Origin of the sequence: Buchnera aphidicola (Melanaphis sacchari), from assembly GCF_003096055.1 — a bacterium.
Classification (GTDB): domain Bacteria; phylum Pseudomonadota; class Gammaproteobacteria; order Enterobacterales; family Enterobacteriaceae; genus Buchnera; species Buchnera aphidicola_P.
Map to the genome: position 1 here is coordinate 115,344 of NZ_CP029161.1, position 57,671 is coordinate 173,014.

The following is a 57,671-nucleotide window of genomic DNA, read 5'->3' on the forward strand; positions in this document are numbered from 1 at the left end:
TGCTGAACTCCTTCTCCAGACACATCTCTGGTTATGGAGGGATTATCTGATTTCCTTGAAATTTTGTCTATTTCATCTATGTATACAATGCCTAATTCTGCTTTTTTTACATTATATTCACATTTTTGTAATAATTTTTGTATGACATTTTCAACATCTTCTCCGACATATCCCGCTTCTGTTAATGTGGTAGCATCAGCAATACTAAAAGGAACATTTAACATTTTTGCCAGACTTTCTGCTAATAAAGTTTTTCCACTACCTGTAGGTCCAATTAATAAAATATTACTTTTTCCTAATTCGATTTTATCTGATTCTTTGTCAATATTTCGAAGACGTTGGTAATGATTGTAAACAGCAACAGATAATATTTTTTTTGTATGGTTTTGACCTATTACATAATGATCAAGATGTTTTTTTATTTCCCGAGGTGTAGGTAAATCATTTAATTCATGATTTTTTAAGTTTTTATTAGTTTTGATATCTTTGATAATACTATTGCATAATTTTATGCATTCGTCGCATATATATACTTTTGGTCCAGCTATTAATTTTTTAACTTCTTTTTGATTTTTTCCGCAAAAAGAACAATGAAGTAATTTTTTAGAATCGTCTTTACTCTTGTCTGCCATGATTTAGCCTCTTTTTTATATTATCAATTTTTTTGAGCAAATAGATTCTATCAATTCATTAAAACACTTTTAATCAATGGAACATCTAAATAAATATTCCACTGTTTTAACGTTGTGTGAGAATAGAATCAACTAGTCCATATCGAATTGATTCTTCTGCTGAAAAAAAGCAATCACGTTCGGTATCTTTATTAATTTTTTTTATAGATTGACCTGTATGTAAAGACATTAACTGATTTAATTTTATTTTCATTTTCATTATTTCTTGCGCATGAATAGCAATATCTGATGCTTGTCCTTGGTAACCACCTAGTGGTTGATGAATCATTACTCTTGAATTCGGTAAACAATATCTTTTGCCTTTAGTTCCAGAAGCTAATAAAAATGCTGCCATTGAACATGATTGTCCTATACAAATAGTATTAATATCTGGTTTAATAAATTGCATTGTATCGTAAATAGACATTCCTGAGCTAATTATTCCTCCTGGAGAATTAATATATAAAAATATATCTTTTTTTGTATTTTCTGCTTCTAAAAAAAGCATCTGAGCAATAATAGTATTTGCCATGGTATCCTTAATTGGACCAGTCATAAAAATTATTCTTTCTTTTAACAGCCTCGAATAAATATCATATGAACGCTCTCCCCTTGAATGTTGTTCGATTACCATTGGGATTAGTACTGAATTAGACATTTTTAAAATTTCTCTATTTGTTGATAGATAAAATATGGCATTTTAAAACAACTTATGCAGTAAATTTAATTTGTATAATTAAAAGTTTATTAAATTTACGCAAGAAATTCTTTATTTTTATTCCATTTGTAATTTTTAATTTCATTAAAAGTTAAATTTTTCTCTATAGTTTTAATTTTTTTTGTTAAAAGCTGTATTATTTCATTTTCTAGTGCCAATTGTTCTATTGTTTTTTTTAGAGTTTTATTTTTATTGTATAGATTAACAATTTCTAAAGGTCTTTTATAGTTTAAAGATATTTGGTGTATTAATGATTGAATTTGACTTTCTTGAATAGATATTTTATTTTCAGTTATTATCTGATCGAAAATTAACTTAATTTTTAATCTTTTTTCAGCTAATGATTTAAGATTTAAATGATACTTTTGATCTAATATATTATCTTTTTTTCTTTCATATTCTTCAATATTTTTATTATATAAAAAATTTATTTCTTCTTTTAATAATATAGGTGGTATTTTTATTGGATTTTTTTTTATTACATTTTCTATAATTTGACTTTTAAAATAGTTATTAGTTAATATTTTTACTTTTTCTTTAATTTTATTTTTTAAAGTTTTTTGATTGTTTTTGAAAAAATTATCATTTTTTATTTTTTCTATTATTTCTTCTTTTTCTTTTATTTCTAGTATTTTAATTTTAAGTGTAACATCTTTATTACATAGTTCTTTATCAGGGTGAAATGCTGAAAAATTTAATTTTAAAAAAATAATATCGCCTACAAAATGATTTAAAACTTTTGTATTAAGTTCTGCGATTAGGTTGTTTTGTAGCACTATAAATTGAATATTTTCAGAATCAATTTTTTTTATTCTTACGTTGTTTTCATATATACAATAATTAATCGTAATTTGATCATATTTTTTTATTGATCTATTTGTTTTTTTCCACTTATTTTTTTTTAATATAAGTTCTTTTATATCATTATCTGTTATATTAACGTTAATTTTTTCAATTTGGATGTGATTTATATTTTTTATTTTAAAATATGGATACTCTTCATAAATTACTGAATATTCTAAGTCGTTTTTTGTATCTTTGTCTGGATGTATAAAATATTTAGGTATACCAATTATTTTTATTTTTTCTTTCTGCAAGAATTCTTGAAAAAATTTTTGCATTAGTTTATTAAATACATCATAATATATAGTATTACCATATTTTTTTTCTATAATTTTAATAGGAACTTTTCCTTTTCGGAATCCGTTAATACTGGTTTTTTGATTAATTTTAGTACATTTTTCAATAAATTTTTTATTTACTATTGCTCTTGGAATATTGATTCTAACACGATGACCTACATCTTTGTTTTTTTCCATAAAAAATTTCATCTTATTACCTCAAACAGTTTTTTATTAGTGTACTTTAGAGATTTTGTGCTTTTTTTTGATTTAGAAGTTTTTTACAAAATTTTTTATAATTTTATTTGTTTAGATTTCATTTTCCAAAGATACTATACTTAATTATTTAAGTGTGATTTTTTAAAGCGAATGAGAGTATGTGAAATTTTAATTAATTTTTATACATTTTGTTGATTTAAAATCAATTTTTTTTTTGATATTCCACTCATTTAAAGTGTAAGTATACAATGTAATAGAATATATTTTTTTTTTGTTTATTTTTTTTAAATGTTCAAATATCATTTGATGTCTTAGAACATAATTTTTATTCAGAAAGTCATCACTGACAATAATTATTTTTATATGTGTTAAAATATTTTGATTATATATTCTATTGTGGAATTTACTATCATCAAAAATTTTAAAAAAATATGTTTTTACATTATCTTTTAGGTAGTTTTCTATTTTTTTTAAACTCATAAGATTTTTTTTGATTTTTTTGTTAATTTAAGTAAGGAAAAAATTTTTTAAAAATATTTTACTAATATTTATAGAAATTAGTTCTTTGGGTGAAATGTATTTTTAATTTTAAATTTTATCAATTTTTAAGATATAATTCAATTATTTCGCAGATTATTGATTTTAAAAAAAATAATGATTTTATATTTATGAAAATTAATTGAGAGAAATTTCTTATAAAAATCTTTAATAATAAATCAATATATTTGAGGTTATCAAATGATATATATGAATTTAAATAATTTTTTTAAGGGATTTTTATTAATATTAATTTCTTTTATACTTCATGGATGTAATAGTTTTACATTATTTAATCCTCGTGGTTTAATTGCTGCGCAGGAATCTTCATTAATATTAATAGCTTTTTTAATGATGTTACTTATTATTATTCCCGTTATTTTTATGACTATATATTTTTCAGTAAAATATCGTTCTAATAATAAAAATCAAATATATAAACCAAATTGGTGTGATTCTAGAACAATTGAAACTATAGTATGGATTGTTCCAATTTTAATCGTTTCTTTTTTAGGATTTTTAACTTGGAATTATAGTCATACATTAGATCCTAAAAAACCTATATATTCTAATTATCAACCCTTAACGATAGATGTAGTTGCATTAGATTGGAGATGGTTATTTATTTATCCAGAATATCATATAGCTACTATTAATGAAATCGCATTTCCCACAAATCGTCCAATAGTTTTTCATATTACTTCGCATTCTGTTATGAACTCTTTTTTTATTCCGTCTCTTGGTAGTCAAGTGTATGCTATGCCTGGTATGTTGACTACATTAAATTTAATTTCTAGTTCTCCGGGAAAATATCGAGGAATATCATCTAATTATAGCGGAAGAGGTTTTTCTAATATGAAATTTGTTGTTTCATCTTTACCAGATGTAAAAAGTTTTTTAAATTGGATTGAAAAAATTAAAAATTCACCTAATCAATTAAATACATTTGAATCCTTTAAAAAGTTAGCATTGCCGAATGAAAATTATTTTATAGAATATTTTTCTGACGTTCATAGAAAATTGTTTAATAAAATAGTTGATCGAACTATTTTAAATAAAGTTTTAATTTGCAAGCATTAAGGATTTTAATTTAATTTTTTTAAAATGGAGAAAGAAATAATGTTTGGAAATCTAACATTAAATGCTATACCTTATCATGAGCCAATTATCATGGTAACTTATATTGGAATTATTTTGATTGCTTTATCTATTGCATTTAGTATTACTTATTATAAGAAATGGAAATATTTATGGCATGAATGGATTACTACAGTAGATCATAAGAAAATATCTATTATGTATATTGTTCTGGCAGCTATTATGTTGTTTCGAGGTTTTGCCGATGCAATATTAATGCGAACGCAACAAGTTATTGCGTCTTCTGGTCACGCAGGTTTTTTGCCGCCTCATCATTATGATCAAATTTTTACTGCCCATGGTGTAATAATGATTTTTTTTGTGGCTATGCCTCTTGTTATCGGCTTGATGAATTTAGTTGTTCCTTTGCAAATTGGTGCACGTGATGTCGCTTTTCCTTTTTTAAATAATTTAAGTTTTTGGTTAAATGCAAGCAGTGCTGTATTGCTTACTTTATCTTTAGGCATAGGTGAATTTGCACAAACAGGATGGTTAGCGTATCCTCCATTATCCAGCATTCAATATAGTCCAGGTGTGGGGGTAGATTATTGGATTTGGAGCTTACAGATTTCTGGTATTGGAACGACTTTAACTGGAATTAATTTTTTAGTTACTATTTTAAAAATGCGTGCCCCTGGAATTAATTTTTTTAAGATGCCTGTTTTTACCTGGGCATCTTTATGCACTAATATTCTGATTATTATATCTTTTCCAGTATTAGCTATAACGCTCTTATTATTAACTTTAGATCGTTATTTTAATTTTCATTTTTTCACTGATAGTTTGGGTGGAAATTCTATGCTTTACGTTAATTTAATATGGATTTGGGGTCATCCGGAGGTTTATATTTTAGTTTTACCGGTATTTGGAGTTTTTTCTGAAGTAGTAGCTACTTTTTCTAAAAAACGTTTGTTTGGTTATATTTCTTTGGTTTGGGCAACTTTAGCAATTACTATTTTATCTTTTATTGTGTGGTTGCATCATTTTTTTACTATGGGCGCCGGAGCTAATGTTAACGCTTTTTTCGGTATTACTACTATGATTATAGCTATTCCTACTGGAGTAAAAATATTTAATTGGTTATTTACAATGTATCAAGGTCGCATATATATGCATTCTTCAATGTTATGGACGATAGGTTTTTTAATAACATTTTCTATTGGAGGTATGACTGGTGTCTTATTATCTATTCCTCCAGTTGACTTTGTTTTGCATAATAGCTTATTTTTAGTAGCTCATTTCCATAATGTAATCATTGGTGGTGTTGTTTTTGGTTGTTTTTCTGGTATTAATTACTGGTTTCCTAAGGCTTTTGGTTTTCTTTTAAATGAAAAATGGGGAAAACGTGCGTTTTGGTTTTGGATAATTGGTTTTTTTACTTCCTTTATGCCATTGTATTTTTTAGGTTTTATGGGAATGACGCGTCGCTTAAGTCAAAATATTAACTTGGAATTTCACCCGTTATTGTGTATTGCAGCAGTTGGAGCTATTTTTATTGGTGTAGGAATTTTATGCCAAATAATACAATTTTGGATTTCTATAAAAGAACGTCATAATAATATTGATATTACCGGCGATCCATGGGATGGCAGAACTTTAGAGTGGTCTACTTCTTCTCCTGCTCCTGTGTATAATTTCGCTATTATTCCAAATGTTAAAAATAAAGATGAATTTTGGGAATCTAAGATTAATAAAAAAGAAAAAAAAGAAATCAAATATGATAACATTTTTATGCCCAAAAATACTGGATTAGGTTTTTTTATTAGTTTTTTTTCATTATTATTTGGTTTTTCAGCAGTTTGGAGAATTACTTGGCTATTAATATTTAGTTTATTCGCAATTATAATTTCTCTAATTAATTTTAGTTTAGACGAAAAAGATGAATATATGATTTCCAAAGAAGATGTTACAGATATAGAAAACAAACATTTAGATAATCTTCGAAAAGCAGGTTTAAAATGATAGAAAGAAAAATTAAAGAGGAAACTTTTGACGTTCATTTAAATGATAAAAAATATTATTTAAATAGTAAAAAATTATTTGGTTTATGGATATACTTGATGAGTGATTGTATTTTTTTTGCTGTTTTATTTTCTGTATATGCCATAAATACTTTTCACTTTCCAAAATATTTATTAATTGATAATTTTTTTAATTTGCCTTCTGTATTTTTAGAAACTTTTATTTTGTTATTAAGTTCATTATCTTGCGGAATGATTATAATAGAAAAAAATAAAAAAAATATAAAAATGATTTATTTGTATTTAATAATAACTTTTTTATTAGGTCTTGTTTTTCTGTCAATAGAAATTAATGAATTTTATGAACTTATTAAACAAAATTATGGTCCTACTAAACATGCTTTCTTTTCTTCTTTTTTTGCTTTAATAGGAATGCATGGTATTCATATTAGTATTGGTTTGGTTTGGATAGTATCAATGATTTATCAATTATTACGATTAGGACTAACGAATAATATTCAAACTAGATTGCTGTGTTTTAGCTTATTTTGGCATTTTTTGGATATTATATGGATTTGTATTTTTACTTTTGTTTATTTAAATGGAGTTATTTAATGAATTTTTGTAACTATAAAAATAAAAATTATAACAAAGAAACTAAATCTTATATAGTTGCTTTTTTATTATCTTTAATATTAACTATTATTCCATTTTTATCTGTTAAGATTCATTTTTTTGATATAAAAATAAATTATTTTATAATTATTTTTTCAGCATTAATTCAAATTATAGTTCATTTTCTATATTTTTTACATCTACCTGATTCATCCAATGACTACTGGAATTTAATGTCATTATTATTTTCATTGATTATAATTTTTATTATCGTATTTGGGTCTATATGGGTTATGTATAATTTAAATCATCATGTTGTATTTTCTTAAAAATATTTCACCATGTATATTTTAAAGTATTTTTTTGAAATAATTAAGCCTCGTATTGTTATTGGCAATTTAATTTCATTAATAGGTTCATTTTTATTTGCTTCTCGCAATTTCTTTGATATTTTTTTATTTTTATGGACTGTTCTAGGTGTTTTTTTAATCATTTCTTCAAGTTGTATTTTTAATAATATAATTGATATTGATATAGATAAAAAAATGAATAGAACAAAAAGTAGATTATTAATTCGGAAAACATTCAATCCTATATTAATATCGATTCTAGGGTTATTGATGGGATGTTTAGGAGTTTTAATTTTAGGTTGTTTAGTTAATTTTTTATCGATGTTTTTATCTATTTTAGGTTTTATTATTTATGTGTTTTTATATACTCTATTATCTAAAAAATATACTATGTATTCAACGTTTATCGGAAGTTTTTCTGGTTCTATTCCTTCGGTAATTGGGTATACTGCAGTTAACAACACTTTTGATGTATTTTGTTTTTTATTATTTATTATCTTTATTTTTTGGCAAATGTCTCATTTTTATGCTATTGCAATTTATCATATTCATGATTATAAAAAAGCTAATATACCTTTATTTCCAATAGTTAAAGGTATTTTAGTAGCGAAAAAGCATATTTTTTTCTATATAATTGGTTTTATTTTTTTTATTATAATAGCAACTTTTTTAGGTTACTTTAGTTACTTATTTCTTTTTTTATCTTCAATTATTAATTTTTATTGGTTATATATTTCGTATTTAAGTATTAAAGAAAAAAATGATAGGAAGTTTTCTAGAGAGTTATTTCTTTTATCTATTATTGTAATAATGTTATTTAATATTTTAATGTCAATAAATTTTATTTTTTAGAAAAATATCATAAGCATTGTGAAGGTTTTGGGATTCCAGCTATTTTGCTTGCCTGTTCTGCTGGTCCTTTAGGAAATAGTTTAAATAAATAAATACTGTTAATTTTTTTTCCCTCTATTTCTTTTTCAATGCTTTTAAGAAGCATTCTCATAGATGGTGCAATTTTGAATTTTAAATAAAAATTTCGTATAAAGATTATTATTTTCCAATGATCATTTTTTAGGCAAATATTTTCTTTTTTTGCGATTTTTTTTGCTACCATTATATTCCAATCTTGAATATTTTTTAGATATCCTTCTGAAGTTATTTCAATTGTATTAGATAATTTATAAAAGTTTTTATTGAAATTTTTTTTCGTAATCATAAATATTATTAGCATTTAAAAAAATTAATAAAATAGAATAAAATATGAAAAATTATAAAATGAATTTTATGGAATTGCAAGTTACAACAAGTTTATGCTTAGTTTTTTTATTGCGTATGTTAGGAGTTTTTTCTGTTCTTCCTATTTTAAGCAAATACGCTTTATTATTGAATGATAGTAATAAGTTTTTAGTAGGTATATCCATTGGTATTTATGGATTTTCTCAAGTAATATTTCAGATTCCATTTGGATTTTTATCTGATAAATTTAGTAAAAAAAAAATAATTATTTTAGGTCTTTTAATGTTTTTTATTGGAAGTATTATATCTTCTGTTACTTATTCAATTTGGGGTTTAATAATTGGAAGAGCTATACAAGGTTCTGCAGCAATATCTGGTGTTTCTATGGCATTGCTTTCCGATTTAATTCGCAAAAAAAATCACGTCAAAGCTATTTCAGCTATAGGAGTAAGTTTTGCAATATCTTTTCTCATCTCTATTGTTTGTGGGCCATTAGTTGTACAGGTTTTTAATTTTTCTTCAATTTTTTGGTTTGCCTCTATTTTTTGTATTTTTTGTATTTTTATTATTTTTAAAATGATTCCAAATTATAGTAAAAAAATATCTACAAACGATTTATCGTTTTTCTGTAAAAAAAGAATTAAATATATCTTTTCTGCGAAATTTTTTAAATTTTATTTAAATATTTTTTTTCTTCATTTTATTTTAACAATGAATTTTTTATTTATACCGCGTTTTTTTGAATTATTTGGTCTTGCATTTGACTATCATTGGATAGTTTATTTAATAAATATATTAATTTCATTTTTCGTTTTATTTTTGATGTTTTTTTGCGTAAGAAATCAATTTTTTTTAAAATATGTTGTTGAAATATCTATTTTTTTTATTTTCTTTTCATCAATAACTTTTTTATTATCAATATTTTTTAAAAATCACTTATTTTTTTTAATATTAGCTTTACAAATTTTTTTTATTTCTTTTAATTTTTTAGAAGTTATTTTGCCTGCAAACTTAAGTCAAAAAGCTTGTCTTGATTATAAAGGAAGTATCATGAGCATCTATTCAACAAGTCAATTTTTAGGTATATTTTTTGGAGGTGTATTAAATGGCTTTTTATCTAACTTTCTAAATATTTTTGGTATTTTCATATTTCAAATATTTTTCGTTTTTTTATGGTTAATTTTTAATCTTTTTTATAGAAAATAGTTTTTTTATAGTATAATGATTAGTAAAATAATTTTTTCAAAATACATTATATATTAGGAATAATAAATGAAATTTTCTAATTTATACGATTCTTATCAAAATCGTATAAATGTAAAGTTATTTAGACTATTAAATGCGCTTCCTTTTAGAAATTCTATTCTTTTAAAAGCTATGAAATATAGTACTCTTTCAGGTGGCAAGAGATTACGTGCATGTTTAATATATGTTGTTGGAAAAATTTTTAACGTTAATATTATTACCTTGGATGTTATTGCTTCAGTAATTGAGTTAATTCATTCGTATTCTTTAATTCATGATGATCTACCATGCATTGATAATGATTATTTTCGAAGAGGTAAGATTGCTTGTCATGTAAAATATGGTCAAAATTTTTCTTTATTAGCTGGCGACGCTCTTCAAAGTTTAGCTTTTAATATCTTATCAAGCTATATTATGCCAGGCATAAAAAATTGTGTACGATTAAAAATGATTTCTGAACTTTCTAATGCTATAGGATCGTCAGGAATGTGTTTTGGTCAAACCTTGGATTTGGAAAAAAAGAAAAATGAAATAAATTTATTAGAGTTAGAAAAAATTAATTTATATAAAACAGCATTTTTAATTAGGTCTTCGGTGCGTTTAGTACTGTTAGCTTCTAATTTTTTTTCTAAAAATATTTTGTTTATTCTAGATCGCTTCTCTATTTCTATTGGTTTAGCTTTTCAAATTCAAGATGACATTTTTGATATAAAAAATGATATAAAAAAAATAAAGAAAAAAAATAAAAAAAAAAATACATATCCATTATTAATAGGATTAAAAAATTCTGAGAAAAAAGTAGAAAAATTATATAAAGAAGCATTTTCTATATTATTTCTTTTAAAAGAAAAATCTTTTAATATTGATACATTAGAGTTATTTTTAGAATTTATAATTAAACGCTGTGAATAAGTTTAATAATGAGTTACTAATGAATTTTAATACTAAAAAATATCCAATTTTATCTTTTGCTAATTCGGTAAAGAATTTGCGATTATTACCAACTACAAAATTACCTCAACTGTGCAAGGAATTAAGAAAATACTTATTAGACGTTATTTCTATTTCTCATGGTCATCTTGCATCTGGATTAGGCGTTGTTGAAATTACAGTAGCTTTGCATTACATTTATAATACACCATTTGATAATTTATTATGGGATATAGGACATCAATCTTATCCACATAAAATATTAACCGGAAGAGCAAAAAAAATAATAAGCATTAGAAAAAAAAATGGTTTACATCCATTTCCGCATCGAGAAGAGAGTCAATATGATATTTTAAGCGTTGGGCACGCTTCAACTTCAATTAGTGCAGGATTAGGACTTTCAGTTGGAGCTAAAAAAGAAGGAAAAAATAGAAAAACTATTTGTATTATTGGGGATGGAGCTATAACTGCTGGTATGGCTTTTGAAGCTATGAATCATGCTGGTCAAATACAACCTGACTTATTAGTTATATTAAATGATAATCAAATGTCTATTTCTAAAAATACAGGAGCTTTAAATAAACATTTAAAATTTTTAAGAAAATTTAAAAAAAATAATTTTTTTTTAACTCAATCAATATTTGAAAATTTAGGATTTGAATATTTAGGTCCCTTTGATGGACATAACGTTTTAAATTTAATTAATATTTTTAAAAAAATAAAAGTTAACAAAGGTATTTTTTTATTACATTTAGTTACTAAAAAGGGCAAAGGTTATCTTCCTGCAGAATTAGATCCAATTAAGTGGCATTCTGTTCCTCAGTCACTCTGCTTGTCTTCGAAAAATGTTAGTTATTCAGATGTTTTTGGTTCTTGGCTTTGCGAAGTAGCGAGATATGATAAAAAATTAATAGCTATTACACCTGCTATGTGCGAAGGCTCTGGTATGTTAAATTTTTCTCGTCTTTTTCCAAATCAATATTTTGATGTTGCGATTGCAGAGCAGCATGCAGTTACTTTCGCAGCTGGATTAGCTATTGCAGGATATAAACCAGTTGTTTCGATTTATTCTACGTTTTTACAACGTGCTTATGATCAAATAATACACGATGTAGCTTTTCAAAAGTTATCTATTTTATTTGCTATTGATAGAGCAGGTGTAGTTGGTAATGATGGTCCAACACATCAAGGTATTTTTGATTTAGCTTATTTAAGATGTATTCCTGGAATTATTATTATGACTCCAAGCAATGAAAATGAGTGTAGACAAATGTTATACACTGGTTATATGTACAAAGGTGGTCCTAGTTTTGTACGGTACCCTAAGGGTAATGGTATTGGTGTTTCTTTAGCGCCAATGAATTTAATTCCATTAGGAAAGTCTGTTATAAAACGAATTGGTTATAAAATTGCTATTTTAAACTTTGGAGTTTTATTGAAAGAGGCTTTAAAAGTAGCGAATAATTTAAATACAACATTAGTCGATATGCGTTTTGTAAAACCATTAGATACAAGTATACTTTTAAAAGTATCATCTGAATATGAGTTTTTAGTAACTGTTGAAGAAGGTGTTATTTCAGGTGGTGCCGGAAGTTCTGTGAACGAATTTATTATGATGAATAAAATTTTAGTTCCAGTATTAAATATTGGACTACCAGATGTATTCCTCGCGCAGGGCAGCCAAAAAGAAATTAGACATGATTATCAATTAGATGCAGAAGGGATGGAAAAAAAAATATTTTCTTGGTTATCAGATTTTTGAAATACCAGTAAATAATTTTATTAATTATTAAAAAAATATTTTAATAGTCTGTTTATTTTTTCATTTTAAATGCAGCTTTATCTAAAACACCGTTAACAAACTTATGACTATCTTTAGAGCCAAATAATTTTGCTAATTCTATGCCTTCATTAATTGATACTTTATAAGGTATGTCTTTTCTTTTGTATAATTCATAGAATGCTATTCTAAGAATAGCTCGTTCAATATGTCCTAGTTCTTTTAATGAACGAGATAAATACGGTTTCATTAACTTATCTATATTTTTGCAATCATAAGTTATATTCATAATTAGTTCGTAAAAATATGCAATATCAATATTTTTCTTGTTTTTTTCTTTTAAAAATTCTATCGCACTACTTTTTATATTGTTATGAGAAATTTCCCAAGAATATAACATCTGAACAGCACAAGCTCGGGCTTTTCTCCGAAAATATGGTTTGATTATAGTCATTAAAATGAACTCCTATTTATTTTTAGTATACTGGTTCCAGTATAATCTTGATATCAGGACCTATTTTTTTAATATTTTTAAAATTTCCTTTGAAACACTCAAGTAATTTTAATTGGTTTTTAAGTATAAATAATGGTTTTGCTTCGTGCCCCAGTATTTTAGGAGCTATATATATAATAATTTCATCTATTAATTTCATCTTTAATAAAGATCCTGAAAGAGTACTTCCAGCTTCTACCCATAAATTATTTACTTCTAAACTTCCTAAGAAGTTTAAAATAGAAATTATATCAATTGTTTTATTATTTTCTTTTAAGATAATTTGTTCAACATTTTTAGGCCATAGTTCTTGGTCTGATTTTAATCTTATTAAAAGAATTTTTCCTTCTGTATGTATTATCTTATGTGTTTTTTTTATTCTATTTTTACTATCTATAATTACTCTAATGGGATGACGAAAATTTTCTTTAGAAAAAATAGTTTTAAAATTTCTATAACGTACATTTAAACGAGGATTGTCTTTTAGAATAGTTTCACTAGTACTTAGTATAGCAGAACTTTTTGCACGAAACATTTGAACATCTTGACGTGCATATTTAGAAGTAATCCATTTGCTTTCTCCATTTTTTAGCGCTGTTTTTCCATCTATTGACATGGCTAATTTAAGTTGTATTCATGGAAAACCAGTTTGCATTCTTTTAAAAAATCCTTTATTACAATTTCTCGATTCTTTTGACATTACACCTATTGTAACAATGATACCATTTTTTCTTAAATATGATACTCCACGACCTGAAACAATCGGATTGGGATCTACGTTAGAAACTACGACACGTTTTATTCCAGATTGTATAATTGCTTTGCAACATGGCGGAGTTTTTCCAAAATGATTACAAGGCTCAAGGGTTATATAAGCAGTTGCTCCTTTTGCTTGATGGCCTGCCATTTTTAATGCATTAATTTCAGCATGGTTTTCGCCGTATTTTTCATGCCAACCTTGACCTACAATATTATCATTATTAACAATTAAGCATCCTACAATAGGATTGGGAGCTGTTGAAAATTCTCCTAATTTGCTAATTTCTATTGCTTTTTTCATGTATAACGAGTCTTTCATATTTTATTTATCTCTCTTTAAAAAGAAAAATGATCAAAACCTTTTTTTTGAAAAACTATTTCATATTTATTTTTTGTTAATGTAAAACCTTTTTCTACTGATGTAATATAACCGATACATGTGCATTTAATTAATTTTTCTTTTATAGCTGCATTTAATTTACTTATTTGATCTTTGGATATTGTGAAGCATAATTCATAATCTTCTCCTGAATGTAATGCCCAATTGAAATAGTCTTTACTTGTAAAGTTATTTTTTAATATTTTTGAAATAGGCATTTTATTTAAGTTAATATTTGCTCCGCATTGGCTACTTTTTAGTATGTGACCTAAATCTGATATTAATCCATCTGATATATCAATTGCCGCATTTGCAATTTTATTTAATATTGTTCCTTCATTCACTCTTGGTATAGGACGCAAGTGTTTTTTAATTAAAAAATTACGTATCTTAATATTTTTTACAGAGATTTTTTTTTGAAGCAAAAGAAGACCCGCTCCGCTTTCTCCTAAGCTTCCTGTAACATATATTAAATCATCTTTTTTTGCATTACTTCGTAGTAGTGTACTGTTTTTTTGAAGCAAGCCATACACACTTAATGTTACACTTAAATGCCCTCGGTTTGTATCTCCTCCAATTAAATTGATGTTGTATTTATTGAGGGTTTGAAAAAAACTCGTACTGAATAATTTTAACCATTTTTGATTTGCTTTTGGCATGGTGATAGATAATGTAGCCCATTTTGGCAACGCTCCCATAGCTGCTAAATCACTAAGATTTACCGCAATTGCTTTATATGCTAAATCTTGAGGATTAATATTTTTGAAAAAATGCGTATCTTCAGCTAAAGTATCTGTACTGATTGCAAGAATATTATTTTTTGGTACTTTTATTAAAGCACTATCATCGCCAATGCCTTTAATTTGATTTTTGTCTATTTTTTGATTTTTTTTAAAAAAATGAGAAATAATTTCAAATTCAGTATATTTCATAATTTAATTTTTTATTTTTTTAATTTTTTTAATGATATTAATCATTTCTAACGTAGTTAATGCAGCTTCATATCCTTTATTTCCCATTTTTGATCCTGCTCTTTCGATAGATTGTTCAATATTATCTGTTGTTAATATTCCTAAAGTAATTGGAATAAGATATTTTGTACTAATTTTAGATAAATTATTATACGTTTCATTTGCAATATGTCTAAAATGTTCAGTTTGTCCTTTAATTATTGTTCCTATTGTAATAATAGCATCGCATGTATTATTTTTTGCAATATATTTTGCCACTAAAGGTATTTCATAAGTTCCTGGAACATATATTTTTAAAATTTTTTCTTTTTTTATTTTTCCTATTCTTATTAATGCATCTAATGCTCCGGATAATAAATGATCATTAATAAATTTATTAAATCTAGATATAATTATTATAATTTTTGCGTTTTCTGCTGTAATTCCTGATTGAATTGTATTCATAATTTTTATTTTATTAAATTAATTTATTTTTTAAGTTTAATATCTATCCTATACATAATAATTATATAATTTTTTAACGTTGATTTTTTTGATAGATTTCTTTAGATTTTATACCAATATTAATTGGAACTATATTTTTCTATAAAAAAATCTTAATATTAATTAATAAAATTTTTTTTGCAGTACTTTTTTTGCTATTAATTTATTATTTTTATTAATGTTATAAAATAAATAATAATAAAATTTAAATTAATAAATTTTTTAGTTTTTTTGAAAAATACAAAAAGTTTTTTTTATTATCAATTAATATTTTTAATAAATTTTTATTTTTTATATAATATAGTAAAGTTTGATATTTAAGATAAATGAATTATTATTTTTGCATTAATGTATAATAACTCGTTATATTAATGTTTTATATTAATGTATTTTTTACTGAAAATAAGTTTATTTTTAATTAATATTCAGTTCGTATCTATTTCATATATTAAAAAATTTTTTAAATATAAATTTAAAGAAAATATTTTGTTTTTAACTACATAAGAAGTTTTTTTAAATAATTAAATAACTTATATTATATATAATATTTTTTACTTTTTTTAATCAACATATTTATTTAGGAAAAATATAAGTGATTTTTTTTAAAAATAATTGATTAAGAATGTAACATATATACTATAAATTAGTAATTTTATAAATTATTTATTTTATTAAATTTTTTTAAAAAATAATGTCTTAAAAAAGCTTGCATTTTTTTATTAAGGATTATATAATTTTATACTATAAAAAAGCGCGGGGTGGAGCAGTTTGGTAGCTCGTCGGGCTCATAACCCGAAGGTCATTGGTTCAAATCCAATCCCCGCAACCAATTAAAAATCTAAAATCCTATCTTAAAAAATCTTCTGAATTATTTAATAAAAATAATATTTATTATAACTTCTTTTTAATTTGGTTACTACCTAATTATTTTTAATTAATCTATTTTTATTTTAATTTTAAAAAAATATGTAATCAGAGACAAAATACAAGAGGATGTTTATGAAAGAGCGTACTACTGAACTGGTTCAGGGTTTTCGTCATAGCGTTCCTTATATCAACGCTCATCGAGGAAAAATTTTTGTAATAATGCTCAGCGGTGAAGCTATGAAATATGGAAATTTTTCTGGTATTATTAATGATATAGGATTATTACATAGTTTAGGTATTCGATTAGTAGTTATTTATGGCGCTTGTCCCCAAATAAATATTAATTTGAATGAAAAAAATATTAATATACTTTACCATAAATATATACGCGTTACTGATTCTGCATCTTTAGAGCAGGTAAAACAAGCAGCAGGAAGATTGCAGCTTGATATTACTGCCCGTCTTTCAATGAGTTTAAGCAATACTCCTTTACAAGGTGCTAATATTAATGTTGTAAGTGGTAATTTTATTATTGCTCAACCTTTAGGAGTAGATGAAGGTGTAGACTACTGTCATAGTGGTCGTATAAGAAGGATTGATAAAAAAGCAATTAATTATCAATTAGAAAATGGATCTATAGTTTTAATTGGTCCTGTGGGTGTGTCCGTTACAGGAGAAAGCTTTAATTTAACTTCTGAAGAAATTGCGACTCAAGTAAGTATTAAGTTGAAAGCTAAGAAAATGATAGGTTTTTGCAGTAAACAGGGAGTAATTGATCAAGAAGAAAAAATTATATCTGAATTACTACCTAATGATATACGTAATAAAATTAAAGAATTAGAAAAAAGTGGTGATCATATGTCATCAACAGTTCGTTTTTTAAGAGGAGCAATAAAAGCGTGTAAAAGTGGAGTAAATCGTAGTCATTTGATTAGTTATCATGAAAATGGAGCGTTGTTACAAGAATTATTTTCTCGTGACGGTATTGGTACTCAAATGGTTATGGAATCTGCAGAAAAAATTAGAAAAGCAAATATTGATGATATCGGGGGTATTTTAGAACTTATTCGTCCTTTAGAAAAAAAAGGCATCTTAGTTCGAAGATCCAGAGAACAGTTAGAAATAGAAATAGATAAATTTACTATAATTCAGCATGATAATTTAACTATTGCTTGTGCTGCTTTATATCCTTTTTTTCCAGAAGCTATAGGTGAAATGGCTTGCGTAGCTGTTCATCCCGATTATCGGAATTCTTCAAGAGGAGATTTATTATTAAAGAAAATTAAATTAAATGCAAAAAAAATGAATTTAAAAAAAATTTTTGTATTAACTACTCAAAGTATTCATTGGTTTCAAGAGAGAGGTTTTATTTTATCAAATGTTGATGTTCTTCCAGATAGTAAAAAAAGAATTTATAACTATGAACGTTGTTCTAAAATTTTAGTAATTGATCTATTTTAATATTTTTTCATTTGTATTTGATAATATTTTCATAAATATTTTTTTAGTAGAAAAAATGTTTATTATTTTTTTAGATCTCGTGATAGCTGTGTATATGATATTTTTATCTAAGATTGATAGATTTTTATCTGGAAGTATCAATGTAGTATAATTAAATTCAGAACCTTGTGCTTTATGAACAGTAATAGCCCAGGCAGTATCATAGTTTTTTAAGAAATTTATAGGAATGTTTTTGATTTCTCTATTGTACCCCAAAAAGGATACTTGAAAAAATTTTTCTTTATTAATATTAACAATGCCTATATCACCATTTGATATGTTTAATAATTTATTATTTTTAGTGGCTATAATAGGCTTTCCTACATACCATATATCATTATCTATAAAAATGTATTTTCTAATCATTTTTTTTTTATACATTTTCTCTTCTAAAATTTTATTAATAAATTTGACACCAAATATACTATTTTTTATCGCACATAAAACTTGATGTTCTTGAAATTTTTTTATTATGTTTATTATTGTATCTTTATTAGATATTATTTCCCAATATTTTTGAGTTTTCTTAATAATTTTATTAATCATATTTTCATATTTTTTGATTGAATTATGTTCCTGAAAAAAAACGTTTTCTAATGAATTGTTAAATAACTTTTTAAAAATTTCTTTTTTATTTTCGTGTATTTTATTTGATAATATATATATTCCCGATGTTTTTTTGAATCTATAATTTTTTTTCAGTGTGCATATCCTATTACTTATATAATAATATTCTTTATTAGTATTTTTTTTTAATTCAGAATATTTAATTATTTTTTCTAATATTTCTTTTACAGTAGAACTGTATTTATTATTAGAATGGTGACAAATATTTTTAAAAATAGAACCTAATTCTACTGGTTTTAATTGATCTTGGTCTCCTATAAAAATTACTTTAGTACTATTAGAAATTGAAGATAAAATATTATACATCATTAAAATATCTATCATAGAAGCTTCATCAATGATTAAAACATCAAGAAGTATAATTTTTTTATCGCAAAAAATATCTACGTTAGGCATTTTTGAAATTTTTAATAACTTATGTATAGTAACTGGATTAAAAGAAATTTGTTCTTTTTCTATTTCTGATAAATTATCTCTCAAAAATTTATTATTTAAAATTTCTTTAAGTCGCGCTACAGCTTTTCCTGTAGGTGCAGATAATTTAATTTTTATTTTTTTTTTCGAAGTTTTTATTATTGCGATAATTATTTTTATTATTAAGCTAGTTTTTCCTGTTCCAGGACCGCCAGTAATAAAAATAATATTATATATTAAGGTTAATGCTACTGATATTTTTTGGAGATGACATGTTTTTTTAGGAAATAATACATTAAGTATTTTAGAAAATACTTCTATATCAATATTTTTATTCATTGTATCTTTATTTAAATATTTAAAAATTTTTTGTTCAGCATTCCATATTTTGTAAAGGTATAATTTTTTTTTGAATAACACTAATGGGGTTATTTGAGATCCGTTGCTACATGCTTTGTGATTTAATAATTCTAATGACCAGTCTATCTTTTTTTTATTTAAAATATTTATTATTTTTTGAATAATCGATTTTTTTTTAATAGAAAAAAAATTTTTTTTTTCAAAATATTCTATTGGTAAGAAAATATGATTATTACTACTTTCAAAGCTTATACAAGCAGCAGCAAGCATAATAATATTATTACCATGTGATATTAGTTTTGAAAAATAAAAATCAATAGGTCGAATTAGTTCCTTTTTTTCCAGTATTTTTAAAAAGTTAATCATTTTTTTGTATATGTTTAATGTTCAATTGAAAATAAACGAGTTAATTTTTTGATTAATAAATAATTAGGATAAGTATAAAAAATACTATTTTTATTTTTTATACCTCTTAAAAAAATATAAAAAACTCCACCGAAATGTGTTTTATAATGATATTCATTTATTTTTTTACTTAAGTATGTATTTATGGCAACAGTATAAAATTGATATTGTAAATCATATCTATTTTTAATTATTTCTTTTTTTATATTTTTTGATGAGTAAGATTCGTTATTTTCTCCTAAATAATTAGACTTATAATCTAATATATAATATTTTTTATCTACTATAAAAATTAAATCTATAACACCTTTTAAAATTCCTTGTAATGGATTAAAAGATACTTGGGAAGCCGAAGCAGATATAATATCAAATTTTTTTATAATTTTATTTAATTTTTGGCTATACAAAACATTTTTTATAGGTAAGAAAAACTCAAATTCTTTCATATATTTCTTTTTGTTTAATAAAGACAATTTAATATTAATAGGTTCTAACTTTAAATGAATAATTTTTTTTATCCAATTTTTTAATATATCATTCCATTTTTGAGGTAAATTATATTTTTTTAATGCAATGTTAAATAAATCATATTTTAGAGGTTCAGAAAAATTTATTTTTTTTAAAATATTATGTATTAATAATCCTGTATTTATACCTTTTGGAAAATTATGTATCGTTAATTTTTTATTATTCTTTTTAATGGAACTTTTTAAAAGATTTGTATCTAATTTAGAAGGAAGATAAATACTACTTTTTTTTATTTTGGTAAAACTTGTTATTTGAAAAATATTATTTCTTTCTTTAAATAAAAATGGAGATTGAGATAGAAAATATATTTTTTTTGTAAAATTAAAAAAACTAGTATTAAAATTAATTTCTTGATTTTTTACTTTTATATTTGGTTGTGAATCTAATAAAATTAATTTTTTTAACAAATTTTCGTAATTTATTTTTTTTCCATTTTGTATAATATATCCTAAAGCACTTTTATGAATATCACTGTAGTCTTTATTTTTCTTTTTTTGGTTAATTGTATATCCTATACCCATACTAATGTGATAAATAGCTCTTGTAAGAGATACATATAAAAAACGTATATCTTCTGCTAATCTTTCTTTATCTGATTTTATAAGAGATTTTTTGTCTTGGTCTATATCAAAAAATAGTTTAAAATTTTTTTCATTGTGATATAATGGTGTTTGAGAAGAGCTATAGTTTATACCAAAAGGTATCCATACAATGGGATATTCAAGTCCTTTAGATTTATGTATGGTATTTATTTTTATCACGTCAGATGTTTTAAAATATTTGATGCATTCTGAATTTTTAGGAATTTGTGTATCTAATATTTTTTCTTCGAACCAACGAATTAATGTATTTTTTTGATAGAATTTTTGAGATTTTTTTTCTAATAATTCAGCTATATGTAAAAAATTTATGTTTTTTTGATTATTTTGATAAATTTCATAATCGTTAGAACTGTTTTGATATTCCATTACCATTTTCTTAATAGTATATGATATTCCTATATTTTTCCATATTTTTTGATATTTGTATATTTCTTCTATTACTTTATAAAATTTTTCTTTTTGTGATATTTCTTTTTTTTGATTTTTTAGTAAAATCTTGCTAAAAATATGTGTTGTGATAGATTTTCTAAGTAAGTAAATATTAGTTGGATCTAAAATATTTTGAAGTATCCAAAGAAGTTCATGAGCATCTAGCGTATGAAAAACACTCTTATTGAGAGAAGAAAATTGTGACATAATATTTACTCTATTTAATGCTTTTTCAATAATTTTTGCTTCTGTTTTATTTCTAACCAATACAACGATGTCATCAGCTGTTAACTCTCTTGTTTTATTTTCTTTTTCAAAAATTGCATTTCCCCTTTGAGCGCTAATCAACCAATAATTAATTTGATTTGCACATTGTCTTGCAATCCAATGTTGATGATTTTCTCGCGATGTTTTTTCTTCTTTAAAAAAAAATTCCATTGCAATTTGAGTAATATTATTAATTTTAAATTTTAAATTTAAATTTTTTTTGCAAGATAAAACAGGTTTAAACGAAATATTTTTAAGAAGAAATGGGTTTTTAGGTATTGAGAATAAATAATTAATTGCGCTGCATATTTCTTTTGAAGAGCGCCAATTAGTATTAAGATAATAATATTTTTTTATTTTAGACTTGGCATATAAGTAAGAAAAAATATCTGCGCCTCTAAAACTGTATATTGCTTGTTTTGGATCGCCAATAAGAAATAACGTTTTTTTATTATTTTTATTATCATATAAAGTATTAAAAATTTGATATTGCTCGATATCTGTATCTTGAAATTCATCAATGAATGTTATTGGATATTTTTTTAGCATTAATTTTTTTAAATATTTTTCTTTTTTTATTTTTTTAGATAATTTTTTTAATAAATCATTAAATCCTAATAGTGATTTTTTTCTTTTTTCTTTTTGAAAAAAAAATTTTATCTTTTTTATTGCATTAAATAAAATAATATTTTTTAAAGAAAAATTCTTTTTCAAAAAATTATTAATTTTTTCAAAAAAAATATTATTTAAGAAAATTTTATCTTGATTTCTTTTTTCTACGTTTTGATTTATAAAATTTTTTGAAAAATATTTTAAACAATCTGGAATGTCATAATTTTTAGTTTCAAATTTAGCCCAACATTCTATTTTTTTAAACCATCTAAAAATATTAGATTTATTATATATTCTTTTATTAAGTTTTAATTGATTAATATTTTCTAATAAATTTAATTTATTGTTTAACCATTCCTTTTTAAAAAAATTAATTTCATTTATATTTTTTTTATGAATTTCTATTATTGTTTCTTTTTTAGAAAATTTTTTTTTTAAATTAATTGAATCTATAAAAAATATACTTTTTAATTTAGCTAAAAGAGATTCTGGGGTTTTATAATATTGATAAATTATATTTATAATATCCTTAGGCAAATGGTAAAAATAATATCTCCAAAAATCTTGTACTGCTTTTAATTGTAAGGAACTTTCATTTTCTATTATTTTTTTATTAAAAAAAAAGGTATTGGATTTTATTATATCTTGACAAAATCCATGTATTGTATAAATACAAGCGTTATTTATATTTTTTTTAGCTTTTTCTAATTTTTTAATAGCTTCGTCTATATTATTTATATTGTCCAGAAATAACTTAAATATGGAATTTGTACTTTTTTTATTTATACAAGATAAGTGTAATTCTTCAATGCTTTTTTTTATTCTTATATATAATTCTTCTTTTGCAGCATTCGTAAAGGTTACCACTAATATGTTTTTTACCGACACATTTTGAAAGTGTTTTGTATTATTTAGTCCTAGTAATGCACGTAGATATAAAAATGCAATTGTACTTGTTTTCCCTGTTCCCGCAGAAGCTTCAATTAGATTTACACCACCAAATGGTATTTTCAATATATTTAATTTTTGTTTCATTTTTTATTAAAATTATTTATTTTTATATTTTTAAGTATTGGAATAAACCATTTTTGAGCAATTTTACATATTGTTTTTATATCTATTTTTGATGTTATTTTTTGAATATAAAAATTTTTTTTTTCTCCTTCTATATATTGATTGCCTATCCATATATTATATAATTTTTCATACGCTTTTTTTTTAAATATATTATCTTTATGAATACACTGATTTTTTTTGTCATATATTTTATCGCACCAAGTCATTCCTGAAGTTGTTAATAGTAAGGGACGTTTTGTTCCTTGAATATATCCTTTAATATATTTTAAAAGATAGTTATATGCAACAGAATATGGTAATGCGTAAAATGAAAATTTTTGATTTTGACCTATAAACAAACTATCTTCTTTCCCTCCTAAAACACAATATATTAAATGTTCTATCCATAATGAAATTTGATCATAATAATAAATTTTACCTGTTTTCCATCGAAGTAGTCCTATATTTTTTTTATTTTCTAAAGAACCTGTAATGTGGTATTTTTCTATTTTATAATTAAAAATTTTTTTTTCATTATTTAATTTTTTATTATTAACAATAATATTAGCTATTTTTTTTATTTCTTTTATTTTTTTTTCTAAAAATATATCACCAAAATAATGATGAGGTAATATTCCGGAGCTTTTAATACAATGAAGTGTATCTCGTATATCTTTATATTTCATTATTTTTTTTAGAATTATATTATTTACTTGATAATTGTGTAAATTATTTACGAAAAAAGGCTCTGTTGAAATATTTTTTTCTCTATTTTCAAACTTTATATATAATATTTCATTAAAAAAATAGCGTATTGGATTTTTCCAAAAATTTTTTAATTTTTTTAGTTCAATTATAAAAGATTTTTTTATTAATTTTGTTCTAGAAAAAAATTCATTATATGTTTTTATATTTAATTTTTCTATTTTATTTTTGTTTTGGATGATTTTTTTTTTATCTATATTTTTTATTGTATATAGATTAGTTATTGGGTGTTTTTTATAAAAAAATTGAAATAATTTTTTCAATTGTTCTTTTTTATTTAAAGTTGCTGTTTTTGGTAATGAAAAGTGCGATGTTATATAATTAGATATTTGATCAATTAGTATTGATGGATATATTGTTTTATTGTCTTTAATAGATGTTCCAACATAACTAATATAAAAATATTCTTGACAAGAAATAAAATTATGTATAAAAAGATAGCAACTTTGATGAGATAGATCAACGTCACTTTCAGATGGATATTTATTTAATAGATCGAAATTATTCAAATATTTTTTTTGAGGTAATTCGTTGTGGTCGAGTCCAATTATACATTTTATTTTGAATGGAATATAACATATTAGAGAGGGATGGCAGAAGTTTACTACTCCTGGTAAAAATTTTTTATTTTTAAAAAATTTTGTATATTCTATAAATTGTTTGTACAAAATACTAATAGGAATATTTTTTGTATAATTAACAGATAAAATATCGTTAATCATATTAATCCAACTTTCATTCATGATATTTAAGTGTTGTTTTATTTTCGTATTTTCATCTATAAAATCGTTTATAAAATGTTGAAATAATAGTTTCCAAGATTTAATTTTTTTTGGTTTAGATAATTTTTTATGCCATTTGTTAAGTATGTTAATTAAATTGCATAATTTTCCTATTAATCCAGATTGAGAATTATCAATGAAAAACATTGATAAAATGTTATCCCAAACTTTTCTTTCTTTATTTATTGAGTAACTTAATAATAATTTATTTAATCCATAAAACCAGGTATTTTGATTATTTTTTGTAGAAAAAAATTTATTTTTATGTTTTATGTTAATTCCCCATCGAATATTTGTTTTTTTAACCCAAGAGTACAAAATATTGACTTCATCTTCTGAAATGTCAAATTTTTCTGAAATATAAGTAATATCTAACAATTCTAATATCTCTTTATTTTCAAAGCGACTTTGAGAAGTATTTAAGATTTTTTCGAAAAGAAATAATATTTTATTTGTTTTTGTATTTTTTTTTTCAAAAATATAATATGGTATGTTTTCTTTTTTATTTTCTGATTTAAATATACTATTAATATGTGTAATATACTTTTCTAAAGAAAAAGAAGTTACAACAATATCGCTAACTTGAATATGTGTATTTTCATTTAAAAAGTTCAATAAATTTTTATATAAAATTTCAATTTCTTGTTTTTTGCTACAGCAAACATTGATAGTAATTGAATTGTCTCTTTCTTTTAAAATTTTTCTTGTGTTTTCCTTTTTATTATTTAGAAACAATATATTGTTTTGGATATCACTTAATAAATTTTTAATATTGTTTTTTTTAAAATAACTTTTAATTATTGTTTTTTTGCATTTTGTAATATTTAATGAATAATATTTTTCATATTTTTTCCATATATTTTTTAATGAATTTTTTAGAAAATTTTTTCTTGTCAAATCACAATCGCAATTTTCTTTTACATAAGAAGTGATATATAAAAAATGTATATCAGTATATAAACTAATTTTTTTAAATATTTTCATATACGATGGATTTAAAGATAAAGAACAGATGATAAACAAACGTTTTGGTAATTTTTTTTTGATTAAATCAAATAAAGATTCAAATTTATAAAATAAATTAGAAAAATTCCAATTAAATTCATTTTTTTCTCGATCGTCATCTTTTATTTTTTTCCATATTTTTATTTGCCATTGTTCATTTTTTTTAAAATTTAATATATTATTTTCATTTTTTTCCCATTGATTAATCCAGTTTGGTCGGTATAAAATATATTTTTCAAATAAATTAGTGACTAATCTCGAAAATTCAAATTTTTTTATTATTGCATCTTTTTTACTAATATTTTTTAAAAAATCATTTTTTTCTATGATTTTCATAATTTTCCAAAGAAAAATTGATTTTTTAAATATTTTTTCTTTTTTTATTTCCGGATAAATTTTTTTAAATATAGACCAGATAAAATTATTAGGATGAATTGATTGAAAATTAGCAGAAATTCCAATATTATTAGCAATAAATATATTTAAATATTGGAATAATATTTCATTATCATTAATAATCACTTCTTTTTTAAAAATACATGATAGTGGTTTTTTTTTGATAATGTGACACATTTTTAAAAGAAGAACATCAATTTGGTTTGATTTATAAATAAAAAACATGAGAGCCTAATTTTTATTTTTTTGATAAATATGTACATCAACTTGTGGATAAGGAATATTAATATTATTTTTATCTAACTCTTTTTTAAATTGAGACATTAAATCCCAATATACTGCATTTAATTCATCAGTATTGCTCCAACATCGAACAATAAAATTTAACGATGACGGTCCTAATTCTTTTAATCCGACAATTATGTCCTTATCTTTTATAACTCTTTTTTCATTTTCAACAACTTTTCTCAATACTGTTATTACTAAATCAATATTTGAATCATATGAAACGCTAATAGAAAATTCGTTTCGACGAGCTGATTCTCTAGAATAGTTAATAATATTTCCAGAAATAATTTTATTATTAGGTACTACTACAATTTTTCCATCTAAAGTACGTAACGTTGTATAAAAAATATGAATATTTAGAACAGTTCCAGCTACATTACCTAAATTAACATATTCTCCTGATTTTAAAGGTCTTAAAGTAACTAATAAAACACCTGCTGCAAAATTAGATAACGAACCTTGTAATGCTAATCCAATAGCCATTCCTGCAGCTCCCAATATTGCAATTACTGATGTTGTTTGTACACCAATCCTACCTAGTGAAGCAATTAATGTGAAAGTAATGATGATATATCGCATCAGAGTAGATAAAAATCCAGCAATTGTTGCATCAATATGACGAGTTATTAATATTTGATTAACTCCATTAGATATTATTTTAGATGCAAACATGCCTGAAATTAAAATAATTATTGCAGATGTTAAATTAATAATATAGCTAAATAGTAATTCTTGATTACGTATTAACCAATTTCCTGCGTGGTTAATATCTTTTACTACGTTTAATTGATCCATTTTTATCTCTATTTTATTAATATAAATTTTAAACAATTCGGAGAATATTATTTTTTTATTCCCCGGAATAAGCTCTGAATTTTATTAAATAAATTTTAGTATATTAAAAGCATTTAATTCTTTAAATGTTTTTTCTAATCTTTTTGACATTGATTCTTGACCTGCTCTTATCCACGATCGTGGATCGTAGTATTTTTTATTAGGTTTGTCATCGCCATATTTATTTCCTAGTTGGTGACGTAGATAGTTTTTATTTTTTTTATAAAAATTTAAAACACCCTTCCATGTAGCCCATTGTATATCAGTATCTATGTTCATCTTTACCACGCCGTACTTGATAGATTTTTTTATTTCTTGAAGATTTGATCCTGATCCTCCATGAAACACTAAATTGAGCGGCATATCAGTTAGATTATTTTGTAAGCTAACATATTTTTGAGAATTTTTTAAAATATTAGGTTCAAGTTTAATATTACCAGGTTGATACACTCCATGAACGTTTCCAAAAGAAGCAGCGATGCTAATATTTTTACTAATTTTAATAAGTTTTTGATAAGCATAATTCACATCTTCTGGTTTTGTATAGAGTAATTCTTTTTTAATGTTACTATTATCTATACCATCTTCTTCTCCACCAGTGCATCCAAGTTCAATTTCTAAAAGCATTTGTATTTCTTTGATTTTTTTTAAATAATTTTTGCAAATAGAAATATTTTCTTCAAGTTTTTCTTTTGATAAATCAATCATATGAGATGTAAACAGAGGTCTTCTATATTTTTGATAATGTTGTTTTCCTTTTTTTAATAATTTATCAATCCAGGGCAAATGTTCTCGAGGACAATGATCTGTATGTAATATCACCGGAATATTATAGTATTTTGCTATTGAATGAACATGTTTAGCTCCTGATATAGCTCCCTGAACCGATTGATCTAAATTACTTTTAAATCTGCTTTCGTAGCCAGCAATAAATCCTGATCCTCCGAAAGAAAACTGTATAATAACAGGTGATTTAACCCGAGCAGCTGTTTCTAATACAGCATTTATAGAATCAGTGCCTATGCAGTTTACTGCTGGTATTGCAAATTTTTTTTTCTTAGCTAATTCAAATATTATTTGACATTCGTCACCTGTTATAACTCCAGGCTTAATAGAATTTAAAATATTCAATTTTTTTCCTAGTATATAATTTAGTATTTAAATCGTTTAATAACGTTCTTCTAACATTTTTATCGCAGGTAGTTTTTTTCCTTCTATGAATTCTAGAAAAGCCCCTCCTCCCGTTGAAATATAGGATATTTTGTCTTTTATACACAGCATATCAATAATAGATAATGTATCTCCTCCTCCTGCTATTGAAAATGCATTGCTTTGTGCAATTTGTTTTGCAATTATTTCAGTACCTTTTCTAAAATTAGAAAATTCAAATACACCTACAGGACCATTCCAAATAATAGTTTTTGCTTTTTTAATAATTTTGATAATTTTATTTATTGTTTTATCACCAAAATCCATAATTTCTTCATTTTTTTTAATTTCGAAGGGCATTTTAATTATATCTTTTTCTATAGGAGAAAAGTTTTTACCTACTCTAGAATCAATAGGTATAATAATATTATTTCGTTTATCACGTAATTTTTTTGCTTGATTAATGTATTTTTCTTCGTGAAGCGATTTGCCAACATTATGATCAATAGCTAAAAAAGTATTTGCTATACCCCCCCCAACAATAACAGTATCTGCAATTTTAGACAATGTGTTTAAAACATTAAATTTAGTTGATACTTTAGCGCCTCCAACAATTGCTACCATAGGACGTTCTGGTTTTTTTAAAGCTTTTTTCAGAGTATTTATTTCTGAAAGTAAAAGAGGTCCGGCGCATGAAATTTTTGAAAATTTTCCAACTCCATATGTTGATGATTGCTTTCTGTGAGCACTCCCAAACGCATCCATAACAAATATATCACATAAATTAGAATATTTTTTAGATAATAATCTATCGTTTTTTAATTCTCCTATATTAAAGCGAACATTTTCTAAAACTAATATTTCTCCAGGGTGAATTTTTATTTTTTCTGGATATTTTGTAGAAAAATAAATTTTAATATTTTTTAATTTTTTTCGTAAGTATTCAACTATTGGTAATAATGAATATTTTTCTGTATAACATCCCTCTTTTGGTCGTCCTAAATGCGACATAATAATTACTTTGGCTTTTTTTTGAAGTGCTAGTTGAATTGTTGGCAAAGCCGCGATTATCCTTGCATCAGATTGTATAATTCCATTCTGAATAGGTACATTTAAATCAGTTCTTATTAAGATTTTTTTTTCTGTTATATTTAATTCAGTCATTTTTTTTATTTTCATCGTAATGCCTTTTAAATTTATATTATTCTAGGAATATATTAAATAATTAATTAAATTATTTTTTTAAAAATTTTACCTGCTATTATTTTTTTAATAACAGGTCATGTATTTGTATATATTTTATTAAAAAATAATGTTTAAAAAGAGATTGTATTTTTTTTTAATTATAAAACCATGCTCTGACTCCATCGAGAAACATTTGTGTAGATAGCATTATTAATATTAAACCCATTAACCGTTCTAGCGCATTTACTCCTTTAGCTCCAAATATTTTTAGAAATGTACTTGATAGTAATAGTATTATAATTGTTACAAACCAAGCAATAAATAATGATCCGACTAAATAGCTAATATTTTGTGAATATTGATGTGATAATAACATTAAAGTTGCTAATAAAGATGGTCCTGCAACTAAAGGAATAGCTAACGGAACTAAAAAGGGTTCTTCGTTAGAAGTTTTTCCATTATTGTCTTCTGAAGGAAAAATCATTTTAATTGCTATTAAAAATAAAATAATTCCTCCAGATATTGAAACAGTTTCAGTTTTTAAATTAAGAATGTTAAGTATTTTTTCCCCAAGAAATAAAAAAATTAGCATAACAAATAAAGCAATAATCATTTCTCGTATGACAATTACTCTTCTTCTTTTTGCATTTAAATTTTTCAAAATGGTCATAAAAATAGGAAGATTTCCTAATGGATCCATTATTAAAATTAATAATATAGTTGTAGAAATTATTTCAGTCATTTTAATTTATTATGTCCTTTTATAAATGTAAAGTTTTTCAATAAATATACTTTTTTTAAAAAATTTTTAAAATTTTTTGATAAAATAGATATTTTAATATTATTTTTTTAATATACATAAAAATTTTTTTTTAATTACGTTATTAATTTATTAATATAATAAAATTTTATACTTTTATTGCACTGATTTTTATAAAATATATATAATATTTATATTTAATACTTGGAGACGGAAAATTTTTACTTTAATTTAATTTTTTATTGATATTAATAAAAATTATTTTGTTTTAAAAATCCGTGCATTTATAAATGATCAAATCTGTTGGTTTTATTGGTTGGCGTGGGATGGTAGGTTCTGTTCTAATAAATAGAATGATAATTAAAAATGATTTTTCGAAAATTATTCCTACTTTTTTTTCAACTTCTCAAGTAGGAAATGATGGTCCCATTATTAATAACGTAATATTTAGAAACTTAAAAAATGCTTATGATATTAATTTATTAAGTGAAATGGATATTATCATAACTTGTCAAGGCAGTATGTATACTGAATTAACTTATTCTAAATTACGTCAAAATGGTTGGTCAGGATATTGGATAGATGCATCCTCTTCTTTAAGAATGAATAAAGATGCTTTGATTGTATTAGATCCAGTAAACTCGAGTTTAATAAACAATTCTTTAAATAAGGGTATTAAAACTTTTGTAGGTGGTAATTGTACAGTTAGTTTAATGTTAATGGCTTTGGGGGGTTTATTTGAGAAAAAATTAATAGAATGGATCTCTGTTTCTACTTATCAAGCAGCGTCTGGAGCAGGTGCTAATTATATTATGGAATTATTAAAGCAAATGGGTTTTTTATATAACTCTGTATCTAAATATTTATCTAATCAATCATTTTCAATTCTAGATATAGATAAAAAAATTACTGAAAGTATTAATAAAAAAAATTTTCCATTAAAAAATTTTTCTGTACCCTTAGCTGCTAGTGTAATACCCTGGATTGATGCAAAAATGGAAAATGGTCAAACTCGTGAAGAATGGAAAGGACAAAAAGAAACAAATAAAATTCTAGGATTAGATAAAGAATCGCATCAAATAATAATTGACGGTATATGTGTTCGCATAAGTTCTATTCGATGTCATAGTCAAGTTTTTACTATTAAATTAAAAAGAAATATTTCTTTAGAAAATATTGAAGAAATTATTTCTCATCATAATAAATGGGTCAAAGTAATACCTAATGATATCGAAGCAACATTACTTAAATTAACTCCATCTTCTGTTACAGGAACTTTGAATATTCCAATAGGTCGCTTGAGAAAATTAAATATTGGAAGTAAATATCTTTCAGCTTTTACTGTTGGCGATCAATTATTATGGGGTGCTGCAGAGCCCTTGAGAAGAATGCTAAATTTTCTAATTGATCTTTAATAAGTATTTAAAAAATTTTATTTAATATTTTTATTAATATACACACTTAATGTGTGTATATTAAAAAATTTTAAGATATTTATTATAAAAAATTTTAATTTAAATTTTTTTAAGAAAAGATTTTTTTTTTAACAAATAACGATATGGTTTTATATAAATAGAAGATTCTATCAATTCATGTTTCATGAAATAACAAAAATTTGGAATATCTCTTTTAGTTGCTGGATCGTCTGTAAGTATTAATATTTTTTCATTTTTCTTCATATTTCTAAATGTTTTTCTAATGATCATAATAGGTTCGGGACATCTCAGTCCGGTTAAATCAAGTATATTATTTTTTTTCATTTTTTAATGCTTGTTTATTTTTATGAAATAGATTAATATTTTTTGTATAATTTTTTTAATAAAATATATTTTTCTACATCTTTAGGAACTAAATCGTATGCATTTTTTCCTTTGTAATAATTGTTTCTTATTTTAGTTGAAGAAATATTAAAAATAGGAATTTTTGAAAAAAAAATATATCCTGAGGGCTTTTTGTATAAAAAATTAGGATCATTAATAGAATGTAAAAAAATCCATTTTTTTAAATCAGGACTAATTTTAATTTTATTTATTCTAGGACATACCAGTAAATGTGTATATAATAATATTTCTTTCCAATTTTTCCATTGATCAAAATTTCGTAGATTATCTTCTCCTATTATAAAACATAAAGGCTGTAAAAAACCAATTTTTATTCTTATTTTTTTTAATGTTTCTACAGTATGAAAAATTTTTTCTCCCTTTGTTTCTAAATGACTTATTTCAAATAATTTTTTATTAATAGTTGCAAGTTTAATCATTTGTAATCTATCTATGATAGGTGTTTTTGATTCACAACGATGAGGTGGGTTTTTATTTGGTAATAGTATTATTTTCGTTATTAAAATTTCTTGAGCTAAATTTTCAGCGGAATAAATATGCCCATAATGAATTGGATCAAAATTACCTCCAAATATTGCGTATATTTTTTTCATATTAATTTTAGAAAATATTATAGAAAAAGTAATAAAGTAATTGTTTTTAATTCCATCCATACAGAGTAATTATATTCTTTTTTAATATCAATTTCTATTTTTAACAAAATACGAATAACTTTTAAAAGATTATTAAAATTGATGAATTTTAAGGCATTAATAAAAATACTCGAGCGATTTGTCCAAATATTATTTTTTTTTAGCGATTCATTTATGCTTATTTTTGTTTCACGCTTAATGTTAATTAATTTTATCAAATCTTTTTGCAAAGATCTTATTAGAATTATAGGATTATATTTTTTTTTGTATAAAGAATCTAATATATAAAGAGCTCTTTTTTGATCGTTTCTAAAAATAGCATCAATCCAGATTGAAGGAGAAAAAATAGAAAATTGATTAATTATTTTTTTTATTTTTTTGCTTGTTATTATTTCGTTTTTCCATATTGACGATATTATATTTAGTGTTTGATGTAAAAATAAAGTATTTCCTTCATAATTTTTTTTTAGTAAATGAAAAGAATTTTCTGTTACTTTTAACTTTTTTTCCTTTATTTCATATTTAATCCAATTTTCAAAATTTAAGTTTCGTGGTGTAAAACAATATATAATATTTTTTTTTGATTCAAATATTTTTAATTTTTTATTTTTTTTGAGAGTATTAGATAATTCATTAAATTTTAATATTATTAAAATTTCTAATTTTTTAGAAAAATATATTTTATTTATTTCTTGAATTAAAAATATAGTTAATTTTTTTATTGAAAAGTTAATTATTAATATTTTTTTATTAAAAAATAAATGTTTTGTTTTATAAAATTGATTAACTTGATTCCAATCTGTATTTTTTTTAATCTTAATTATAATTTTTTCTAAAAAATTTTTTTTATATGCATATTTTAAAATAATATCTTGACTTTGATTTAATAAAAAAACATCTTCTCCTAAAAGTACATAACAATGATGTAATTGGTTCATTAAATTATTTTTAAGATTTTCTGGGTATATAATATTCATTTTAATCGGTATATTATTTTTTATATTATTTGATTTGCTACGTTATAAAATTAATTATTTTTTTAGGAATGTAAATGGTTTTATTTACTTTTATATTTTTTATCTTTTTTTGCACAATTTCGTTTTCTTTGACATAAGATAATATTTCTTTCTTATTTAAATTGTTTTTAATTTTTATTGTGCATATTGTTTTAGCATTAATTTGAATGATGTATATATTATATTCTTTTAGCAAAAATCTTTTTTCAAAAGTCGGCCATTTTTCATGATCAATATTACAATTATTATTTAATGTCTCCCAAAGTGTAAAGCAAAAATGTGGTGTGAAGGGATAAAGCATTTTAATAATGACAACTAAAGATATTCTCATAATGCATTTATCTTCTTCTCTAATTAGACTTAATTTAGTTAATTTATTTACTAGTTCCATAATTTTAGAAATAGCCGTATTAAATGTTTTTCTGCGATGAATATCATCAGACACTTTGGCTATAGTAGAATGTAATAAACAATAAATTTCTTTTTGTTTTGTATCTAATAGGTCAATATTTATATTTTTATATTTGTGCTTTGTTCCAACATAGTTAAATGTTAATTTCCAAAATTTCTTTAAAAATCGATAAATTCCTTTTACGCCAGACTCATTCCATTCTAACGATGATTCTATTGGTGCTGCAAACATTACAAATAAACGAATAGTATCAGCTCCATAGCGATTAATCATTAATTCTGGTTCAATACCATTTTTTTTAGATTTAGACATTTTTATCATTCCTGCATATGTCACTTGATTTCCATTGGTATCGTAAGCTTTAATAATTTTTCCATTAGAATCTTTTTTGGTCTTAATAGAGGATGGTTCAATCCATTTATGTTGATTATTTTTTTGATCAATTTGATAAAAAGCGGGTGATAGTACCATGCCTTGACAGATTAGATTTTTTGCTGGTTCATTAGAATGCACTAGATTAAATTCTTTAAGCAATTTATGATAAAATCTAAAATATATTAAATGCATTGTTGCATGTTCTATACCTCCAATATATTGATCGATAGGCAACCAATATTTTGATGATTTAGGGTCAATCATGCCATCATTAAAATGAGCGCAGGTATATCTTGCATAATACCAAGAAGATTCCATGAATGTATCAAATGTATCTTGTTCTCTAATCAAATCTTCGTTGTGAATTTTTATTTTCAGCCATTTTAGATGCGATTTAAAAAAATTTTGAGATGATAAATTTAAACAGTTTTTTATTTCAGGAAGAGTTACTGGCAATTCATTTTCTGGTATGGGTATAGTTTCTCCATTTTTTTTTATTGCCATGGGAATAGGAGTGCCCCAATATCGTTGTCTCGATATACACCAATCTTGAAGTCTATATATAATTTTCTTTTTTATTATTTTTTTTTCTGATAATTTCTTTTTTATTTCTAAAACATTTTCTGGATAGTCAAAATTATTAAATAATCCAGAATTAAATAATATCCCTTTTTCGGTTATGAAAAAATCAGATATGTTTTTATTATTCTCTTTTTTAATTACGTACTTTATTTTTAATTTATTTTGTTTAGCAAAATACCAATCATTTTCATTATGCCCTGGTGTTGAAATAACAGCATCAGTTCCATATGTTTGAGTAATAAAATCAGATATCCAAATGGGTATTTTTTTTTTTGTAATGGGATGAATAGCGAAAATATTTGTATTAAAACCATTAAATTTTGTTTTTTTTATCTCTTCTTGAGAAATATTTTTATAATTTTGGTTATTGATAAAATTTTTTAAAAATTTTGTTTTTTTTAATATATTATTAGATAATTTATGCGAAGAAGATATGCAAATATATGTTGCTGCCATAATGAGATCTAATCTATTTGTAAATACTTTTATTTTTTCAGAAGATCCTAAGATTTTTAAAGTAATTTCAAATCCTTTTGATCTGCCAATCCAATTTTTTTGCATATTTTTTACTTTTTCAGGCCAATGTTTTAAATTTTTTAAATCTTGATACAAATTTTCTGCATATTTTCTAATTTTTATAAACCATTGTGGAATTTTTTTTATTTTTATCGTGCTTTGACATCTCCAACAAAGACCGTTTATAACTTGTTCATTTGCTAAAACAGTTTTGTCATATGGACACCAATTAACTAAACTATTTTTTTTATAAACTAAATTTTTTTTATATAATTCTATGAAAAACCATTGCTCCCAACGATAATATTCTGGTTTGCATGTAGTTAATTCTCTACTCCAATCATAACTAAAACCTAAAGATTGAAGTTGTTTCTTCATATATTTAATATTTTGATGCGTCCAAATAGACGGAACGGTATTGTTTTGAATTGCTGCTTCTTCTGCCGGCAATCCAAAAGCATCCCAGCCAATAGGTTGTAAAACATTTTTTCCTAACATTCTTTGATATCTTGAAATTACATCGCTTATGGTATAGTTTCTGACATGGCCCATATGTAGTTTTCCGGAAGGATATGGCAACATCGGAAGACAGTAGTATTTTTCTTTTTTAGTATCTTCAGATACTTCAAAAGTTTTATTTTTTCTCCAATATTCTTGGGCATAGCATTCAACTATTTTTGGTAAATATTCTTTTTGCATTATATTCTCGAATTATTATAAAATTTTTTTAAAAAAACACTATTCTAATAAAAATTTGATTAATTAAAACTATTATGAATAATACTTATCTTTTTAAAATCATTTAATGAATAATTTATTTTATTATGTTTTATAATTTTATATTATTAAAATAATGTAAAGTATTTCTAGAAGATATTTTTAAATTTTATATCTCAGAATTTTTAATATTTTTAAATATATATTAAAATCTTCTAAAAAATTTAAAAATAAAATTTTACATTTAGATATTTAGTAAATATGAAAAATATTATTTATTTAAAAATTTCAATAAATATTTTATTTTTTTTTGTTTACTATTTTTAATTTTTCTTCTGGAACAATGACATCTATTTGTATAACTTTACGACTATCTGCTGCAGTAATTTTAAACGTATATCCATTGATATTAATATTTTCTCCGCAGTTTGGTAAATGTCCGAATGCCTTCATTACTAACCCTCCAACGGTATCTACTTCGTTATCGCTAAAATTGGTATTAAACGTGCGATTAAATTCTTTAATTTCTGTAAGAGCTTGAATAGAAAATGTACATTTTTTTAATCTTCTGATATTAATTGTTTCTTCATTATCATATTCATCTTGAATTTCTCCAACAATTAATTCTAAGATATCTTCTATTGTTACTAATCCTGAAACAACTCCAAATTCATCTATGACTATAGCCATGTGATTTCTTTTTGAACGGAATTCTTTTAACATTCTATCTACGTATTTACTTTCAGGAACAACAACAGCAGGTCTTAATATCTTTTTAATACAAAATATATTCTTTGAATTTTTTATAAATGGAAGTAAATCTTTTGCAATTAAAAAACCTTCTACATAATTTTTATCATTATTCATTACAGGAAATCGAGAATGTGCAGATTCAAGAATAATATCAAGACATTTATCTAAATTATAGTGTAATTTTAATGTAATCATTTGTGTTCTTGGAATCATAATATCTTTTATTCTTTTTTTTGCTATATGCATTACTCCTTCCAGCATGTCACATGTATCTTGATCAATTAGTGCGTTTTGTTCTGAATCTCGAATTAATGATAATAGTTCTTCTCTGTTTTTTGGTTCATCATGAAAAATTTGATTTAATAGAATAGAAAAAAATCCTTTTCTATTAATTTTTTCGGAGTTTTCTACATCTTTTTCACTCATAGTGTTATAATTTTTTCTTTTTTAAAATATGTTTGTTATTTGATATGTAAAAATAATTTTTATCAAAATTATAAAATGTTAATACATATATGGTTCATCGTAGTCTAAAGATAACATAATTTTATTTTCTATACTTTCCATAATATTTTTTTCTTCATTATTTCTATGATCATATCCCAAAAGATGAAGTGTTCCATGTATGATCATGTGAGCCCAGTACGAATTTAATGGTTTGTTATATTTTAACGCTTCTTTTTCTATTATTTTTTTGCATAGTACTAAATCTCCTAGGATTTTTTTATTTTTTTTCAAAAAGAAATTTAATGGAAACGATAAAATATTTGTAGGTTTATTTTGTTTTCTATATTGCATATTTAATTGTTTGATTTCTATAATATTTACTATACGAATAGTAATTACATAAATATTTTTTTTTTATATAAAATTTTTTTTATCCATTTTTTAAAGTCTGATTTTTTAGGTATATTTTGAATATTTTTGCAATTAATTTGTATATTTAAAATAACATTTTCTTTTATTTTAATAATAATTTACCTTTTAAAGAATGAGTATGTACTTTATTAATCTCGAGATTTACAAACTTTCCAATTATTTTTGGTGATCCTTGAAAAGTTACAATTCTATTATTTTCAGTGCGACCATATAATTCCATAATATTTTTTTTAGACACACCTTCTACTAATACAGATTGTATCGTTCCTAGCATTTTTCTACTCCATGACATTGTTTGTTTATTTATACAATTTTGTAGTATATACAATCGCTTTTTTTTCTCGCTTAAACTAGTATTATCTTTCATTTCTGCAGCTGGTGTACCAGGTCGGCTAGAGTATATGAAGCTAAAACTCATATCAAAATTAATTTTTTTTATGAAATTTATAGTTTCTAAAAAGTTTTTTTCAGATTCCCCAGGAAAACCGACAATAAAATCAGAACTAATTTGTATATTTGGACGAGCTAATTTAATTTTTTTGACTATGTTTTCATAATCTTGTATTGTATACGATCGTTTCATTAATCTCAAAATTCTATTTGATCCGCTTTGTACGGGAAGATGCAAAAAACTAACTAATTTTTTAGTGTCTCGATATACATCGATAATATCATCAGTAAACTCGAGTGGATTGCTTGTGGTAAATCTGATTCTATCAATTCCATCTATTTCAGAAACCAATCTTAATAAATCAGAAAAATAACAAGTTTTTCCATTAAAAGCACGCGTTTCATATGCATTGACATTTTGTCCTAGTAAGTTAACTTCTCTAATACCTTTTTCAGCTAAAATTGATATTTCAAGTAAAATATCATCAGATGGTCGACTGATTTCATGTCCTCTTGTATATGGCACAACGCAAAATGAACAATATTTATTACAACCTTCCATTATAGAAACAAACGCTGTGTGTCCACTTACTTTTGGTTGTAGTGAATGATTAAATTTTTCTAAATTAGGAAAACTAATGTCAATCATTGATTTACGTTTTTTTTGAACTTCTTCAATCATGTACGGTAATTTATGTACAGTTTGAGTTCCAAATATAATATCTACATAATTAGCTCGTTTAAAAATTTCTTTACCTTCTTGTGTTGCAACACAACCTCCTACACTAATAATGATATCGGAATTTTTATTTTTTAGTTTTTTCCATCTTCCTAGTTGATGAAAAACTTTTTCTTGAGCTTTTTCTCTAATAGAGCATGTATTGAGAATTAAAATATCAGCGTTTTCAGCTTTTTCAGTTATTGAATATTTTTTTTCTTTTTTTAAAAACATAGCTATCATAGATGAATCGTATTCATTCATTTGACAGCCCCAAGTTTTAATATATACATATTTCATTATAATACATTCGTCCAAATAAAATAGTTATAGTTGATAAAGTTTGAATTTAAGTGACAAAAATTATACAGATATTGCTCCTTTTATCGTTGGATAAGGTGTATATCCAATAATTTTAAAATCTTCAAAAGAATATTTAAATAAAGATTTAGGCTTTTTTAAAAGAATTAATCTTGGTAATTTTCTTGGTATTCGAAGAATTTGTTTTTTAGCTAATTTAATGTGGTTTTGGTATAGGTGAACATCTCCTCCTGTCCATAGTAATTCTCCCACTACTAGATTACATTGTTGCGCTATCATATGAATTAAAGTAGCATAACTAGCAAGATTAAAAGGTAAACCAAGAAATACATCACAAGAACGTTGATATATTTGACAACTTAATGTTTTCTTAAATACATAAAATTGAAATAATATATGACAAGGAGGTAGAGACATTTTTGGTATTTCCGCGACATTCCAAGTTGATACTATTATTCTTCGAGAATCTGGATTTTCTTGGATTTCTTTTAATATATTTTTTATTTGATCAATTTTTTTTCCACTTGATGCCTTCCAACTTCTCCACTGTGCTCCATAAATTGGTCCTAAATTACCTGATTTATCAGCCCAATTATTCCAAATAGATACTTTATTTTCATTAAGATATTTAATATTAGTGTCTCCATTTAAGAACCATAGCAATTCATGTATAATAGATGGTACATGACATTTTTTTGTCGTAATTAATGGAAACCCTTTTTTTAAGTCACATTTTATATTATGACCAAAAATAGATAAAGTTCCTGTTCCTGTACGGTCTTTTTTTAGATTTCCATTGTTAATAATTTTTTTAATTAAGTGCAAATATTGTTTCATAAATTCTCAAAATATAATTATTTTTTGTACATTGATTTAAACATAATAACTAGTCCAAAAAAAACCATTGGTATAGATATTATTTGACCCATAGTAATCATTTTTCCTATCAACCCAATTTGAGGATCTGGTTCACGAAAAAATTCAACAAATATTCTTAATATTCCATAGCTTAAAAGAAAAAAACCGCTAGTACTCCCAGTAGGTCTTTTTTTTCTGTTAAATATATGAATTATAAAAAATAAAAAAACGCCTTCTAGAAAAAATTCGTATAATTGAGATGGATGTCGAGGTAAAGCTCCATACTGATCTATAATTGATTTTAATTGGGGGTATTTAGATACTACTTTTAAATCTTCTTGATAGGTATGAGGAAAAATAAAAGCATAGGGAAATTTTATGGTGATACGCCCCCATAATTCGCCATTAATAAAATTACCTAATCTGCCTACTCCCAATCCAAAAGGGACTGACGGCACTATAAAATCAGATATATATAATATATTAATTCGATATTTTAAAGAAAAATAATACATAGCTATTATTGCGCCTATTAATCCTCCGTGAAATGACATTCCTCCATTCCAAACATATAATGCATGTAATATATTTTGAGAAAAATATGATAGATTATAAAAAATTATATATCCTATTCGACCGCCAATACACGAACTAATAAAAACTATATACAATAATTTCTCTACTTTAATTTTATATGTATTTTTTTTTTTCCGTACCATATTGAAAAAATAAAACCTATTAGATACATAAAACCATACCAATAAGCTTTAAATGGTCCAATAGAAAAAATAATAGGATTTAGTTTCGGAAAATAAATATACACGTTTTATCCTCTTAAAATATATAGTTTATAAATTTTAAATTTAAACATTTTTTATATTTCTAAATTTAATATTTCATTAATTGTTTGTCGTCTCCGAATGATTCGAAAACTATCTTTTTCTAATAATATTTCCGGAATAAGAGGTCGTGTATTATAATTAGAAGACATAGAAGCTCCGTAAGCTCCTGTATCGTGAAAAATTAAATAATCTCCTATTTTTAAAAGTGGTAGTTGTCTAGTTTCTATAGTCCCCCCTTCTTTTTGTGTAAATATATCTCCTGATTCACATAGCGGACCTCCTACAATTGTATCTATTTTTTCTTTTTCATTTATGTATCTATTATCAAAAGGAATTACAGATATATAATGATAGCTTCCATACATAGTAGGTCTCATTAAATCATTAAAACCAGCATCAATTAGAACAAAATTTTTTTCTCCCATTTTTTTAATTGCTCTGACCTGAGTAATAAGCATACCAGATTCAGCTACTAAAAATCTTCCAGGTTCAATTTCTAATTTGATTGGAACATTTAAGAAATTGGATATTTTATTCCTAGCGTGATTCCATAAAATAAAATATTTTTTTACATTTATAGGTTGTTCACAAAATTTGTATGGTATAGGCAAACCACCACCTGCAGAGATAAATGATATTTTTTCATTTATTTTCAGTACATTTTCAATCATTGCTGTGCAAACTTTTTTTAAATGTTCATAGTTTACACCTGAACCGATATGCATGTGCAGACCTATTAATTTCAATTTATATTTTTTAATAATTGGAATTGCTAAATTAGGATTCCAAATACCATGTTTACTATTTTCTCCTCCAGTATTAGTTTTTTTACTGTGTCCATATCCAAAACCTGGATTAATTCGTAACCAAACATGATGACCTGGCGATATTTGACCCAATTGTTCTAACATATCTAAAGATCCGGCATTGACAGGAATTTGACAGTCAACTACTTTTGATAATGTTTCTTCATCAAAAAGATCTGCAGTAAAAACAATTTCATTTGTATTTTTTTGAAATCCTGATACTAAAGCGCGTTCTATTTCTCCGCATGAAACAGCATCTATTTTTAAATTATTTTTTTTCATTAAACGCAAGATGTGAATATTAGAGCAAGCTTTTTGAGCAAACCTAATAATATCAAATTCTTTTAATAATTTTATTTTTTGACAAATTATATCAGCGTCATAAATCCAAAATGGAGATTGATATTTTTTTGTTAATAATTGAATATTTTTAATATTAAGATTATTTTGTGCTTTATCAATTAATTGAGGCATATTTTTTCTCGTTTGAATATTTATTACTTTATGAGTAAATTTTTTTATTACAATATATAAATTATTTAATTAAATGGACGGAGTGTTGGAAATAAAATGACATCTCGAATACTTTTTTGATTTGTTAGTATCATTACTAGCCGATCGATTCCAATTCCTAAACCTGAAGTAGGAGGTAATCCATATTTTAATGCTTCTATATAATCTTTATCATAAAATATTTCTTTATTTTTTTTCTTTTCTGTTTTTTCTATTTGTTTTAGAAATCTTTCTTTTTGATCTTCTGCATCATTTAATTCTGAAAATCCATTTCCAATTTCACATCCTGCAATAAATAATTCAAATCTATCAGTAATATTATGATCATAATCATTTCTTCTAGCTAGCTGAGAGACTTCTACTGGGTATTCAGTAATAAATGTAGGTTGAATTAATCTTTTTTCTACTGTTTTTTCAAAAATTTCATTTTCTATATGACCAATTTTCCAGTTTTTTTCTATTTTTATACCGAGAGAACATGCTATATTTTTTATTTTTTTTATATCTTTTAAATCAGAAAGACGAATATTTGAATTATATTTAAGAATAGCTTCCTTCATTGTAAATTTAAAAAATGGAACACTAAAATTTAAATAACTTTCTTTATATTTTATTTTTTGGTTTAAAGATAAGCTTTGAATAATATTTTTTAATAAATTTTCTGTGAACTTCATCATATCTTGATAATTTGAATAAGCAATATATGCTTCCATCATGGTAAATTCTGGATTATGTTTTGTAGACACACCTTCGTTTCTAAAATTTCTATTTAATTCAAAAATGCGTTCAAATCCACCAATAATTAATTGTTTTAAATATAATTCTGGGGCTATTCTCAAGTACATGGACTTTTTTATTTCGTTATGATGCGTGATGAAAGGTTGAGCATTGGCGCCTCCAGGAATACTATGTAGCATGGGAGTTTCTACTTCTAAAAATTTATTTTTTATCATAAATGTTCGTATTGCATGAATAATATTAAAACGATGTTTAAAAGTATTATATGATTTTTTATTGCTAATTAAGTCTAAATAACGTTGTCTATAACGCATTTCTTGGTTAGATAATCCATGAAATTTATCTGGAAGCGGTCTTAAGGATTTAGTCAGTATTTCTAACTTTTTTGCGTGGATAGATAATTCTCCTGTTTTTGTCTTAAATAGTATACCTATTACTGCTAAGATATCACCAATATCCCATTTTTTAAAAAAATTATTATAAAATTCAGGAGTAATCTCATTTTCTTTTACATAGACTTGAATTTTTCCTTCTATGTCCTGTAACATAAAAAAAGATGCTTTTCCCATAATTCTTCTTTGTATCATACGACCAGCAAGAGATACTTTTATATTCATTTTTTTTAATTCATCAATTGTTTTTTTTTCGTAAATACAATAAATTTTTTTAGAATCAGTGTTTTTTTTGAAATCATTTGGAAAAGAAAACCCATTTTTTTTCATGTCAATAAGTTTTTGTTTTCTAATTTCTTTTTCATTAGTTAATCTATCAATAGTATTATTATCTATATTTTTTTTAAACATTATATTTTATAATCCCATTATTAAACTTGTTTTAATAAAATCGTCTAATTCGCCATTTAATACAGATTGTATATTATATTTTTCTATACCTGTTCGAAGATCTTTAATTACTGATTGGTCTAATATATAGGAGCGAATTTGATTACCCCAGCTTATATTTAGTTTGCTATTTTCTATATTTTTTTCTTTTTCTTTTTTCTTTCTTAATTTTATTTCATATAATTTTGATTTCATTTGTTTCATAGCTTCTTCTTTATTTTTGTGTTGAGAACGATTACTTTGGCACTGAGTTACAGTACCTGTGGGTAAATGTGTGATACGAACAGCAGATTCCGTTTTATTTACATGCTGTCCTCCCGCTCCAGAAGATTTATATACATCTATTCTAAGATCAGATGAACAAATTTTAATACTGATTTCATTTTCTATATCAGGATATATAAAGATTGAGCTAAATGAAGTATGTCGTCTTTTACCTGTATCAAAAGGGCTTTTTCGAATTAAACGATGAATTCCTGTTTCTGTCCTTAACCATCCAAAAGCATATTCTCCGAATACTTTAATAGTACAAGATTTTATACCAACTATTTCGCCCATAGATTGCTCAATAATTTCTTTTTTAAATTTCTTTTTATCTATCCATTTTAAATACATTTTAAAAAGCATATATGCCCAGTCTTGGGCTTCTGTTCCTCCTGAACCAGATTGTATATCAATATAACAATTACAATTATCGTATTTTCTTGAAAACATTCGATAAAATTCAAGTTTTTTTATTTGTTCTTCTATTTTTTTAATTTCTTTAAAAATATATTGAAATGTTTTAAAATCTTTAGTTTCTATAGCTAATTCTAAAAAAATATTTATTTCTTGAATTACGTTTTCAATTTGATCAAATTTTTCAACTACATTATTTAATAAATTTTTTTCTTTATTAAATTTATATATAGATTTTTTGATATTCAATATTTCGCGTGATGACAACAATAAATCAATTTCAGAGATGCGTAATTTTTTTGCATCATAGTCAAAGATACCTCTTTAAATTATTTTTTCTTTGTACTATTTTTTTTATTTTTTTTACAATTATATTTATATCTATCATTTTTTATTTTTTTAACTTTATTATTTTTTAATGTTATCATTTTTTAATGTTATCATTTTTTGTCAAATTAACTATGCAATTATATTGCAAGGTGATTTTATTTAGATAACAAAAAATTATATGTATTTCTTAATTTTTAGGAAAATTAATGAATTTATTTAAATTTCAAAAACAATACTCTTACTCTTTATCTGATTCGTCTTTAACATTAATTTCTTTAGAAAAATGGGCTTTTGTTTATGTACGGGGAATAGATAGCAAAAAACATCTTCAAAATCAATTGACAATTGATATAAACTTACTTCAAAAAAACCATCATAAACTATGTGCTCATTGCAATATAGATGGAAAAGTATGGGCTACTATGCTTTTATTTCATTATAAAGATGGATACGCGTATATTACGCGTCGAAGTATTGTTAAAAAACAAGTGCTTGAATTAAAAAAATATGCTATTTTTTTTGACATAGAAATAAAAGAATTAAGTAATATTTTTTTATTAGGATTATTTGGTACTGACGCTCGTTTTTTTTTATTAAAATATTTTTTAGATGCATTGGATAAAAATTCTTCAATTTTATCTATGAATGTCGGAAATATACTTTGTTTCTCCAAACCTTATGAAAGATTTTTATTGATTTTGGATTTAAAAGATTTTTTATCTTTTAGAAATCAAATAGATGAAAAAGTTGTATTAACTGATAGTAATCAATGGTCACTATTAGATATAGAAGCTGGTTTTCCCATTATTGATAAAGAAGTTTCTCAAAAATTTTTACCACAATCTCTCAATTTAGATCAACTTCAGGCTATTAGTTTAGAAAAAGGATGTTATTATGGACAAGAAATAATAGCAAAAGTTTTTTATAAAAATTTAAATAAAAATTCATTATATACTTTAATTGGTCAATCTGATATTTTTCCACGTGTTGGTCAAACTATTGAAGCTCAGGTTGGAGAACAATGGTATAGAGTGGGTTTTTTATTAGCAGCGGTTTCTATTAAATCAAAAAAATTTTTAATACAGGTTGTTTTAAAAAAAACTATAAATATTGAAAATATATTTAGAATTCATGGTGTTAAAAGCATTTTTTTAATAAAAAGTTAGCATATTTTATTTTTTATACAATATAAAAAAATTATTTTTATAAAATTTAAACAAGAATTTTAAAATATCATGTCTCAAGGTATTCTTTTTATTATTTCAGCTCCAAGTGGAACAGGAAAATCCAGTTTAATTGAAGGATTGTTAAAAACACAGTGTTTATGTAATATTCAAGTATCTATATCTCATACAACTAGATTAATGAGACCTGGTGAATCTCATGGAAAACATTATTATTTTATTTCTAAAAAACAATTTTTAGTAATGATTAAGCAAGAGTCTTTTTTAGAATACGCTAAAGTTTTTAATAATTATTATGGAACTTCACGAAAATTTATTGAAGATATGTTGTACTCTGGTATTGATGTTTTTCTTGATATTGACTGGCAAGGCGCTAATCAGATTCGGTATAAAATGCCAAAATCAAAAAGTATTTTTTTATTACCTCCTTCTAAAGATGTTTTATATAAAAGACTTCAAAAAAGAGGACAGGATAGCGATATAGTAATTTCAAAAAGAATGGAAAAAGCTGTGGATGAAATGAATCATTACGAGGATTATGATTATTTAATTATTAATGACGATTTTCAAAAAGCTATAAATGATTTAAAAACAATTATCATTTCAGAGCATTTATGTTTATTTCGTCAACAAAAAAAATATAATTCTTTAATTAATCAGCTATTAAAAAATTAATTTTTAAAAATTATTTCCATTAATAATTTTATTAAAAATTTTTATTTTTTAAATTATTTATATAATTCTATTGCTCAAATAGAATTATATAATTAATATATGTATGAAAATATTTTTAATTAAGTACTTTTTTTTTACTTCTATTATCTTTTTTTCGTTCATTTTCTTTTAAATAACGTTTTCTTAAACGTATTGATTTAGGTGTTATTTCTACTAATTCGTCATCGTTAATAAAAGATAATGCTTCTTCTAACGTAAATTTTTTAAATTTTGTTAGAACTATTGCTTCGTCCGTTCCTGAAGCTCTCATATTAGTAAGCTTTTTCCCCGTTAAGCAATTAACAGTTAAGTCATTAGAGCGATTATGTAATCCAATGATCTGTCCTTCGTAAACCTGCATTCCATGTCCTAAAAATAATTTTCCTCTTTCTTGTAAATTAAAAAGCGCAAAACCAACTGTCGTTCCTGTGCTATTTGATATTAAAACTCCATTTTTTCTTTGTCCGATCTCATTATTTTGACATTTTTTATAATTCATAAATGTTGAATGACAAATTCCTGTTCCCGAAGTAATGCTCATAAACTCTATTCGAAAACCAATTAATGCTCTAGTAGATATGATATATTCAAGTCGAACTCTTTTATTTTTATCTACAATCATATTTTTTAGTTCACCTTTTCTTTCTCCTAAAAATTGCATAATCTTACCTTGGTGTTTTTCTTCAATATCTAAAATAAGAGTTTCAAATGGTTCTTTTTTGATACCATTAATTTCTCGAAAAATTATTTTAGGTCGAGATACTTGTAATTCAAATCCTTCACGGCGCATGTTTTCTATTAATATAGATAAGTGTAATTCTCCTCTCCCAGAAACAGAAAACGTATTTGTGTCTTGTGTTTGTTTTACTTCTAATGCTATATTATTCATAGTTTCTTTTTTCAGTCTTTCTAATATCTGACGCGATGTAATATATTTACCTTCTTTTCCTGCAAACGGGGAAGTATTGACTGAGAAAAACATATTTATTGTTGGTTTATCTATATTTAATACAGGTAAAGGTTCTAAATGATCTGGATGACAAATGGTTTCAGATATATTTAATACGTCAAGTCCTGTAATTGCTATTATGTCGCCAGCTATTCCTTTTTCTATTTCTAATCGTTTTAAACCGAAATAATTCAATACTTTATTAATTTTTCCATTTCTATAATTACCTTTAGAATCTATAATCGTTACTGTATCGTTAGGTTTAACACAACCTTGTTTAATTCGACCTATTCCTATCGAACCTAAATAATTACTATAATCAAGTTGTGAAATCTGCATTTGAAATTTTTTTTCAGGATTTACTTCAGGTGCTGGAACGTATTTAATAATAGCTTCATATAGTGGAACCATATTATTTTTCATGTCAAAATAATTTATTCCAGATTTCCCTAGAATTGCAGAAGTATATATAACAGGAAAATCAAGTTGCGTTTCATTAGCATCAAGATTAATAAACAAGTCAAATATTTGATCTACAACCCAATTAGGTCGTGCATTTGATCGGTCAATTTTATTAATTACTACAATAGGATTTAAACCATATTTAAATGCTTTTTGCGTTACAAATCTTGTTTGAGGCATAGGTCCATCTGATGCATCTACTACTAATAGCACCGAATCTACCATCGACATTACTCTTTCTACTTCACCTCCAAAATCAGAATGACCCGGGGTATCAACTATATTAATTTTATATTTATTCCATTGAATAGAAGTATTTTTAGATAATATTGTAATTCCTCGTTCTTTTTCTAAATCATTAGAATCCATAATCCGTTCTTTTTTTTCTTCGTGTTTTTTAAAAGTACCTGATTGTTGCAATAATTGGTCAAGCAATGTAGTTTTTCCGTGATCGACGTGCGCTATAATCGCAATGTTTCTTATTTTTTGATGCATTTTATTTCCTTGAAAATTTTATTTTAAAAAATTTTTTATTTTCTATGTATTGCGTATACTACAATAAAAATACTTTTATGGTATAATAAAAAGTATAATAAAATTTATTATTTTGAATAAATTAATATTCTAAAATTTTTTTATTGATATAAATTAAGGTAAAATTTTGATAGTTTTGAACTATAAAAAAACATTTTTTTTGAAGAGTGTATCTAAAATATCTGACATAAAAATGTCATATGGCATTGAAGTTGCATTTATTGGATATTCTAATTCAGGGAAGTCCAGCGCTATTAATGCATTGACTAATCAAAAAAAAATAGCGCGTTTTAGTAAAATGCCCGGTCGTACTCAATTAATTAATTTTTTTAAGATAACTTCTGATTTTAGAATTGTGGATTTACCAGGATATGGGTATTCTCAAGCTCCAATATCAATAAAATTAAAATGGGAAAAAATATTATTTAATTATTTAGAGAAAAGAAAAAACTTAAAAGCTTTAGTTTTACTTATGGATATCAGACATCCCTTGAAAGTTTTTGACTATGATATAATTAACATTTCAATTAATTTAAAAATTCCAATTTTATTATTACTTACCAAATGCGATAAGCTTACAACATCTAAGCAAAAAATTCAATTTAACTCAGTGTGTAAAAAAGTCAAACAATTTTCTAATATTAACCGTGTTATATTATTTTCATCGTTAAAAAAAATCGGTGTTCAAAAACTTCGATTAACTTTAGATAATTGGTATAATCAATATTGTGAGTAAATACCCAATTTTTAATTAGTATTAAAAGAAGTTTTTTTAAAAATATTTTTTTTTAATTTCATATTTTTTGATAAAATCAGATAATTTTTTTGAAAAATACAGTTTTTCTAATTTTATTTCCGAAGAATTTATAGAAATAGGAAGATTTAATTGTATTTTAGCCAGTTTATAGGAAAGAAAAGCTATTTTTTTATATTTTTTTAATTGAATTTCTACATTTTTTGAATTTCTAAAAGTTAGAAACTTTATTTTTTCAATATTATTATAAATGTTCTTAATATTAGAAAATTTTTTCAGCAAAAATAAGGCAGTTTTAATTCCAATTTTTGGAATTCCCGGAATATTATCAGAAACATCTCCCATAAGTGCTAACAAGTCAATAAATTCTTTTGGTTGAATACCATATTCTTCCTTTATTTTTTTTGCATCAATTATCATAGATTTACCTGTATGAAATATGTGAATATTATTTGTTACAAGTTGTAACATGTCTTTATCATGACTAATAATTAAGACTTTTTCTCCTTCTTTTTCTAGTTTATGAGCAAAACTGCCAATAAGATCATCTGCTTCTATACCTGGAGTATTCAAAGTTTTAATCCCAATAGTTTTGAGTATTTTAAAAAGAGGTAAAATTTGTACGTGAAGACTTGGAGGCATAGGTAATCTGTTATTTTTATATTCTTTGAATATTTTATTTCTAGAAGTTTTTTTAGATGAATCAAATATAACAATTATTTTTTCAGTATTAGGATATTTTTTTAAGATATTTTCTATCATTTTTAACATTCCATATATCGCTCCAAATGAATTTTCTTCTTTGGTGTTGAGTTTTTGGAATGTAAAATATGAACGATAAAGATACAAATTTCCATCTATTATAATGGTGGGGTTTTTTTTAATAAAATACATTTTATTTTTAATAGAAATTTAATGAGTTTAATAGAGTAACTTAATTTTTTTAAAACTATTATTTTAAATAGATACTAAAAAATAGTATCTAAATATACAAATTAATATTTAAGTATATAAATTTTTAATTTTTAAGATCAATTTTTATCTTTTAATAGTAAAAAGTAAATTAATTTTAAAAAATTTTTAGAAAATTCTTTTTTAAAATAAAATTCTAATTTATAGTAATCAATTAAATATTTATTATTTATTAATATCACAGGAATGCGATTTATATTCATTTTTTTAATTTTATTATTGTTTTTATTTGTTAGTATTTGAATTGAAAAACTATTTAAAAATTTATTATATTGATTTTCGCTAATTTTAGATTTTTCTAAAAATATTTTTTTAATATCATTAATATTTTTTATTGTATGACTTTTATGAATTCCTTCAAAAATTGGCATTAAGATTTTTTCTTCTATCTTCATTTGTTGCGCCATTATCCAAGATTTTGTTAATTCTTCTCCAAATTTATCTCCTGAAAAGTTAATATGATAACTGTATTTTTTTAAATGTAGTATATATATATTTTTTATTAAATTTTTAATATAATGTATTTTTTCAAATTCATAACAATATGGGCAAAAAAAGGAAAAAAATTCTTCTAATTTAGGATGATTAGAGATGTTCTTATTTATGGTTTCGTATTCTTTATTATTAGAAAAATTATTTGCTTGTGCATTATAAAAAAATAGCATACTACTACATAAAATAATTAGTATTTTTTTCATTTTTATTTCAATTTATTCGTCACGTTTTATTTGTATTTTTTAATAATAATTTATTTAATTAAATATTTTTTAAAAATATAATTGTTAATATTTTATAAAGAAAATTATATTTATATGATATTAAGTGTAGCCTAAATAATTACTAAATTAGTAATGTATTTTATTAGATAATAAAATTTAAAATATTCATAATAAAAATTTTATTTTTTTAAGTTTTACAAATATTTTAATAATTAACATTATTAATAATATTATTTTTTATGGACATTATTAATAATAACAAAAAATTTTACCACATTTAATATTACTTTTTAATGAATTTTAAAAATAATATATTTGATGATTGATTTAGAACTTAATAGTTAATAAAAATTTATATTTTTTTAACTACAAAAATTAAATTTTCAGAGAGGAAAAAATTTAAGTTTTTTAATAATTTATATTTTATATAAAAGTATTGTTAAGTGTTTTAGATTCTTAATATTTTTAATTTTTTTAAATTTAGTTAATAATTTTTTAATATAAAAAATATTTTTTAGGTTATTTTTAATTTAATTTTTTTATTTTTAAGAAATTTTATCTATCAAAAAAAGATATTAGCGTTATTTAAAAAGATAAAAATCTTTATTTAATATTTAAATTTTTATAGTAGCTAAAAATTTATAATTTCTGTAAATTATACTAATTTAGTTATTTAATAATATAATTTGGATATTAAGCATAATGAAAAATAAAAATTCATTTAATTTTGAATTTCCTTTTGATTCAGAGAAAGTAGATATTTTAAAGACAATTGAAAAAAATTGTTCTGATATTCAATGCGCTTGGCTTTCAGGATATTTTTGGAATCTATCTAATCAAAAATCTACTTTATTGAAAAAAAAAAATAATTTGTTTGATCTTCAAGAAAATTCAAAAAAATCAATTACTATTATTTCTGCTTCTCAAACGGGCAACGCTAAATTACTTTCCGAACGTCTTAGTAAGTATTTAAATATTAATGATAAAAAAACTGTTTTAAAAAACGCATCTGATTATAATTTTAAAAAAATTAATCATGAAAGATTTTTAATATTAATTGTTTCTACTCATGGTGAAGGCGAACCTCCAGAAGAAGCGTTATCGTTATATAGATTTGTTATGTCAAAAAAATCTCCTAAATTAAATAATTTATATTATAGTGTATTTGGATTAGGTGATGTATCTTATAATTTATTTTGTCAAGCAGCAAAAGATTTTGATAAAAGATTAGAAGCATTAGGAGCCAAACGTTTATTAAAAAGAATAGATGCCGATATTGAATATGAAAAAAAATACCTTATATGGTCTAAAGAATTACTGATATCTTTAAATAAAAACCAAAAAAATTTATCTACTTCAATTAATTTTTCTCACAAAAATGCTCAAGAAAAGTCAAATATATATACAAAAAATAATCCTGTTCTTGCCATTCTGTCTGTCAATCAAAAAATTACTGGTCGTAATTCTATTAAAGATATTCGTCATATTGAATTAGATATAAAAGAAAAAAATTTTTATTATGAACCTGGCGATGCTATTGGAGTATGGTATCAAAATAGTGATGAATTAATAGAGAGATTATTAAAATCGTTGTCCATAAAAATGGATAATAAAGTAACATTTAATCATTCTTTGATTACCATTTTTGATGTTTTAAAAAAACATTTTGATATTACTACTAATACTAAAGATATTGTGAAAAAATATAGTAATATTACAAAAAATAAATTCTTAGAAAAGATGATATTAGATCCTAATAAATTAAAAAATTATGTAAAAAATATTCCTTTGGTTCAAATGATATATGATTTTCCTAAAGATTTATCTTGTGAGGAATTACTTAGTATTTTGAGACCTTTAACTCCAAGATTATATTCTATTGCTTCATCACAATCTGAAATATTTTACGAAGTTCATATTACCGTAGGAATTATAAAAAAGTTTATTGATAATTTTTTATATTTAGGAGGGGCTTCTGGTTATTTATCGCATTATTTAAAAATTGATGATTCATTAAAAATTTTTGTTAAAAAAAATAATAATTTTAGATTGCCTAAAGATAAAAGTGCGTCAATTATTATGATTGGATCAGGAACAGGAATTGCTCCATTTCGAGCGTTTATGCAACATAGAGATAACGATTGCTCAACAGGTAAAAATTGGATTTTTTTTGGAAATCCTAATTTTACTGAAGATTTTTTATATCAAATAGAATGGCAAAGGTACTTAAAAAATGGAGTTTTAAATAAAATGAGTTTAGCATGGTCACGAGATCAAAAAAATAAAATATACGTACAAGATAAGATGAAAGAAAATAGTCGAGAAATATGGGAATGGATAAAAAGTGGTGCTTATTTATATATTTGTGGTGATGCTTCTTATATGGCTAAAGATGTAGAAAATACATTATTAAATATATTTCAGAAAAATGGTAATATGGATTTAGAAAAATCTAATGAATTTTTAGATTATTTAAGAATAAATAAACGTTATCAAAGAGATGTGTATTGATGAAAACAATTAAACAATTATCAAAACAGTGTACTCCAGAAGAATATATTAAGAAAAATAGCAATTATCTTCGAGGAACTATCTCTGAGGATTTAAAAAACAATATTACTAATGGCTTTACTGGAGATAATTTTTCTCTTATTCGTTTTCATGGCATGTATCAACAAGATGATCGTGATTTAAGAAAAGAACGTAATATGCAAAAATTAGAACCTCGTTACGCAATGATGCTTCGTTGTCGCTTACCTGGGGGAGTGATTTCTGCTAAAAAATGGTCTAAAATTGATTTTTTTGCTAGCAAAAAAACGTTATATGGTACGATTAGATTAACAAATCGTCAAACTTTTCAATTTCATGGTATTTTAAAGAAACATCTAAAAAATGCTCATAAAATGTTACATGAAATTGAACTAGATTCCTTAGGGACAGCTAACGATGTAAATAGAAATGTTCTTTGCACATCTAATCCTAAACAGTCTTTAATACATCAGCAATGTTATTCTTTAGCTCAAGAAATTTCAAACTTTTTATTACCTCAAACGAAAGCATATGCTGAAATTTGGTTAGATAAAGAAAAAATAGCTACTACAGATAAAGAGCCAATTTTAGGAAAAACTTATTTGCCAAGAAAGTTTAAAACGACCATAGTTATACCACCATATAATGATGTAGATTTATATGCAAATGATATGAACTTTGTTGTTATTGTTGAAAATAATGAAATTATTGGATGTAATGTTTTGGTAGGTGGTGGTTTATCATTTACTCATGGAAATAAAAGAACATGGCCTTTTCTTGCAAGTGCATTAGGTTATATCAGCATTGATAAGATCATATCAGTTACTAAAGCTATAGTGACAACACAAAGAGATTGGGGCAATCGAACTGATCGAAAGAATGCAAAAACAAGATACACTATAGAAAAATTTGGATTTAATGCTTTTAAAGAAGAAGTAGAGAAAAGAGCAAATATTATTTTTGAACCTGTTCGTTCTTATCATTTTATAGAAAGAGGTGATTTGTTTGGTTGGAAAAAAAGTATCAATAATGATTGGAGTTTGACATTATTTATTCAAAATGGACGTATATATGATTATGGTGATCAATTTATTAAGTCAGGTTTGTCAAAAATAGCTAGTTTTCATACAGGTAATTTTAGATTGACATCAAATCAAAATATAATTATTTCTGAAGTATCTGATGATAATAAAAAAAAGATAGAAGAAATTGCTAAATCATATGGATTAGTAAAAAAAATTAGCAAATTACGAGAAAATTCAATGTCTTGCGTGTCTTTTCCAACTTGTCCATTAGCAATGGCAGAAGCTGAGCGTATGTTGCCTAATTTTATTACTCAAATAGAACAGATCATGTTAAAATATAATGTAGAAAACGAAGTAATTATTTTTCGAGTTTCTGGTTGTCCTAACGGCTGTGGGCGATCTTTATTATCTGAAATAGGTTTAATTGGAAAATCTATTGGAAGATATAATATGTATATAGGTGGCAATAGAATAGGAAGTCGTATCGCTGGTATGTATAAAGAGAATATTACAGAAAAAGAAATATTATCTCATTTAGACTTTTTAATCGATAATTGGGCAAGCGATCGAAATATACAAGAAGATTTTGGGGATTTTGTTATTAGAAAAAAATTTGTAAAAAAAATTATTAATCCTATTCACGATTTTTGGAGTTGATAGTAATAAAAGATGTTTAACTATAAAAATATAAATTTATTTAATAATCAAAAAAAAAGAAAAATTTTACTTGAATTAAATGAATTAATGTCTACTTTTTCTGCGAAAAAACGTATATCTTGGTCATTAAGGAATTTGCCAACTGTGCATGTGATGTCATCTAGCTTTGGAATTCAATCGATAGTTTTATTACATCTCATGATTACAGAAAAATCGGATATTCCTATCATATTAATTGATACTGGATATTTATTTCCTCAGACTTATCAGTTTATTGATATGCTTACGAGAAAGTGGCATTTGAATATAAAAATTTTTCGATCTAAAATATCTCCAGCATGGCAAGAAGCTCGATATGGAAAATTATGGGAAAAAGGAATTGAAGGAATTGATTTTTATAATACTTTAAATAAAGTAAAACCTATGAACGTAGCTTTAAAAAAATTGTCAGTTAATACTTGGTTTTCTGGATTACGCCATGAACAGTCTAAGAGTCGGAGTTTATTGCCTTATGTTTCAATTAATAGAGGAATTTTTAAAATTCTTCCCATATTAGATTGGTCGAATCATAAGATAAATACATATTTAAAAGATAATAATTTAGACTATCATCCTTTATTTCAAGAAGGTTATGTTTCTATAGGAGATGTTCATACTACCAAAAAGTATAAAAAAGGAATGCTAGAAGAAGAAACTCGTTTTTTTGGATTAAAGCGTGAATGTGGTTTGCATAATAATTAATTTTAAAGAGTTTTTTAAAAAATTGCAATTTTAAATCAATATTTTTAAATATTAATATAAATTTTATTTTTTACTTTTTAGTAGGTTAAATGTGGATTATTTTCCAGCTTTTTTAGATTTAAAATATAAAAATGTTTTAGTTGTTGGGGCTGGAGAAGTAGCGTTGAATAAAATCAAACTATTACTGCGCACAAAGGCTATAATTAATATTATTTCGGAATGTATTTGTCAAGAAATTCAATGTTTTGTACAAAGAAAGAAAGTTTATTGGATTTCTAAAAAGTTTAGTAAGATTTATTTAAAAAAAACTTATTTAGTTATTGCTGCTACGAATGATACTAAATTAAATCAAAAAATATTTCAAATGTGTAATAATGCTTGTATCTTCGTCAATGTAGTTGATGATCAATCTAAGTGTTCCTTTATTTTTCCTTCCATTATTGATCGTTCTCCAATTGTATTAGCTATTTCTTCAAGTGGAAAAGCACCTATTTTATTACGATTATTAAGACAAAAAATAGAATCTATTTTACCTTCTAGATTAGGAGAAATAGCTGTAATTGCTGGGCAATGGAGATCGGTTGTAAAAAATTATTTTACTAGATTTTTAGATAGACGACGTTTCTGGGAAAAACTTCTTAACGGTCCCTTTTCTCAAAATGTAATTAATGGAAATATTAAAAAAGCAATCTCTATATTGAAAAAAACGATTAAGCAGCCTAGCGTTTTAATGGGAGAGATTATTTTAGTTGGTGCAGGTCCTGGAAACAGTGATTTATTGACTTTACGAGCGCTACAAGTTTTACAGGAAGCTGATGTAGTATTATATGACTGTTTGATTTCTAAAGATATTTTAGATCGTATTCGTCGAGATGCAAAATGTATTTGTGTTGGAAAGCGTGCTGGAAAAATAATAATTAACCAAACCCAAATTATTAAAATGTTAATTGAATTCGCAAAAGAAGGGAAAAAAGTAGTTCGTTTAAAAGGAGGAGATCCTTTTATATTTGGTCGTGGTGGTGAAGAATTGGAAGCTGCTAAAAGTGCTGGAATTTTAGTACAAATTGTTCCAGGCATTACAGCTGGAATTGGTATTGCAGCTTATACTGGAATACCGTTAACGCATCGTAATTATGCAAAAGGATTAATATTTATTACAGGACATAAATGTATTGATAAATTCGAAAATAATTGGTCTATCTTATCCGATCCTAATTATACATTAGTAGTTTATAT

Annotated in this window: 46 protein-coding genes, 1 tRNA gene and 2 pseudogenes (2 of these 49 cut by a window edge); 18 read left to right on the forward strand and 31 right to left on the reverse strand. The window is 23.9% G+C overall.

The annotated features are described in order from the left end of the window. From clpX to DD681_RS00685, 4 genes are all read right to left on the reverse strand, one after another. On the reverse strand, positions 1-632 hold the 5' end (the start) of the coding sequence (clpX, locus tag DD681_RS00670; RefSeq protein WP_158341105.1) for an ATP-dependent Clp protease ATP-binding subunit ClpX. It extends 640 nt beyond the left edge of the window; the window shows 632 of its 1,272 coding nt (coding positions 1-632); the start codon lies at positions 630-632; the stop codon falls past the left edge of the window. A gap of 106 nt (positions 633-738) precedes the next feature. Continuing rightward, the gene (gene clpP, locus DD681_RS00675; protein WP_158341106.1) at positions 739-1,329 is read right to left on the reverse strand and encodes an ATP-dependent Clp endopeptidase proteolytic subunit ClpP; all 591 of its coding nucleotides are present in this window, start codon (positions 1,327-1,329) and stop codon (positions 739-741) included. 95 nt (positions 1,330-1,424) lie between these two features. After that, a complete protein-coding gene (gene tig / locus DD681_RS00680) occupies positions 1,425-2,720 on the reverse strand; it encodes a trigger factor (RefSeq protein ID WP_158341107.1) in 1,296 nt (431 codons plus the stop codon). Between the two features lie 177 nt (positions 2,721-2,897). Beyond that, positions 2,898-3,209, reverse strand: coding sequence for a BolA/IbaG family iron-sulfur metabolism protein (locus DD681_RS00685; protein WP_158341108.1), 312 nt, complete (start codon positions 3,207-3,209; stop codon positions 2,898-2,900). 258 nt (positions 3,210-3,467) lie between these two features. Here DD681_RS00685 and cyoA point away from each other — a divergent pair, with 258 nt between their 5' ends. Genes cyoA through cyoE form a run of 5 tightly spaced genes read left to right on the forward strand, consistent with a single transcriptional unit; the run spans position 3,468 to position 8,181 of the window. Further along, positions 3,468-4,346 (forward strand): ubiquinol oxidase subunit II, encoded by an 879-nt coding sequence (gene cyoA / locus DD681_RS00690; protein ID WP_158341109.1) that lies wholly within the window; start codon positions 3,468-3,470, stop codon positions 4,344-4,346. Between the two features lie 39 nt (positions 4,347-4,385). Beyond that, entirely contained in the window at positions 4,386-6,365 is a 1,980-nt protein-coding gene (gene cyoB / locus DD681_RS00695) for a cytochrome o ubiquinol oxidase subunit I (protein WP_158341110.1), read from the forward strand. After that, complete coding sequence (gene cyoC, locus DD681_RS00700) at positions 6,362-6,979, forward strand: cytochrome o ubiquinol oxidase subunit III (protein WP_158341111.1); 618 nt, start codon at positions 6,362-6,364, stop codon at positions 6,977-6,979. Before cyoB ends, cyoC begins: the two co-directional genes overlap by 4 nt. After that, positions 6,979-7,308, forward strand: coding sequence for a cytochrome o ubiquinol oxidase subunit IV (gene cyoD / locus DD681_RS00705; protein ID WP_158341112.1), 330 nt, complete (start codon positions 6,979-6,981; stop codon positions 7,306-7,308). The genes cyoC and cyoD overlap by 1 nt, the downstream gene beginning before the upstream one ends. 18 nt (positions 7,309-7,326) lie before the next feature. Then, positions 7,327-8,181 carry a heme o synthase gene (gene cyoE / locus DD681_RS00710; RefSeq protein WP_158341537.1) on the forward strand — a complete coding sequence of 285 codons (855 nt, stop codon included), beginning with the start codon at positions 7,327-7,329 and terminating at the stop codon, positions 8,179-8,181. Positions 8,182-8,188: 7 nt separating this feature from the next. Here cyoE and DD681_RS00715 read toward each other — a convergent pair whose 3' ends face one another. After that, the gene (locus DD681_RS00715; protein WP_158341113.1) at positions 8,189-8,545 is read right to left on the reverse strand and encodes a TusE/DsrC/DsvC family sulfur relay protein; all 357 of its coding nucleotides are present in this window, start codon (positions 8,543-8,545) and stop codon (positions 8,189-8,191) included. Positions 8,546-8,589: 44 nt separating this feature from the next. Here DD681_RS00715 and DD681_RS00720 point away from each other — a divergent pair, with 44 nt between their 5' ends. From DD681_RS00720 to dxs, 3 genes are all read left to right on the forward strand, one after another. Then, positions 8,590-9,771 carry an MFS transporter gene (locus tag DD681_RS00720; RefSeq protein ID WP_261788357.1) on the forward strand — a complete coding sequence of 394 codons (1,182 nt, stop codon included), beginning with the start codon at positions 8,590-8,592 and terminating at the stop codon, positions 9,769-9,771. 66 nt (positions 9,772-9,837) lie between these two features. After that, positions 9,838-10,722, forward strand: coding sequence for a polyprenyl synthetase family protein (locus DD681_RS00725; protein WP_158341114.1), 885 nt, complete (start codon positions 9,838-9,840; stop codon positions 10,720-10,722). Between the two features lie 19 nt (positions 10,723-10,741). After that, a complete protein-coding gene (dxs, locus tag DD681_RS00730) occupies positions 10,742-12,502 on the forward strand; it encodes a 1-deoxy-D-xylulose-5-phosphate synthase (RefSeq protein ID WP_158341115.1) in 1,761 nt (586 codons plus the stop codon). A gap of 52 nt (positions 12,503-12,554) precedes the next feature. On the opposite strand, the gene nusB is transcribed toward dxs, so the two are convergent. The 4 genes and pseudogenes from nusB to ribE form a co-directional block, all read right to left on the reverse strand. Beyond that, the gene (gene nusB, locus DD681_RS00735; RefSeq protein WP_158341539.1) at positions 12,555-12,965 is read right to left on the reverse strand and encodes a transcription antitermination factor NusB; all 411 of its coding nucleotides are present in this window, start codon (positions 12,963-12,965) and stop codon (positions 12,555-12,557) included. Between the two features lie 31 nt (positions 12,966-12,996). Then, a pseudogene (gene ribD, locus DD681_RS00740) lies at positions 12,997-14,091 on the reverse strand (bifunctional diaminohydroxyphosphoribosylaminopyrimidine deaminase/5-amino-6-(5-phosphoribosylamino)uracil reductase RibD). 17 nt (positions 14,092-14,108) lie between these two features. Next, positions 14,109-15,083 (reverse strand): thiamine-phosphate kinase, encoded by a 975-nt coding sequence (thiL, locus tag DD681_RS00745; RefSeq protein WP_158341116.1) that lies wholly within the window; start codon positions 15,081-15,083, stop codon positions 14,109-14,111. Between the two features lie 3 nt (positions 15,084-15,086). Beyond that, complete coding sequence (gene ribE, locus DD681_RS00750; RefSeq protein WP_158341117.1) at positions 15,087-15,566, reverse strand: 6,7-dimethyl-8-ribityllumazine synthase; 480 nt, start codon at positions 15,564-15,566, stop codon at positions 15,087-15,089. Between the two features lie 791 nt (positions 15,567-16,357). On the opposite strand from ribE, the gene DD681_RS00755 reads away from it, so the two are divergent. Continuing rightward, positions 16,358-16,434 (forward strand) — tRNA-Met (locus DD681_RS00755). 170 nt (positions 16,435-16,604) lie between these two features. Continuing rightward, positions 16,605-17,933: an amino-acid N-acetyltransferase gene (argA, locus tag DD681_RS00760; RefSeq protein ID WP_158341118.1), complete on the forward strand. Its 1,329-nt coding sequence runs from the start codon at positions 16,605-16,607 to the stop codon at positions 17,931-17,933. On the opposite strand, the gene recD is transcribed toward argA, so the two are convergent. From recD to DD681_RS00795, 7 genes are all read right to left on the reverse strand, one after another. After that, positions 17,925-19,739: an exodeoxyribonuclease V subunit alpha gene (gene recD / locus DD681_RS00765; RefSeq protein WP_158341119.1), complete on the reverse strand. Its 1,815-nt coding sequence runs from the start codon at positions 19,737-19,739 to the stop codon at positions 17,925-17,927. The two genes, argA and recD, sit on opposite strands and share 9 nt — an antisense overlap. A gap of 14 nt (positions 19,740-19,753) precedes the next feature. Then, on the reverse strand, positions 19,754-23,251 hold the full coding sequence (recB, locus tag DD681_RS00770) for an exodeoxyribonuclease V subunit beta (RefSeq protein WP_158341120.1): 3,498 nt from the start codon (positions 23,249-23,251) through the stop codon (positions 19,754-19,756). Beyond that, a complete protein-coding gene (locus DD681_RS00775; RefSeq protein WP_158341121.1) occupies positions 23,248-26,445 on the reverse strand; it encodes an exodeoxyribonuclease V subunit gamma in 3,198 nt (1,065 codons plus the stop codon). The genes recB and DD681_RS00775 overlap by 4 nt, the downstream gene beginning before the upstream one ends. A 6-nt stretch (positions 26,446-26,451) precedes the next feature. Then, the gene (gene mscS / locus DD681_RS00780) at positions 26,452-27,303 is read right to left on the reverse strand and encodes a small-conductance mechanosensitive channel MscS (RefSeq protein ID WP_158341122.1); all 852 of its coding nucleotides are present in this window, start codon (positions 27,301-27,303) and stop codon (positions 26,452-26,454) included. Positions 27,304-27,387: 84 nt separating this feature from the next. Further along, positions 27,388-28,473 carry a class II fructose-bisphosphate aldolase gene (gene fbaA, locus DD681_RS00785; protein ID WP_158341123.1) on the reverse strand — a complete coding sequence of 362 codons (1,086 nt, stop codon included), beginning with the start codon at positions 28,471-28,473 and terminating at the stop codon, positions 27,388-27,390. A gap of 36 nt (positions 28,474-28,509) precedes the next feature. Continuing rightward, positions 28,510-29,670, reverse strand: coding sequence for a phosphoglycerate kinase (locus DD681_RS00790; protein ID WP_158341124.1), 1,161 nt, complete (start codon positions 29,668-29,670; stop codon positions 28,510-28,512). Between the two features lie 160 nt (positions 29,671-29,830). Continuing rightward, complete coding sequence (locus DD681_RS00795; protein WP_158341125.1) at positions 29,831-30,418, reverse strand: YhgN family NAAT transporter; 588 nt, start codon at positions 30,416-30,418, stop codon at positions 29,831-29,833. A 308-nt stretch (positions 30,419-30,726) separates the two neighbouring features. Between DD681_RS00795 and asd the strand changes: the two genes are divergently transcribed. Beyond that, entirely contained in the window at positions 30,727-31,851 is a 1,125-nt protein-coding gene (gene asd, locus DD681_RS00800; protein WP_158341126.1) for an aspartate-semialdehyde dehydrogenase, read from the forward strand. Between the two features lie 99 nt (positions 31,852-31,950). Here the strand turns inward: asd and tusA are convergent, their stop codons facing one another. The 12 genes and pseudogenes from tusA to prfB form a co-directional block, all read right to left on the reverse strand. After that, positions 31,951-32,196: a sulfurtransferase TusA gene (tusA, locus tag DD681_RS00805; RefSeq protein WP_158341127.1), complete on the reverse strand. Its 246-nt coding sequence runs from the start codon at positions 32,194-32,196 to the stop codon at positions 31,951-31,953. 32 nt (positions 32,197-32,228) lie between these two features. Next, positions 32,229-32,870 (reverse strand): nicotinate-nucleotide adenylyltransferase, encoded by a 642-nt coding sequence (nadD, locus tag DD681_RS00810; RefSeq protein ID WP_158341128.1) that lies wholly within the window; start codon positions 32,868-32,870, stop codon positions 32,229-32,231. A 17-nt stretch (positions 32,871-32,887) separates the two neighbouring features. Beyond that, positions 32,888-33,886, reverse strand: a complete 999-nt coding sequence (holA, locus tag DD681_RS00815; RefSeq protein WP_158341129.1) for a DNA polymerase III subunit delta — start codon at positions 33,884-33,886, stop codon at positions 32,888-32,890. A gap of 37 nt (positions 33,887-33,923) precedes the next feature. After that, positions 33,924-36,509 (reverse strand): leucine--tRNA ligase, encoded by a 2,586-nt coding sequence (gene leuS / locus DD681_RS00820; RefSeq protein ID WP_158341130.1) that lies wholly within the window; start codon positions 36,507-36,509, stop codon positions 33,924-33,926. A gap of 318 nt (positions 36,510-36,827) precedes the next feature. Further along, positions 36,828-37,706 carry a CNNM family magnesium/cobalt transport protein CorC gene (gene corC / locus DD681_RS00825; protein WP_158341131.1) on the reverse strand — a complete coding sequence of 293 codons (879 nt, stop codon included), beginning with the start codon at positions 37,704-37,706 and terminating at the stop codon, positions 36,828-36,830. A gap of 78 nt (positions 37,707-37,784) precedes the next feature. Further along, positions 37,785-38,078 (reverse strand): rRNA maturation RNase YbeY, encoded by a 294-nt coding sequence (gene ybeY / locus DD681_RS00830; RefSeq protein WP_261788358.1) that lies wholly within the window; start codon positions 38,076-38,078, stop codon positions 37,785-37,787. Between the two features lie 163 nt (positions 38,079-38,241). Next, positions 38,242-39,567, reverse strand: coding sequence for a tRNA (N6-isopentenyl adenosine(37)-C2)-methylthiotransferase MiaB (gene miaB, locus DD681_RS00835; RefSeq protein ID WP_158341133.1), 1,326 nt, complete (start codon positions 39,565-39,567; stop codon positions 38,242-38,244). A 63-nt stretch (positions 39,568-39,630) separates the two neighbouring features. Next, a complete protein-coding gene (thyA, locus tag DD681_RS00840) occupies positions 39,631-40,425 on the reverse strand; it encodes a thymidylate synthase (RefSeq protein WP_158341134.1) in 795 nt (264 codons plus the stop codon). 17 nt (positions 40,426-40,442) lie between these two features. After that, positions 40,443-41,269: pseudogene (lgt, locus tag DD681_RS00845) on the reverse strand (prolipoprotein diacylglyceryl transferase). A gap of 51 nt (positions 41,270-41,320) precedes the next feature. Beyond that, a complete protein-coding gene (gene lysA, locus DD681_RS00850; protein ID WP_158341135.1) occupies positions 41,321-42,568 on the reverse strand; it encodes a diaminopimelate decarboxylase in 1,248 nt (415 codons plus the stop codon). 65 nt (positions 42,569-42,633) lie between these two features. Continuing rightward, positions 42,634-44,148 (reverse strand): lysine--tRNA ligase, encoded by a 1,515-nt coding sequence (lysS, locus tag DD681_RS00855; protein ID WP_158341136.1) that lies wholly within the window; start codon positions 44,146-44,148, stop codon positions 42,634-42,636. Between the two features lie 6 nt (positions 44,149-44,154). Further along, positions 44,155-45,253 (reverse strand): peptide chain release factor 2 gene (gene prfB, locus DD681_RS00860; protein WP_187151984.1). Its coding sequence is split into 2 segments (ribosomal slippage): positions 44,155-45,177 and positions 45,179-45,253, totalling 1,098 coding nucleotides; the frame shifts between segments, so codons are not numbered across the junction. A 148-nt stretch (positions 45,254-45,401) separates the two neighbouring features. On the opposite strand from prfB, the gene ygfZ reads away from it, so the two are divergent. Together ygfZ and gmk are read left to right on the forward strand one after the other, a co-directional pair. Continuing rightward, a complete protein-coding gene (ygfZ, locus tag DD681_RS00865; RefSeq protein ID WP_158341137.1) occupies positions 45,402-46,361 on the forward strand; it encodes a tRNA-modifying protein YgfZ in 960 nt (319 codons plus the stop codon). A 69-nt stretch (positions 46,362-46,430) separates the two neighbouring features. Next, positions 46,431-47,054, forward strand: coding sequence for a guanylate kinase (gmk, locus tag DD681_RS00870; protein WP_158341138.1), 624 nt, complete (start codon positions 46,431-46,433; stop codon positions 47,052-47,054). A gap of 115 nt (positions 47,055-47,169) precedes the next feature. Here the strand turns inward: gmk and typA are convergent, their stop codons facing one another. Continuing rightward, positions 47,170-48,999, reverse strand: a complete 1,830-nt coding sequence (typA, locus tag DD681_RS00875) for a translational GTPase TypA (RefSeq protein ID WP_158341139.1) — start codon at positions 48,997-48,999, stop codon at positions 47,170-47,172. 166 nt (positions 49,000-49,165) lie between these two features. Here typA and yihA point away from each other — a divergent pair, with 166 nt between their 5' ends. After that, positions 49,166-49,774, forward strand: coding sequence for a ribosome biogenesis GTP-binding protein YihA/YsxC (yihA, locus tag DD681_RS00880; protein WP_158341140.1), 609 nt, complete (start codon positions 49,166-49,168; stop codon positions 49,772-49,774). 36 nt (positions 49,775-49,810) lie between these two features. Here yihA and DD681_RS00885 read toward each other — a convergent pair whose 3' ends face one another. Next, positions 49,811-50,686: a 5'-3' exonuclease H3TH domain-containing protein gene (locus tag DD681_RS00885; RefSeq protein ID WP_158341141.1), complete on the reverse strand. Its 876-nt coding sequence runs from the start codon at positions 50,684-50,686 to the stop codon at positions 49,811-49,813. 137 nt (positions 50,687-50,823) lie between these two features. Next, a complete protein-coding gene (locus tag DD681_RS00890; RefSeq protein WP_158341142.1) occupies positions 50,824-51,462 on the reverse strand; it encodes a thioredoxin domain-containing protein in 639 nt (212 codons plus the stop codon). 723 nt (positions 51,463-52,185) lie between these two features. Here DD681_RS00890 and DD681_RS00895 point away from each other — a divergent pair. The 4 genes from DD681_RS00895 to cysG all read left to right on the forward strand — a co-directional run. Beyond that, the gene (locus DD681_RS00895) at positions 52,186-53,994 is read left to right on the forward strand and encodes an assimilatory sulfite reductase (NADPH) flavoprotein subunit (RefSeq protein WP_158341143.1); all 1,809 of its coding nucleotides are present in this window, start codon (positions 52,186-52,188) and stop codon (positions 53,992-53,994) included. Further along, positions 53,994-55,694, forward strand: coding sequence for an assimilatory sulfite reductase (NADPH) hemoprotein subunit (gene cysI, locus DD681_RS00900; protein ID WP_158341144.1), 1,701 nt, complete (start codon positions 53,994-53,996; stop codon positions 55,692-55,694). Before DD681_RS00895 ends, cysI begins: the two co-directional genes overlap by 1 nt. A 12-nt stretch (positions 55,695-55,706) precedes the next feature. Next, on the forward strand, positions 55,707-56,435 hold the full coding sequence (locus DD681_RS00905) for a phosphoadenylyl-sulfate reductase (RefSeq protein WP_158341145.1): 729 nt from the start codon (positions 55,707-55,709) through the stop codon (positions 56,433-56,435). Positions 56,436-56,526: 91 nt separating this feature from the next. Further along, positions 56,527-57,671, forward strand: the 5' portion of a protein-coding gene (gene cysG, locus DD681_RS00910) for a siroheme synthase CysG (RefSeq protein WP_158341146.1). Its footprint extends 271 nt past the window's final position; only the first 1,145 of its 1,416 coding nucleotides appear in the window; its start codon is at positions 56,527-56,529; its stop codon lies beyond the right edge, outside the window.

Excerpts from the sequence above, each read along its gene's own strand:
- clpP (WP_158341106.1), bottom strand. The coding sequence starts at position 1,329 with ATGTCTAATTCAGTACTAATCCCAATGGTAATCGAACAACATTCAAGG.
- tig (WP_158341107.1), bottom strand. The coding sequence starts at position 2,720 with ATGAAATTTTTTATGGAAAAAAACAAAGATGTAGGTCATCGTGTTAGA.
- DD681_RS00685 (WP_158341108.1), bottom strand. The coding sequence starts at position 3,209 with ATGAGTTTAAAAAAAATAGAAAACTACCTAAAAGATAATGTAAAAACA.
- cyoA (WP_158341109.1), top strand. The coding sequence starts at position 3,468 with ATGATATATATGAATTTAAATAATTTTTTTAAGGGATTTTTATTAATA.
- cyoB (WP_158341110.1), top strand. The coding sequence starts at position 4,386 with ATGTTTGGAAATCTAACATTAAATGCTATACCTTATCATGAGCCAATT.
- cyoC (WP_158341111.1), top strand. The coding sequence starts at position 6,362 with ATGATAGAAAGAAAAATTAAAGAGGAAACTTTTGACGTTCATTTAAAT.
- cyoD (WP_158341112.1), top strand. The coding sequence starts at position 6,979 with ATGAATTTTTGTAACTATAAAAATAAAAATTATAACAAAGAAACTAAA.
- DD681_RS00715 (WP_158341113.1), bottom strand. The coding sequence starts at position 8,545 with ATGATTACGAAAAAAAATTTCAATAAAAACTTTTATAAATTATCTAAT.
- DD681_RS00720 (WP_261788357.1), top strand. The coding sequence starts at position 8,590 with ATGAAAAATTATAAAATGAATTTTATGGAATTGCAAGTTACAACAAGT.
- DD681_RS00725 (WP_158341114.1), top strand. The coding sequence starts at position 9,838 with ATGAAATTTTCTAATTTATACGATTCTTATCAAAATCGTATAAATGTA.
- dxs (WP_158341115.1), top strand. The coding sequence starts at position 10,742 with ATGAATTTTAATACTAAAAAATATCCAATTTTATCTTTTGCTAATTCG.
- thiL (WP_158341116.1), bottom strand. The coding sequence starts at position 15,083 with ATGAAATATACTGAATTTGAAATTATTTCTCATTTTTTTAAAAAAAAT.
- ribE (WP_158341117.1), bottom strand. The coding sequence starts at position 15,566 with ATGAATACAATTCAATCAGGAATTACAGCAGAAAACGCAAAAATTATA.
- argA (WP_158341118.1), top strand. The coding sequence starts at position 16,605 with ATGAAAGAGCGTACTACTGAACTGGTTCAGGGTTTTCGTCATAGCGTT.
- recD (WP_158341119.1), bottom strand. The coding sequence starts at position 19,739 with ATGATTAACTTTTTAAAAATACTGGAAAAAAAGGAACTAATTCGACCT.
- recB (WP_158341120.1), bottom strand. The coding sequence starts at position 23,251 with ATGAAACAAAAATTAAATATATTGAAAATACCATTTGGTGGTGTAAAT.
- DD681_RS00775 (WP_158341121.1), bottom strand. The coding sequence starts at position 26,445 with ATGTTTTTTATTTATAAATCAAACCAAATTGATGTTCTTCTTTTAAAA.
- mscS (WP_158341122.1), bottom strand. The coding sequence starts at position 27,303 with ATGGATCAATTAAACGTAGTAAAAGATATTAACCACGCAGGAAATTGG.
- DD681_RS00790 (WP_158341124.1), bottom strand. The coding sequence starts at position 29,670 with ATGAAAATAAAAAAAATGACTGAATTAAATATAACAGAAAAAAAAATC.
- DD681_RS00795 (WP_158341125.1), bottom strand. The coding sequence starts at position 30,418 with ATGACTGAAATAATTTCTACAACTATATTATTAATTTTAATAATGGAT.
- asd (WP_158341126.1), top strand. The coding sequence starts at position 30,727 with ATGATCAAATCTGTTGGTTTTATTGGTTGGCGTGGGATGGTAGGTTCT.
- tusA (WP_158341127.1), bottom strand. The coding sequence starts at position 32,196 with ATGAAAAAAAATAATATACTTGATTTAACCGGACTGAGATGTCCCGAA.
- nadD (WP_158341128.1), bottom strand. The coding sequence starts at position 32,870 with ATGAAAAAAATATACGCAATATTTGGAGGTAATTTTGATCCAATTCAT.
- holA (WP_158341129.1), bottom strand. The coding sequence starts at position 33,886 with ATGAATATTATATACCCAGAAAATCTTAAAAATAATTTAATGAACCAA.
- leuS (WP_158341130.1), bottom strand. The coding sequence starts at position 36,509 with ATGCAAAAAGAATATTTACCAAAAATAGTTGAATGCTATGCCCAAGAA.
- corC (WP_158341131.1), bottom strand. The coding sequence starts at position 37,706 with ATGAGTGAAAAAGATGTAGAAAACTCCGAAAAAATTAATAGAAAAGGA.
- ybeY (WP_261788358.1), bottom strand. The coding sequence starts at position 38,078 with ATGCAATATAGAAAACAAAATAAACCTACAAATATTTTATCGTTTCCA.
- miaB (WP_158341133.1), bottom strand. The coding sequence starts at position 39,567 with ATGAAATATGTATATATTAAAACTTGGGGCTGTCAAATGAATGAATAC.
- thyA (WP_158341134.1), bottom strand. The coding sequence starts at position 40,425 with ATGAAACAATATTTGCACTTAATTAAAAAAATTATTAACAATGGAAAT.
- lysA (WP_158341135.1), bottom strand. The coding sequence starts at position 42,568 with ATGCCTCAATTAATTGATAAAGCACAAAATAATCTTAATATTAAAAAT.
- lysS (WP_158341136.1), bottom strand. The coding sequence starts at position 44,148 with ATGTTTAAAAAAAATATAGATAATAATACTATTGATAGATTAACTAAT.
- ygfZ (WP_158341137.1), top strand. The coding sequence starts at position 45,402 with ATGAATTTATTTAAATTTCAAAAACAATACTCTTACTCTTTATCTGAT.
- gmk (WP_158341138.1), top strand. The coding sequence starts at position 46,431 with ATGTCTCAAGGTATTCTTTTTATTATTTCAGCTCCAAGTGGAACAGGA.
- typA (WP_158341139.1), bottom strand. The coding sequence starts at position 48,999 with ATGCATCAAAAAATAAGAAACATTGCGATTATAGCGCACGTCGATCAC.
- DD681_RS00885 (WP_158341141.1), bottom strand. The coding sequence starts at position 50,686 with ATGTATTTTATTAAAAAAAACCCCACCATTATAATAGATGGAAATTTG.
- DD681_RS00890 (WP_158341142.1), bottom strand. The coding sequence starts at position 51,462 with ATGAAAAAAATACTAATTATTTTATGTAGTAGTATGCTATTTTTTTAT.
- DD681_RS00895 (WP_158341143.1), top strand. The coding sequence starts at position 52,186 with ATGAAAAATAAAAATTCATTTAATTTTGAATTTCCTTTTGATTCAGAG.
- cysI (WP_158341144.1), top strand. The coding sequence starts at position 53,994 with ATGAAAACAATTAAACAATTATCAAAACAGTGTACTCCAGAAGAATAT.
- DD681_RS00905 (WP_158341145.1), top strand. The coding sequence starts at position 55,707 with ATGTTTAACTATAAAAATATAAATTTATTTAATAATCAAAAAAAAAGA.